This is a genomic window from Prochlorococcus sp. RS04 (genome assembly GCF_001989455.1).
Lineage (GTDB): Bacteria > Cyanobacteriota > Cyanobacteriia > PCC-6307 > Cyanobiaceae > Prochlorococcus_A.
Window position 1 is genome coordinate 508,462 of the sequence record NZ_CP018346.1, and the last position, 57,671, is coordinate 566,132.

The 57,671-nt window shown below is 34.0% G+C and carries 58 protein-coding genes, 5 tRNA genes and 3 rRNA genes (2 of these 66 only partly in view); 38 read left to right on the top strand and 28 right to left on the bottom strand.

Annotated elements, in window-relative coordinates; translation table 11 throughout:
* Positions 1-280: the 3' portion of a DNA-formamidopyrimidine glycosylase gene (locus tag BS621_RS02985; RefSeq protein ID WP_077141774.1), read on the top strand. Its footprint begins 599 nt before the window's first position; the window shows 280 of its 879 coding nt (coding positions 600-879); the start codon falls outside the window, past its left edge; the stop codon is at positions 278-280.
* 43 nt (positions 281-323) lie between these two features.
* On the opposite strand, the gene rrf is transcribed toward BS621_RS02985, so the two are convergent.
* The 5 genes from rrf to BS621_RS03010 all read right to left on the bottom strand — a co-directional run bounded on the left by rrf (position 324) and on the right by BS621_RS03010 (position 5,406).
* Positions 324-440 (bottom strand): 5S ribosomal RNA (rrf, locus tag BS621_RS02990).
* A gap of 64 nt (positions 441-504) precedes the next feature.
* A 23S ribosomal RNA gene (locus tag BS621_RS02995) occupies positions 505-3,380 on the bottom strand.
* Between the two features lie 257 nt (positions 3,381-3,637).
* Positions 3,638-3,710: transfer RNA gene (locus BS621_RS03000), tRNA-Ala, on the bottom strand.
* Between the two features lie 12 nt (positions 3,711-3,722).
* Positions 3,723-3,796: transfer RNA gene (locus BS621_RS03005), tRNA-Ile, on the bottom strand.
* Positions 3,797-3,921: 125 nt separating this feature from the next.
* Positions 3,922-5,406 (bottom strand): 16S ribosomal RNA (locus BS621_RS03010).
* Together the 16S, 23S and 5S rRNA genes with 2 tRNA genes alongside form the textbook arrangement of a ribosomal RNA operon.
* Positions 5,407-6,008: 602 nt before the next feature.
* Between BS621_RS03010 and BS621_RS03015 the strand changes: the two genes are divergently transcribed.
* Positions 6,009-7,448, top strand: coding sequence for a glycoside hydrolase 100 family protein (locus BS621_RS03015; RefSeq protein ID WP_077141775.1), 1,440 nt, complete (start codon positions 6,009-6,011; stop codon positions 7,446-7,448).
* 2 nt (positions 7,449-7,450) lie between these two features.
* Here BS621_RS03015 and petD read toward each other — a convergent pair whose 3' ends face one another.
* Entirely contained in the window at positions 7,451-7,933 is a 483-nt protein-coding gene (gene petD, locus BS621_RS03020) for a cytochrome b6-f complex subunit IV (RefSeq protein ID WP_025937389.1), read from the bottom strand.
* Between the two features lie 33 nt (positions 7,934-7,966).
* Entirely contained in the window at positions 7,967-8,623 is a 657-nt protein-coding gene (gene petB, locus BS621_RS03025) for a cytochrome b6 (RefSeq protein ID WP_011817812.1), read from the bottom strand.
* A gap of 71 nt (positions 8,624-8,694) precedes the next feature.
* Between petB and ctpZ the strand changes: the two genes are divergently transcribed.
* The 6 genes from ctpZ to BS621_RS03055 all read left to right on the top strand — a co-directional run bounded on the left by ctpZ (position 8,695) and on the right by BS621_RS03055 (position 13,339).
* Entirely contained in the window at positions 8,695-9,990 is a 1,296-nt protein-coding gene (gene ctpZ, locus BS621_RS03030) for a carboxyl-terminal processing protease CtpZ (protein WP_077142649.1), read from the top strand.
* A gap of 27 nt (positions 9,991-10,017) precedes the next feature.
* Positions 10,018-11,274: an HD domain-containing protein gene (locus BS621_RS03035; RefSeq protein ID WP_077141776.1), complete on the top strand. Its 1,257-nt coding sequence runs from the start codon at positions 10,018-10,020 to the stop codon at positions 11,272-11,274.
* Between the two features lie 10 nt (positions 11,275-11,284).
* Complete coding sequence (locus tag BS621_RS03040; protein WP_077141777.1) at positions 11,285-11,947, top strand: septum site-determining protein MinC; 663 nt, start codon at positions 11,285-11,287, stop codon at positions 11,945-11,947.
* A 111-nt stretch (positions 11,948-12,058) separates the two neighbouring features.
* Positions 12,059-12,874, top strand: coding sequence for a septum site-determining protein MinD (gene minD, locus BS621_RS03045; RefSeq protein WP_025937385.1), 816 nt, complete (start codon positions 12,059-12,061; stop codon positions 12,872-12,874).
* 1 nt (position 12,875) lies between these two features.
* A complete protein-coding gene (gene minE / locus BS621_RS03050; protein ID WP_025937384.1) occupies positions 12,876-13,202 on the top strand; it encodes a cell division topological specificity factor MinE in 327 nt (108 codons plus the stop codon).
* Between the two features lie 65 nt (positions 13,203-13,267).
* Positions 13,268-13,339: transfer RNA gene (locus BS621_RS03055), tRNA-Thr, on the top strand.
* Between the two features lie 178 nt (positions 13,340-13,517).
* On the opposite strand, the gene BS621_RS03060 is transcribed toward BS621_RS03055, so the two are convergent.
* The 4 genes from BS621_RS03060 to BS621_RS03075 all read right to left on the bottom strand — a co-directional run bounded on the left by BS621_RS03060 (position 13,518) and on the right by BS621_RS03075 (position 15,624).
* On the bottom strand, positions 13,518-14,099 hold the full coding sequence (locus tag BS621_RS03060; RefSeq protein ID WP_077141778.1) for an L-threonylcarbamoyladenylate synthase: 582 nt from the start codon (positions 14,097-14,099) through the stop codon (positions 13,518-13,520).
* 23 nt (positions 14,100-14,122) lie between these two features.
* On the bottom strand, positions 14,123-14,992 hold the full coding sequence (gene prmC / locus BS621_RS03065; protein WP_077141779.1) for a peptide chain release factor N(5)-glutamine methyltransferase: 870 nt from the start codon (positions 14,990-14,992) through the stop codon (positions 14,123-14,125).
* An 11-nt stretch (positions 14,993-15,003) separates the two neighbouring features.
* Positions 15,004-15,156, bottom strand: coding sequence for a photosystem II reaction center protein PsbM (gene psbM, locus BS621_RS03070; protein ID WP_011817804.1), 153 nt, complete (start codon positions 15,154-15,156; stop codon positions 15,004-15,006).
* A gap of 105 nt (positions 15,157-15,261) precedes the next feature.
* Positions 15,262-15,624 (bottom strand): 2Fe-2S iron-sulfur cluster-binding protein, encoded by a 363-nt coding sequence (locus tag BS621_RS03075; protein WP_025893996.1) that lies wholly within the window; start codon positions 15,622-15,624, stop codon positions 15,262-15,264.
* Positions 15,625-15,846: 222 nt separating this feature from the next.
* Here BS621_RS03075 and psbB point away from each other — a divergent pair, with 222 nt between their 5' ends.
* From psbB to BS621_RS03115, 8 genes are all read left to right on the top strand, one after another.
* Positions 15,847-17,370, top strand: coding sequence for a photosystem II chlorophyll-binding protein CP47 (gene psbB, locus BS621_RS03080; protein WP_025933107.1), 1,524 nt, complete (start codon positions 15,847-15,849; stop codon positions 17,368-17,370).
* 23 nt (positions 17,371-17,393) lie between these two features.
* The gene (locus tag BS621_RS03085) at positions 17,394-17,492 is read left to right on the top strand and encodes a photosystem II reaction center protein T (protein ID WP_011131951.1); all 99 of its coding nucleotides are present in this window, start codon (positions 17,394-17,396) and stop codon (positions 17,490-17,492) included.
* Positions 17,493-17,588: 96 nt separating this feature from the next.
* The gene (gene nrdR, locus BS621_RS03090) at positions 17,589-18,068 is read left to right on the top strand and encodes a transcriptional regulator NrdR (protein ID WP_025922898.1); all 480 of its coding nucleotides are present in this window, start codon (positions 17,589-17,591) and stop codon (positions 18,066-18,068) included.
* Positions 18,069-18,177: 109 nt separating this feature from the next.
* Entirely contained in the window at positions 18,178-19,269 is a 1,092-nt protein-coding gene (locus tag BS621_RS03095) for a 30S ribosomal protein S1 (RefSeq protein ID WP_025933106.1), read from the top strand.
* A gap of 136 nt (positions 19,270-19,405) precedes the next feature.
* Positions 19,406-20,647, top strand: a complete 1,242-nt coding sequence (gene metK / locus BS621_RS03100) for a methionine adenosyltransferase (protein WP_077141780.1) — start codon at positions 19,406-19,408, stop codon at positions 20,645-20,647.
* A gap of 13 nt (positions 20,648-20,660) precedes the next feature.
* On the top strand, positions 20,661-21,890 hold the full coding sequence (locus BS621_RS03105; protein WP_025893991.1) for an FGGY-family carbohydrate kinase: 1,230 nt from the start codon (positions 20,661-20,663) through the stop codon (positions 21,888-21,890).
* A 91-nt stretch (positions 21,891-21,981) separates the two neighbouring features.
* Positions 21,982-22,054, top strand: a tRNA-Phe gene (locus BS621_RS03110).
* A gap of 124 nt (positions 22,055-22,178) precedes the next feature.
* Positions 22,179-23,993, top strand: coding sequence for a tetratricopeptide repeat protein (locus tag BS621_RS03115; RefSeq protein WP_077141781.1), 1,815 nt, complete (start codon positions 22,179-22,181; stop codon positions 23,991-23,993).
* Between the two features lie 517 nt (positions 23,994-24,510).
* Here BS621_RS03115 and BS621_RS03120 read toward each other — a convergent pair.
* Positions 24,511-24,930, bottom strand: a complete 420-nt coding sequence (locus BS621_RS03120; RefSeq protein WP_025893990.1) for a hypothetical protein — start codon at positions 24,928-24,930, stop codon at positions 24,511-24,513.
* Positions 24,931-25,078: 148 nt separating this feature from the next.
* Between BS621_RS03120 and BS621_RS03125 the strand changes: the two genes are divergently transcribed.
* The 3 genes from BS621_RS03125 to BS621_RS03135 all read left to right on the top strand — a co-directional run bounded on the left by BS621_RS03125 (position 25,079) and on the right by BS621_RS03135 (position 26,537).
* Positions 25,079-25,714 (top strand): TVP38/TMEM64 family protein, encoded by a 636-nt coding sequence (locus tag BS621_RS03125; protein ID WP_025893989.1) that lies wholly within the window; start codon positions 25,079-25,081, stop codon positions 25,712-25,714.
* Positions 25,715-25,831: 117 nt separating this feature from the next.
* Positions 25,832-26,011 (top strand): hypothetical protein, encoded by a 180-nt coding sequence (locus tag BS621_RS03130; RefSeq protein WP_011375871.1) that lies wholly within the window; start codon positions 25,832-25,834, stop codon positions 26,009-26,011.
* On the top strand, positions 25,986-26,537 hold the full coding sequence (locus BS621_RS03135; protein WP_077141782.1) for a phycobiliprotein lyase: 552 nt from the start codon (positions 25,986-25,988) through the stop codon (positions 26,535-26,537). Before BS621_RS03130 ends, BS621_RS03135 begins: the two co-directional genes overlap by 26 nt.
* On the opposite strand, the gene BS621_RS03140 is transcribed toward BS621_RS03135, so the two are convergent.
* A complete protein-coding gene (locus BS621_RS03140; protein ID WP_025893987.1) occupies positions 26,521-27,033 on the bottom strand; it encodes an R-phycoerythrin subunit beta in 513 nt (170 codons plus the stop codon). The genes BS621_RS03135 and BS621_RS03140 overlap by 17 nt on opposite strands.
* 177 nt (positions 27,034-27,210) lie before the next feature.
* Here BS621_RS03140 and BS621_RS03145 point away from each other — a divergent pair, with 177 nt between their 5' ends.
* From BS621_RS03145 to BS621_RS03155, 3 genes are read left to right on the top strand one after another with little or no spacing between them, the layout of a single operon-like run.
* Positions 27,211-27,417: a hypothetical protein gene (locus tag BS621_RS03145; RefSeq protein WP_025893986.1), complete on the top strand. Its 207-nt coding sequence runs from the start codon at positions 27,211-27,213 to the stop codon at positions 27,415-27,417.
* Positions 27,418-27,439: 22 nt separating this feature from the next.
* Positions 27,440-29,848, top strand: a complete 2,409-nt coding sequence (locus BS621_RS03150; RefSeq protein ID WP_025935662.1) for a UvrD-helicase domain-containing protein — start codon at positions 27,440-27,442, stop codon at positions 29,846-29,848.
* A gap of 5 nt (positions 29,849-29,853) precedes the next feature.
* On the top strand, positions 29,854-31,101 hold the full coding sequence (locus BS621_RS03155; protein WP_025935661.1) for a CCA tRNA nucleotidyltransferase: 1,248 nt from the start codon (positions 29,854-29,856) through the stop codon (positions 31,099-31,101).
* Here BS621_RS03155 and selD read toward each other — a convergent pair whose 3' ends face one another.
* Positions 31,102-33,273: a selenide, water dikinase SelD gene (selD, locus tag BS621_RS03160; RefSeq protein WP_077141783.1), complete on the bottom strand. Its 2,172-nt coding sequence runs from the start codon at positions 33,271-33,273 to the stop codon at positions 31,102-31,104.
* Between the two features lie 10 nt (positions 33,274-33,283).
* Between selD and mtnP the strand changes: the two genes are divergently transcribed.
* Positions 33,284-34,177 (top strand): S-methyl-5'-thioadenosine phosphorylase, encoded by an 894-nt coding sequence (gene mtnP / locus BS621_RS03165; RefSeq protein ID WP_077141784.1) that lies wholly within the window; start codon positions 33,284-33,286, stop codon positions 34,175-34,177.
* 43 nt (positions 34,178-34,220) lie between these two features.
* Here mtnP and BS621_RS03170 read toward each other — a convergent pair whose 3' ends face one another.
* The 6 genes from BS621_RS03170 to BS621_RS03195 all read right to left on the bottom strand — a co-directional run bounded on the left by BS621_RS03170 (position 34,221) and on the right by BS621_RS03195 (position 36,546).
* Positions 34,221-34,418, bottom strand: a complete 198-nt coding sequence (locus BS621_RS03170; RefSeq protein WP_011375864.1) for a photosystem II reaction center protein J — start codon at positions 34,416-34,418, stop codon at positions 34,221-34,223.
* 9 nt (positions 34,419-34,427) lie between these two features.
* Positions 34,428-34,547, bottom strand: coding sequence for a photosystem II reaction center protein L (locus tag BS621_RS03175; protein WP_002806119.1), 120 nt, complete (start codon positions 34,545-34,547; stop codon positions 34,428-34,430).
* A gap of 11 nt (positions 34,548-34,558) precedes the next feature.
* Complete coding sequence (gene psbF / locus BS621_RS03180; protein WP_011375863.1) at positions 34,559-34,705, bottom strand: cytochrome b559 subunit beta; 147 nt, start codon at positions 34,703-34,705, stop codon at positions 34,559-34,561.
* 2 nt (positions 34,706-34,707) lie between these two features.
* Positions 34,708-34,956, bottom strand: a complete 249-nt coding sequence (psbE, locus tag BS621_RS03185) for a cytochrome b559 subunit alpha (RefSeq protein ID WP_002806020.1) — start codon at positions 34,954-34,956, stop codon at positions 34,708-34,710.
* Positions 34,957-35,091: 135 nt separating this feature from the next.
* Positions 35,092-36,108: a photosynthesis system II assembly factor Ycf48 gene (locus tag BS621_RS03190; RefSeq protein ID WP_077141785.1), complete on the bottom strand. Its 1,017-nt coding sequence runs from the start codon at positions 36,106-36,108 to the stop codon at positions 35,092-35,094.
* A gap of 9 nt (positions 36,109-36,117) precedes the next feature.
* Complete coding sequence (locus tag BS621_RS03195) at positions 36,118-36,546, bottom strand: rubredoxin (protein WP_077141786.1); 429 nt, start codon at positions 36,544-36,546, stop codon at positions 36,118-36,120.
* Positions 36,547-36,622: 76 nt separating this feature from the next.
* Between BS621_RS03195 and BS621_RS03200 the strand changes: the two genes are divergently transcribed.
* Genes BS621_RS03200 through BS621_RS03210 form a run of 3 tightly spaced genes read left to right on the top strand, consistent with a single transcriptional unit; the run spans position 36,623 to position 38,254 of the window.
* Positions 36,623-36,985 carry an NAD(P)H-quinone oxidoreductase subunit 3 gene (locus BS621_RS03200; protein ID WP_025893978.1) on the top strand — a complete coding sequence of 121 codons (363 nt, stop codon included), beginning with the start codon at positions 36,623-36,625 and terminating at the stop codon, positions 36,983-36,985.
* Between the two features lie 4 nt (positions 36,986-36,989).
* Entirely contained in the window at positions 36,990-37,724 is a 735-nt protein-coding gene (locus BS621_RS03205; protein ID WP_077141787.1) for an NADH dehydrogenase subunit K, read from the top strand.
* Positions 37,724-38,254 (top strand): NAD(P)H-quinone oxidoreductase subunit J, encoded by a 531-nt coding sequence (locus tag BS621_RS03210; protein ID WP_025937370.1) that lies wholly within the window; start codon positions 37,724-37,726, stop codon positions 38,252-38,254. The genes BS621_RS03205 and BS621_RS03210 overlap by 1 nt, the downstream gene beginning before the upstream one ends.
* Here BS621_RS03210 and BS621_RS03215 read toward each other — a convergent pair.
* Complete coding sequence (locus tag BS621_RS03215) at positions 38,251-39,636, bottom strand: gluconeogenesis factor YvcK family protein (RefSeq protein ID WP_077141788.1); 1,386 nt, start codon at positions 39,634-39,636, stop codon at positions 38,251-38,253. The two genes, BS621_RS03210 and BS621_RS03215, sit on opposite strands and share 4 nt — an antisense overlap.
* 127 nt (positions 39,637-39,763) lie before the next feature.
* Between BS621_RS03215 and BS621_RS03220 the strand changes: the two genes are divergently transcribed.
* Both BS621_RS03220 and BS621_RS03225 read left to right on the top strand, forming a co-directional pair.
* Complete coding sequence (locus BS621_RS03220; protein WP_077141789.1) at positions 39,764-40,549, top strand: ABC transporter ATP-binding protein; 786 nt, start codon at positions 39,764-39,766, stop codon at positions 40,547-40,549.
* Between the two features lie 5 nt (positions 40,550-40,554).
* Complete coding sequence (locus BS621_RS03225) at positions 40,555-41,400, top strand: MlaD family protein (RefSeq protein WP_077141790.1); 846 nt, start codon at positions 40,555-40,557, stop codon at positions 41,398-41,400.
* Between the two features lie 7 nt (positions 41,401-41,407).
* Here the strand turns inward: BS621_RS03225 and bchD are convergent, their stop codons facing one another.
* Positions 41,408-43,585, bottom strand: coding sequence for a magnesium chelatase ATPase subunit D (bchD, locus tag BS621_RS03230; RefSeq protein WP_077141791.1), 2,178 nt, complete (start codon positions 43,583-43,585; stop codon positions 41,408-41,410).
* 48 nt (positions 43,586-43,633) lie between these two features.
* Between bchD and folK the strand changes: the two genes are divergently transcribed.
* The 3 genes from folK to BS621_RS03245 are packed head-to-tail and all read left to right on the top strand — an operon-like array spanning position 43,634 to position 46,242.
* A complete protein-coding gene (folK, locus tag BS621_RS03235) occupies positions 43,634-44,197 on the top strand; it encodes a 2-amino-4-hydroxy-6-hydroxymethyldihydropteridine diphosphokinase (protein WP_077142650.1) in 564 nt (187 codons plus the stop codon).
* Between the two features lie 51 nt (positions 44,198-44,248).
* On the top strand, positions 44,249-44,812 hold the full coding sequence (locus BS621_RS03240; RefSeq protein ID WP_077141792.1) for an NUDIX hydrolase: 564 nt from the start codon (positions 44,249-44,251) through the stop codon (positions 44,810-44,812).
* The gene (locus BS621_RS03245) at positions 44,809-46,242 is read left to right on the top strand and encodes a cryptochrome/photolyase family protein (protein ID WP_077141793.1); all 1,434 of its coding nucleotides are present in this window, start codon (positions 44,809-44,811) and stop codon (positions 46,240-46,242) included. Before BS621_RS03240 ends, BS621_RS03245 begins: the two co-directional genes overlap by 4 nt.
* Here the strand turns inward: BS621_RS03245 and BS621_RS03250 are convergent.
* Positions 46,227-47,432 carry a DegT/DnrJ/EryC1/StrS family aminotransferase gene (locus tag BS621_RS03250; RefSeq protein WP_077141794.1) on the bottom strand — a complete coding sequence of 402 codons (1,206 nt, stop codon included), beginning with the start codon at positions 47,430-47,432 and terminating at the stop codon, positions 46,227-46,229. The genes BS621_RS03245 and BS621_RS03250 overlap by 16 nt on opposite strands.
* Before the next feature lie 53 nt (positions 47,433-47,485).
* Positions 47,486-48,079, bottom strand: coding sequence for a thioredoxin family protein (locus BS621_RS03255; RefSeq protein ID WP_077141795.1), 594 nt, complete (start codon positions 48,077-48,079; stop codon positions 47,486-47,488).
* A gap of 105 nt (positions 48,080-48,184) precedes the next feature.
* On the opposite strand from BS621_RS03255, the gene fabI reads away from it, so the two are divergent.
* The 3 genes from fabI (at position 48,185) to BS621_RS03270 (ending at position 51,151) form a co-directional block, all read left to right on the top strand.
* Entirely contained in the window at positions 48,185-48,967 is a 783-nt protein-coding gene (gene fabI, locus BS621_RS03260; protein WP_077141796.1) for an enoyl-ACP reductase FabI, read from the top strand.
* 20 nt (positions 48,968-48,987) lie between these two features.
* Positions 48,988-49,593: an imidazoleglycerol-phosphate dehydratase HisB gene (hisB, locus tag BS621_RS03265; RefSeq protein ID WP_077141797.1), complete on the top strand. Its 606-nt coding sequence runs from the start codon at positions 48,988-48,990 to the stop codon at positions 49,591-49,593.
* A 73-nt stretch (positions 49,594-49,666) separates the two neighbouring features.
* Positions 49,667-51,151, top strand: a complete 1,485-nt coding sequence (locus tag BS621_RS03270) for a carotenoid oxygenase family protein (RefSeq protein WP_077142651.1) — start codon at positions 49,667-49,669, stop codon at positions 51,149-51,151.
* A 2-nt stretch (positions 51,152-51,153) separates the two neighbouring features.
* On the opposite strand, the gene rdgB is transcribed toward BS621_RS03270, so the two are convergent.
* The gene (rdgB, locus tag BS621_RS03275; RefSeq protein ID WP_077141798.1) at positions 51,154-51,729 is read right to left on the bottom strand and encodes an RdgB/HAM1 family non-canonical purine NTP pyrophosphatase; all 576 of its coding nucleotides are present in this window, start codon (positions 51,727-51,729) and stop codon (positions 51,154-51,156) included.
* Between the two features lie 2 nt (positions 51,730-51,731).
* Complete coding sequence (locus BS621_RS03280; protein ID WP_077141799.1) at positions 51,732-53,186, bottom strand: phosphoglucomutase/phosphomannomutase family protein; 1,455 nt, start codon at positions 53,184-53,186, stop codon at positions 51,732-51,734.
* A gap of 80 nt (positions 53,187-53,266) precedes the next feature.
* On the opposite strand from BS621_RS03280, the gene BS621_RS03285 reads away from it, so the two are divergent.
* On the top strand, positions 53,267-54,685 hold the full coding sequence (locus tag BS621_RS03285; RefSeq protein ID WP_077141800.1) for a TM0106 family RecB-like putative nuclease: 1,419 nt from the start codon (positions 53,267-53,269) through the stop codon (positions 54,683-54,685).
* On the opposite strand, the gene ygfZ is transcribed toward BS621_RS03285, so the two are convergent.
* Entirely contained in the window at positions 54,671-55,507 is an 837-nt protein-coding gene (gene ygfZ, locus BS621_RS03290; protein WP_077141801.1) for a CAF17-like 4Fe-4S cluster assembly/insertion protein YgfZ, read from the bottom strand. The two genes, BS621_RS03285 and ygfZ, sit on opposite strands and share 15 nt — an antisense overlap.
* Positions 55,508-55,517: 10 nt before the next feature.
* Positions 55,518-56,078, bottom strand: a complete 561-nt coding sequence (pyrE, locus tag BS621_RS03295; RefSeq protein WP_077141802.1) for an orotate phosphoribosyltransferase — start codon at positions 56,076-56,078, stop codon at positions 55,518-55,520.
* Between the two features lie 141 nt (positions 56,079-56,219).
* Between pyrE and BS621_RS03300 the strand changes: the two genes are divergently transcribed.
* The 3 genes from BS621_RS03300 to BS621_RS03310 all read left to right on the top strand — a co-directional run.
* Positions 56,220-56,292 (top strand) — tRNA-Ile (locus BS621_RS03300).
* A gap of 18 nt (positions 56,293-56,310) precedes the next feature.
* Positions 56,311-57,579 (top strand): hemolysin family protein, encoded by a 1,269-nt coding sequence (locus BS621_RS03305; protein WP_077141803.1) that lies wholly within the window; start codon positions 56,311-56,313, stop codon positions 57,577-57,579.
* A gap of 50 nt (positions 57,580-57,629) precedes the next feature.
* Positions 57,630-57,671 carry the start of a Gfo/Idh/MocA family protein gene (locus tag BS621_RS03310; RefSeq protein WP_077141804.1) on the top strand. Its footprint extends 963 nt past the window's final position, so 42 of the gene's 1,005 nt are visible here — the first part of the coding sequence; it begins with the start codon at positions 57,630-57,632; its stop codon lies beyond the right edge, outside the window.

Below are 57,671 nucleotides of genomic sequence, written 5' to 3' on the forward strand. Positions count from 1 at the left end.
CTCTGCTGGCATCTCCCCTTTTAGGGAAGCTCGAACAATAAAAAAGAATGAGTTAATAAAGCTCAAGGAATCAATTGTAACTGTATTAAAAAAAAGTATAGGTTCTGGGGGTACTACATTTAGTGATTTTAGGGACTTGGAAGGAGAAAATGGGAATTTTGGTTTACAGACAAATGTCTATAGAAGAACTGGGAAAGAATGTCGTAAATGCGGAAATTTAATTGAGAGACAAAAAATTACTGGAAGAAGTACCCATTGGTGTCCAAAATGCCAAAAATAAAAAAGGGCTTACTCATCAAGAGTAAACCCTTTTAAATATTTTTACCTGGCATTGAGCTATTTTCTCAAGGGGCTACCCCCTAAATATTTTCGCCGCTGATGCGTTTCACAACCGAGTTCGAGATGGATCGGAGTGGTTCCACATCGCCATGAACACCAGGATAGGTGGAACCTTGAGAACTGCATAGAAAATTATATAAATTAAAAACAATAAATTAAGTTTATTTGGTCAAGCCCTCGGTCTATTAGTACTCCTCCGCTGCACTTGTTACCAAGCTTCCACGTAGAGCCTATCAACGGGTGTTCTTCCCGTGACCTTACTGGCTTAAGCCATGGCAATACTCATCTTGAGGTGGGCTTCCCACTTAGATGCTTTCAGCGGTTATCCACTCCGCACATGGCTACCCAGCGTTTACCGTTGGCACGATAACTGGCACACCAGAGGTGCGTTCCTCCCGGTCCTCTCGTACTAGGGAGAAATCCTCTCAATATTCCTGCGCATACACCGGATATGGACCGAACTGTCTCACGACGTTCTGAACCCAGCTCGCGTACCGCTTTAATGGGCGAACAGCCCAACCCTTGGGACCGACTTCAGCCCCAGGTTGCGATGAGCCGACATCGAGGTGCCAAACCTCCCCGTCGATGTGAACTCTTGGGGGAGATCAGCCTGTTATCCCTAGAGTAACTTTTATCCGTTGAGCGACGGCCCTTCCACGCAGAACCGTCGGATCACTAAAACCGACTTTCGTCCCTGTTCGACTTGTAGGTCTCACAGTCAAGCTCCCTTCTGCTTTTGCACTCAACGACTGATTTCCAACCAGCCTGAGGGAACCTTTGTGCGCCTCCGTTACCTTTTAGGAGGCGACCGCCCCAGTCAAACTGCCCATCAGATACTGTCCGCTTCCCGGATAACGGGTAAGCGTTAGAACCCTAGCTCTAAAAGAGTGGTATCTCACCGATGACTCAATAGTACCCACAAGCACTATTTCAACGTCTCCCACCTATTCTGCGCATTCAGAGCCCGAGCACAATATCAAACTACAGTAAAGCTTCATAGGGTCTTTCTGTCCGGGTGTATGTAGTCCGCATCTTCACAGACAATTCTATTTCGCCGAGCCTCTCTCCGAGACAGCGCGCAAATCGTTACACCTTTCGTGCGGGTCGGAACTTACCCGACAAGGAATTTCGCTACCTTAGGACCGTTATAGTTACGGCCGCCGTTCACCGGGGCTTCAGTCGCCAGCTTCACTAAAAGCTAACCAGCTTCCTTAACCTTCCGGCACTGGGCAGGTGTCAGCCCCCATACATCGTCTTGCGACTTGGCGGAGACCTGTGTTTTTGGTAAACAGTCGCTTGCGCCTCTTCACTGCGACCAGCTCTCGCTGGCACCCCTTCTCCCGAAGTTACGGGGCCATTTTGCCGAGTTCCTTAGAGAGAGTTATCTCGCGCCCCTCGGTATTCTCTACCACCCCACCTGTGTCGGTTTCGGGTACTGGCATTTGTGTCTTAACGAGTATAGGGCTTTTCTTGGAAGCATGACATCACCAACTTCGCTGCCGTAGCAGCTCGTACTCACGCCTTAGCTCAAGATGTTTTCTCCATCTCTCAAAGCCTCGAACGCTTGAACCAGTAACCAACATCTGGCCTGGTTAGCCTTCTCCGTCCCCCTTCTCAAAACACATCTGGTACAGGAATATTGACCTGTTATCCATCGACTACGCCTTTCGGCCTCGCCTTAGGTCCAGACTAACCCTCCGCGGACGAGCCTGCCGGAGGAACCCTTAGGGTTTCGGGGCATGGGATTCTCACCCATGTTTTCGCTACTCAAGCCGACATTCTCACTTCTATGCTGTCCACGTCCGCTTACGCTAACGCTTCACCCTACATAGAACGCTCCCCTACCATAAATAAATTTATCCGCAGCTTCGGTATAACGCTTAGCCCCGTTCATTTTCGGCGCAGGATCGCTCGACCAGTGAGCTATTACGCACTCCTTTGAGGATGGCTGCTTCTAGGCAAACCTCCTGGTTGTCTGGGCAATCCCACCTCCTTTATCACTTAGCGTTAATTTTGGGACCTTAGCTGGCGGTCTGGGCTGTTTCCCTCTTGACTATGGAGCTTATCCCCCACAGTCTGACTGCCTAGTTACACACAGGGTATTCAGAGTTCATATCGATTTGGTACCGCTTTCGCAGCCCGCACCGAAATGGTTGCTTTACCCCCCTGCTGGAGCACTAGACGCTACGCCTCAACGTATTTCGGGGAGAACCAGCTAGCTCCTGGTTCGATTGGCATTTCACCCCTAACCACAGCTCATCCGCTGAATTTTCAACTTCAGTCGGTTCGGACCTCCACTTGGTATCACCCAAGCTTCATCCTGGCCATGGTTAGATCACCAGGGTTCGGGTCTATAAACACTGACAAACGCCCTATTAAGACTCGCTTTCGCTGTGGCTCCACCATTTCCGGTTTAACCCGCCAGTGCCTATAAGTCGCCGGCTCATTCTTCAACAGGCACACGGTCACCCGATTAGTCGGGCTCCCATTGCTTGTAAGCTCACGGTTTCATGTTCTATTTCACTCCCCTCCCGGGGTTCTTTTCACCTTTCCCTCGCGGTACTGTTTCACTATCGGTCACACAGTAGTACTTAGCCTTACGAGGTGGTCCTCGCAGATTCACACGGAATTCCACGTGCTCCGTGCTACTCGGGATACAGCTAGGTCAACTTATCTTTCGATTACGGGGCTTTCACCCTCTGTGGCACGCCATTCAAACGTTTCTTCTAGACTTGTTGATCCATATTGCTGTCCCACAACCCCGATAGTCAAGACTATCGGTTTGGGCTGTTCCCCGTTCGCTCGCCGCTACTGAGGGAGTCGTTATTTACTTTCTCTTCCTCCAGCTACTAAGATGTTTCAGTTCGCTGGGTTAGCTCGCACCAACCTATATATTCAGTTGGCCGTACATGGGGTTGCCCCATTCGGAAATTCCCGGATCAAAGTGTGCTTCCAACTCCCCGAGACTTATCGCAGGTAACCACGTCCTTCATCGCCTCTGTGTGCCTAGGTATCCTCCGTGAGCCCTTTGTAGCTTGACCAATAACTTCAAATATTGAAGCATCAGCTTAATAGAATTGTTATTAATGCATTTGCACAAATAATAAATCTGCATCATTAAAGATGCTTATTGTCTTTAAAAATAATCTATGCAGTTGTCAAGGTTCTCTGAAAACAATGAAATTAATTCAATGAGTCCAGCATCTTAATGATTTCATTAGGAAGCTAGATTCTTTCAGAATTTGATCACAACTCAAAAAATTTCCTTTCTACCAATTATGGAAGAGGTGGTGATCAGTGGAGGTAAGCGGACTCGAACCGCTGACATCCTGCTTGCAAAGCAGGCGCTCTACCAACTGAGCTATACCCCCAACATAGAGATATGGGCCATCCTGGACTTGAACCAGGGACCTCACCCTTATCAGGGGTGCGCTCTAACCACCTGAGCTAATGGCCCAGGAAAAATAATGGGTGTGACCTAGAAAAACTTAGGAAATGAAATTCTTAATAAATTAAAAACGTGAGATACCGATCGACCTAAGGTGACAAAATAATAATATTAAACATTTTGTTGTCTCCCTGTTAGGAGGTGATCCAGCCGCACCTTCCGGTACGGCTACCTTGTTACGACTTCACCCCAGTCATTAGCCCCACCTTCGGCGTCCTCCTCCACAAGGGTTGGAGTAACGACTTCGGGCATGGCCAACTTCCATGGTGTGACGGGCGGTGTGTACAAGGCCCGGGAACGTATTCACCGCAGTATGCTGACCTGCGATTACTAGCGATTCCTACTTCACGTAGGCGAGTTGCAGCCTACGATCTGAACTGAGCCACGGTTTATGGGATTTGCTAGCTCTCGCGAGTTTGCTGCCCTTTGTCCGTAGCATTGTAGTACGTGTGTAGCCCAGGGTGTAAGGGGCATGATGACTTGACGTCATCCACACCTTCCTCCGGTTTATCACCGGCGGTCTTTCTAGAGTGCCCAACTAAATGCTGGCAACTAAAAACGTGGGTTGCGCTCGTTGCGGGACTTAACCCAACATCTCACGACACGAGCTGACGACAGCCATGCACCACCTGTCACTGCATTCCCGAAGGCACCCTCAAATTTCTAAGAGGTTCGCAGGATGTCAAACCCTGGTAAGGTTCTTCGCGTTGCATCGAATTAAACCACATACTCCACCGCTTGTGCGGGCCCCCGTCAATTCCTTTGAGTTTCACACTTGCGTGCGTACTCCCCAGGCGGAACACTTAACGCGTTAGCTACGACACCGAAGGGGTCGATTCCCCCGACACCTAGTGTTCATCGTTTACGGCCAGGACTACAGGGGTATCTAATCCCTTTCGCTCCCCTGGCTTTCGTCCATGAGCGTCAGTAATGGCCCAGCAGAGCGCCTTCGCCACTGGTGTTCTTCCCGATATCTACGCATTTCACCGCTACACCGGGAATTCCCTCTGCCCCTACCATACTCAAGCCTTTCAGTTTCCACTGCCATGATGGAGTTAAGCTCCACGCTTTAACAGCAGACTTGAAAAGCCGCCTGCGGACGCTTTACGCCCAATAATTCCGGATAACGCTTGCCACTCCCGTATTACCGCGGCTGCTGGCACGGAATTAGCCGTGGCTTATTCCTCAAGTACCGTCATATCTTCTTCCTTGAGAAAAGAGGTTTACAGCCCAGAGGCCTTCGTCCCTCACGCGGCGTTGCTCCGTCAGGCTTTCGCCCATTGCGGAAAATTCCCCACTGCTGCCTCCCGTAGGAGTCTGGGCCGTGTCTCAGTCCCAGTGTGGCTGATCATCCTCTCAGACCAGCTACTGATCGAAGCCTTGGTGAGCCATTACCTCACCAACTAGCTAATCAGACGCGAGCTCATCCTCAGGCGAAATTCATTTCACCAGTAGGCATATGGGGTATTAGCGGTCGTTTCCAACCGTTATCCCCCTCCTGAGGGCAGATTCTCACGCGTTACTCACCCGTCCGCCACTAACCCGAAGGTTCGTTCGACTTGCATGTGTTAAGCACGCCGCCAGCGTTCATCCTGAGCCAGGATCAAACTCTCCGTTGTGTTCAAATCCTTTTGTAGATAAATCTACTCAAATTGAATTGCTTTATCCAAATAAAAACTTCAGTTTTTGAATTTAGTTTCAGCCTCCTTAAATTTTAAGGATTACATTGAGTGCACATTAAAAATATTTCTAAAGTGACTTTCCAAGATCTCAGATCCGTTTGCATCAAAGCTAAAAGTTAGCAATTGATGACATTTTTATATATTCTTGACGGGACCTCACACCTTTATTGCAAATACATCTTGAAATAACTAAAAAAAATTTGGTTATTTCTGACGCAATAAAAGCATCAGTTCCTAAGTTTTTAAATTTTCTAGGTGCAGAGTTAAACAACAAGTGTATAACTCATTTAGAAGGGTAAACCCTTCTTCTGGCTGAAAATAATGATTAAAATCAAATCTTCAAAGAATTCACTCATTTACCAAAAATCAGATTTAAAGTAATTGCTTGAATAATGCAAAAAGAATATTTCTGCCCAGAAGAAAATACTAAACCATCCGACTGTAATTGTGCAACCTTTTATACAAAATTTTTTTATTAATTTTTTATTTGATCAAAGTCTCATTAAACAACTAGGCTTAAATAAAGGGATATAAATGAAATGGCAGAAAGATTTAATCAAAAAAATTTAAGAGTAAGACCAAGTTCTGATGAAGAGAAAATTGTAACAAATGCAAAAAAACACTTCGAAAAGACTTTGGTTGAAATATCAGGCGAGTTGGTAGGAAGCGTTGCCGCACTAGAACACCCAACAAAAAATAAAAAATTAAATTATGGAGAAATATTTTTAAGAGACAATGTTCCTGTAATGATTTACCTCATTACCCAAAAGAGGTACGAAATTGTCAAAAAGTTCCTAAGTGTATGCCTTGAGTTACAAAGCTCTAATTACCAAACGCGTGGTGTATTTCCTACTAGTTTCGTAGAAGAAAATGGACAGCTCATTGGAGACTATGGTCAGAGATCAATAGGAAGGATTACTTCAGCTGATGCAAGTTTATGGTGGCCGATTTTATGTTGGTATTATGTCAATAAAAGCGGTGATAATGCCTTCGGAAAAAGTCAAAGCGTTCAAAGAGGTATTCAACTTCTACTAGATCTAGTTCTACATCCAACATTTGAGGGTACTCCAGTACTTTTTGTTCCAGATTGCGCATTTATGATTGATAGACCTATGGATGTATGGGGAGCACCCCTAGAAGTTGAAGTTTTACTTCATGGATGTTTAAAAAGTTGTATTAACTTAATGGAATTAAGTAGAGCAGATCATGTTAGTAGACTTCTAGACCAAAGACTTATTCTTACAAATCAATGGGTTAAGGATTTAGGAAGTTTTCTTTTAAAGCATTATTGGGTTACCAGTCAAACAATGCAAATTCTAAGAAGAAGGCCAACTGAGCAATATGGTGATGATCAACACTTCAATGAATTTAACGTTCAACCTCAAGTCGTTCCCTCATGGCTACAAGATTGGTTAGAGAATAGAGGTGGTTACTTAATAGGAAATATTAGAACAGGAAGGCCTGACTTTAGATTTTACAGTTTAGGCAATTCTTTAGCATGTATGTTCGGAGTACTGCCTCCTGAAGAACAAAGAGCTTTATTTAGATTAGTTTTACATAACAGACAGCATTTGATGGCTCAGATGCCCATGAGAATTTGTCATCCTCATATGGATGTCGAAGAATGGCAAAATAAAACTGGATCTGACCCAAAGAATTGGCCTTGGAGTTACCATAACGGGGGTCATTGGCCAAGTTTACTTTGGTTTTTTGGTACAGCTGTCTTATTGCATCAAAAACATTATGGTTCTGAAGATGTGATTCTCATGGAAGAAATGAAATCTTTAATAGAGGAATCATATTGGTGTCAACTTAATCAATTGCCTAAGCAAGAATGGGCAGAATATTTTGATGGTCCTACAGGTACTTGGGTTGGGCAACAATCAAGAACGTATCAAACTTGGACAATTGTTGGATTTTTGTTAATGAATCATTTTTTAAGAAATGAATATAACGATCTAGATATGTTTAAAATTTAAATTTAAAAAAGTCCTAAAGTTAATGATTTATCAATTGGCAAGCATGCACCAATACCAAGGTATATTGTTAAAAAAGTTCCAAATAAGAAAACAGCCATTGCTATTGGTCTTCTAAACGGGTTAGAAAATTTATTAACGTTTTCAATAAATGGTAATATCATTAATCCAAGTGGAATTAATGTTTGAAGTGCAATACCCAAAAGTTTATTGGGAACAACCCTAAGTATTTGAAAAACTGGATAGAGGTACCATTCAGGAAGTATTTCCAGGGGTGTTGCGAATGGATTAGCTTTGTCTCCCAACATTGCAGGATCAAGAACTGCTAATCCAACAACACAAGCAATAGTTCCTAGAATAACTACTGGGAAGATATATAGTAAATCATTTGGCCATGCCGGTTCTCCATAATAGTTATGGCCCATACCTTTAGCTAACTTTGCTCTCAATTTTGGATCAGATAAATCCGGTTTTTTTAACGTAGACATATGAAATACTAATAATGGTTTAAGTATAAGAGTTTATAAAGGACCTGAAATGCCCTGTTTACGAATCATTAAAAAGTGCATCAACATAAATACCGCTAATGACCATGGCAATACAAAAGTATGAAGACTGTAAAATCTGGTTAAAGTCGATTGTCCAACACTTTCTCCACCTCTAAGAAGTTCAACCATAAAGTCACCAATTACTGGAATTGCAGCAGGAACACCTGAAACAATCTTAACCGCCCAATAACCTACTTGATCCCAAGGTAGAGAGTATCCTGTCACTCCAAAAGCTACAGTTATGACTGCCATTACAACACCTGTAACCCAAGTTAATTCTCTTGGCCTTTTAAAACCTCCGGTAAGATAAACCCTAAAAACATGAAGGATTAACATCAGAACCATCATTGATGCACTCCATCTATGCACAGATCTTATTAACCATCCAAAACTTACATCAGTCATTAAATAGCTGACTGAACTATAAGCTTGAGTCACTGTTGGCTTATAGTAAAAAGTCATTGCAAAACCTGTTGCAAATTGAATTAGGAAGCATACTAAAGTTATGCCTCCTAAACAATAAAAAATATTTACGTGAGGGGGTACGTACTTGGAAGTTACGTCGTCAGTTATGTCTTGAATTTCAAGTCTTTCTTGAAACCAGTCATAAACAGATGAAGAATTCGCCATCCAAAAAAAAATTAGCTTTGATATAAAGAGCTTACTTAAAATTCTTATACTTGGTGTTAACACTTAACCCAATGAATTCATCTTTTAACAAACTTTTAACATTCAAAACTGTGATCACTGCATCAATGATCATCGTTTTTTCTATCAATCTTTTGTTGATTGAGAGAGTGGATGCCCTCAGTGATAGCAGGCAATTAGTACTTGACGCTTGGACCTTGGTAAACGAGGGGTTTTATGATCCAGAAAAGTTTGATGAAATCCAATGGAAAAGAATTAGACAAAAAACATTACAGAAACAAATTGAAACAAGTGAAGAGGCTTATTCCGCAATTGAAGACATGTTAAGACCTCTAGAAGATCCATACACTCGAGTTTTACGCCCAAAAGATTATGAACTACTGAAATCAAGTAATTTTGGGAGTGAAATTAATGGTGTTGGGCTTCAATTAGGTGAAGATGATGACAATAAAGTTAAAGTTATCTCTACTCTTGGGGGTTCGCCAGCTGAAGAAGCCGGAATAGTAAGCGGGGACTTGATAGAGACAGTGGACGGAATCTCATCAGAAAAATTAGGGCTTGCAAGTACTGCCTCTAAGTTAAGAGGTGAATCAGGGACAAAAGTTTTAGTTCAGGTATCTTCAGAATCAGGAGAAATTAGGGAAGTCGATCTAGAGAGGAGATCAGTAGATCTCAGACCAGTTAGAACAAAAAGATTAAGAGACGATTCTCACACAATAGGATATTTAAGGATAACTCAATTCAGCGAAAGCGTACCCAAAAAAGTTGAAGAGGCTCTTCAAGAGTTAAAAGAGAAGGAAGTTGAGGGATTGATCTTGGATCTTAGAAATAATTCAGGGGGACTAGTAAGCTCAGGTATAGCAGTTGCAGACTCGTTATTGAGTGAGAAGCCTGTAGTCGAGACAAAAGATAGAAATGGAATCAAAGATGCAATTATCTCTCAAAAAGAGACATCTTTTGATGGACCAATGGTGACTTTAGTGAATAAAGGTACTGCAAGTGCCAGTGAAATACTAGCTGGTTCTTTACAAGATAATGAGAGGTCAATTCTTATGGGAGAACAAACTTATGGGAAAGGTTTAATTCAATCCCTAAAAAGTTTGGGAGAAGATAGTGGTATCGCTATAACAGTGGCTAGTTACTTAACCCCCAATGGGAATAATATTCAAGGCCAAGGTATGACCCCTGACAAATTACTTGATCTTCCGGATGCAAGTGATTATGGAAGTACTGACGATAAATGGGTGAGGAATGCAGAATTATTTCTGGGGTCGGTTCTAGAAAAAGAAGAAGTTTCAGTTCAAACAATTGGATTAAACAATGAAGAAATTAAATCTTTAAATGGCTAAAGATTGAAAACAAAAAATCTAAAATAAATGAGCATTAAAAGAATTTTTCATGACCCAATTCATAAAGAAATAGTATTTGATGCAGGAAAGCCAGAAGAATTAATGATTATGGAATTAATTGATACAGTTGCTTTTCAAAGACTAAGAAGAATAAAACAACTTGGTGCGGCATCATTACTTTTTCATGGTGCAGAATCGAGTAGATTTACTCACTCAATTGGAGTCTTTTGTATAGCTAGAAAAATTTATAAGAGATTAATTGAAAGTAAATCTTCATTTTGTGAAAATAAATTTGTTCTTTATGGAGCAGCCCTACTTCATGATTTAGGTCATGGACCTTTAAGCCATACCAGTGAAAAAATATTCAAGCATGATCACGAAAAATGGTCTGAAAACTTAGTAACAAATTATTCTCCAATCAATACAATCCTCAAAAAGTATGACAACGAATTACCAAGAAAAATTGGTGAATTATTTCAACCAAAACAACTATTTTCAAAACCCTTAAAAACATTGATCAGTAGTGAGATAGATTGCGATCGTCTCGATTACCTTTTACGCGATAGTTACAACACAGGTACTAATTATGGCTTAGTAGATTTAGAAAGAATAATTTCAGCTCTTACCTTTTCACCTGATGGGAATATCGGAATCAAACCAAAGGGGATAATCGCTATTGAGCATTTCCTTGTACTTAGAAACTTGATGTATAGAACAATTTACAATCACAGGATAAACGAAATATCAACATGGATTCTGGAAAAAATATTACACACAATAAAACATAATTATGAAAAAAATATTTGGTTAGATAATTCTTTATATAAATGGATTTTTTCACCATCAAAGGTTGATTTTGATGATTTCATAAGAAATGATGATGTAACGTTTTATTATCACTTGATTAGATGGAAAGATGAATCTTTTGAGCCACTTTCTACACTATGCAAAATGTTTATTGACAGAGATTTATTAAAGGCGTCAGACATTAGTTTTTTAAGTAAAATAGATAGATTAAAAATCCTTGCATTTGCCACAAAATTATGTGAAAAGAATGGTTATGATTCAGAAATATATTGCGGGATTAAGGAAAGGTCTTTTAAAGGTTTTGAATCTAATAATGCACTAAAAATATGGGACGGCACTTTTCAAAGCGCATTAGAAAATAGTTCTGCATTAATAAAAACTTTAATGAGATCCGAAGAAAGCTCTTTTATTATTTATCCAGATATGATCAAAAATGAAATTAAGAATGAAATTTCACTAATAAAAAACAATATCTAGATTTAATTCAATGGAAATCGTTTTAATAAACACTAAAAGTAAATATTTAGAAGTTTTTTCTTTGTTAAATTTAGATAATATCAATGAAACTTTCAAAAGATTTTCTTCCATCAAGGAACCTTTAGAAGCAAAAATTTTCGCAGTCAATGAGTCAATAAGTTCTCATCAATTTTTAAAATTAAAAAATCATTTTGACAAAATTAATATTTGTTCCTTACGCATCTACTCAAATAATAGAGATTCAATAATAAGTGGAAGGTCCTTAAAAATAGATTCAGCTTACATAAAAGAGCAAGAGATCAAAAACCAGTTACTATTATTCAATTCAAAAAAGAAAGACGATATTCTTCACAAAGGAACAGTACGATCGGGCGAAAGAATATCTTCAAACGGAAACCTATGTATTATTGGAGACGTTAATCCAGGAGCAATAGTTTCCGCTAAGAAAAATATTTACGTTTGGGGCAAATTACTAGGGATCGCATTCGCAGGGAAAAGTGGAAATAAAAATGCCTCTATTGCATCACTTTATCTAAACCCTTTACAGTTAAGGATTGCAGATGTGATAGCAATTGGACCAAAAGAAAAGCCCAAAAATTACTATCCAGAAATTGCAGTTATAGATAAACAAACAATAATTATCAAACCTCACTTAATCGAAAATAAAAATTAATCAATAATTTGCAATAAATAAATTCAAAATAGATAAATTTAAGAATTACTTAATCTTTAAAATATTTAACTTTCTGCAAGTGGCTTTATTATTTGTAAAATCTTAAAAATCGTGGGGAAGAATACTCGCACAATACTAATCTGTTCAGGTAAGGGAGGAGTTGGCAAAACAACTTTAACTGCAAACCTAGGAATTGCACTTGCTAATAGTGGAGCAACAACTGCTGTATTAGATGCTGATTTTGGCTTAAGAAATTTAGATCTTCTTCTAGGATTAGAAAATCGCATCATTTATACGGCTCAAGATGTTCTAGACAAGAACTGTCGTCTCGATCAAGCATTGGTTAGACATAAAAAGGAGCCTAATCTTGCTCTTCTACCTGCTGGAGATCCAAGGATGTTGGATTGGATGAAGCCCGAAGATATGAAAAAAATTAGTGAGCTACTTAGTGAGAACTTTGATTTTGTCTTAGTAGATTGTCCTGCTGGTGTAGAAGATGGCTTTAAAAATGCCCTTGCAGCCTGTAAAGAAGCTATTGTTGTTACTAACCCAGAATTATCCGCAGTGAGGGATGCAGATAGAGTAATAGGGATTCTTAATACTTCAGATATTGAGCCTATTCAACTTGTAATCAATAGAGTTCGCCCTAATATGATGGCTAGTCAAGAAATGTTATCCATCGAAGATGTTCAAGGGATCCTTTCTTTGCCTTTATTAGGTATTGTTTTAGAAGATGAACAGGTAATAATAAGTACAAATAGAGGAGAGCCACTGACACTTTCAGATAGTAGATCTCCTGCAAAAAGATGTTACTTGAATGTTTCTCAAAGACTTACAAATAAAGATGTACCAATTATCGATCCCAAAAAAGAAGGCAAAAGTCTAAAAGATAAATTCATGAGATTAATGCAAACAAAGGTTTTTTAAAATGATGACTCTCAGAGATCTTATAAATAAATTACTAGGCAGAGAACCGTCTAGTGCCAATACAGCAAGAGAAAGATTACAACTTGTACTGGCTCATGACAGAGTTGATATGAGTTCTTTAACAACTGATCTTTTAGATAAAATGAGGAAAGAAATTCTTGATGTTGTTGCTAAATATGTTGAAATTGATTTTGATGAGGTAGCAGTAAGTTTAGAGACTGAGGATAGAATGACTGCATTAGTTGCCAATTTACCAATCAAAAGAACTATTTCAGGAGAAATAAAATTCAAAAAAACTGATAAAGCTAATAAAGATATCAAAAAGTAATAAATTTAAAAAAAGCTAAAAAAATACTGATAATTGACCCTTCCTGATTGTAAGATAAAATGATTGCCGGCTTAGCTCAGCGGTAGAGCAGCGCTTTTGTAAAGCGAAGGTCATCAGTTCAAATCTGTTAGCCGGCATTTTGATTTGTTTAATTCTGTTCAATATTCTTCGTTGAAAATAAAAAGACTAAACCTATCAGAGCAATAATAGGAATCAATCTTATTTCGAGAACATACTCTAAAAAAGATGCAAGGGGCTCAAATATCCAATAAGTAAAAAATTGAATCAATAAAACAAAAAATAATAATAAAAACATTAATACAATTCCCTTACTAATACTTCTCCTTGTCTAATCAGTCTCCAATCTCCACATTTCTTCCACAATATAATAGTACTTGCTTTTCCACTTCTTTTTCCCCAGGGGATAGGACCCAAAATTTTCAGAGTAGGGAAGTCTAGAGCAATACCTTCAACTGTAATAGATCCTTTAAAACCTGAAATATTTGCACTTGAAGTTAACAATGGACCTGTTTCTCTCATGAGAGATTGAGCCATATATGAATTTGGAATCCTCAACCCAAGGGTAAGATCATTGCTTGTGAGGATTGTAGTCTGCTTTTCTGAAGCAGGAATAACCATTGTCAGAGCTCCAGGCCAATATTTTGAAGCTATATTTTCGTAATCTTCTTTAGCTGATTCGTGAACATAATCAATTAATTGTTTATGTTCTGCCCCCATAAGAATTAAGGGTTTATCTCTATCCCTTTTTTTAAACTCATAAATAATATTTGAAAATTTTGGCAAGCACCCAATCGCAGGTAATGTGTCAGTTGGGAAAATTATAGGTAAACCACTTTTAAGAGTCTTCAAAGCGGATTTGCAGTCTACTAAATTCATTTAGATTATGAACTTGTAATAATTTATTTATATCTTCCAATGGTAAACCTACCAATACCTGAAAGATCTTTCACAATTTCTATTGATGTAAATTTATTTTTTAAAAAAAGTTGTTTTACTTTTTCGCCTTGATCAAAATGATTCTCTAAAATTAGCCAGCCCTTCTCTTTTAAAAATATTGGTGCATTTTGTATTATTTCCCTAATGTGTTTTAAACCATCTTCGCCACCTAATAAAGCAACTTTAGGTTCGAAATTTTTAACTTCTTTGGGCAATTTTTCATAAGTATCTTTTGGAATATATGGCGGGTTTGAAATAGCAAGGTCTAATTTACCTTTAAAATTTTCAAGAGGTGACCACCAATTGCCACAATAAAATTTCAAATTTGATTGTTTGGAAGAATTTATATAATTTTTATTAGCTATTTCTAATGCGTCTTTATCTATATCAGTTGCCACCCCTTCGCTAAATGGATAAGCCAATGCCAACGCAATACTTATAGCGCCTGATCCAGTTCCTAATTCAGCAAAAAATAATTTCTGTGACTTCCTTCTAAATACACTGAAGACAATATCTACTATGAGCTCTGTCTCTGGTCTGGGAATAAGTACTTTATTTGTAACTTTTAATTTTAAGTCTCTCCAATAAGTTATTCCGCAAAGATATTGAATTGGGCAAGATTTTATTAAATGATCTTCCCAAACAGATTCTAAATATTTTAAGCTTTTTTTTAAATGTAAGTTTCCATTAGGATTTAAAATTTTCAAGTTTAAATCTCTAGTCGAAATATCGCCTATACAATCAAGTAAAACTTCAAAAGATTGTTGATCACCACCTTTTGAAAGTTGCTTTTTTTTCCACAATAAAAATTCCTTTACAGAAATGCAAAGCATTTACTAAAGCATCAGCGTTTTGGTCCAAGTCTACCTTTACTAGAGTCAGAGTAGAAGCTTGATTTTTCTCCATCTTGAGTAGAAATAAATAAACCAATGAGGAATATTGTTGGCACCCCTACAAATAAAAGACTAGCTACGAATCCAAAGTTAGTTGTTTCCATTTAATTAGATAGTTCTATATCAAGTAATAAGACTATAGACATATAACTTGGAATAAAGTGGAAAAATAAACAAATTTTATAAACTGATTAACAGTCTTAAACAATTTAACGTGGTAATTTTTTATTTTCACTAATTTTTTTTAGTTCTTCCAAATTTGAGGGAGGGGATTGTGGTTTTGTTAAAATTACTGCAGATGACTTTATCAATGTTTGGCATGCTAATCGCCAATTTTCTGGTCTATTTTTAAGTTTTTCTTCTTCAACGGATGTAAGAGGGCTTAAGGAATTTTTGTTTCCACCTTCAACTGAAATAAAGCAAGTACTGCATTGTCCAGCGCCTCCACAATTTCCCAAAATACCTTTTAGTCCATAAAGCTGTAAATTCTCTTTCATTACGAGTTCTCTTAAATTTTCACCAGGATTACATTGAACCTCTAAGTCCTCACGGATAAATCTGATAGTTGCCATTTTTTTAGTTATTTTTCTTATTTTGGCGTTTTACTTTGAGAATTGTGACCAAAATATTAACAGTTTTTAGCTAAAAATTTCTTGTAAACTTTGTTCTGCTAATGGATTTGCCCAATTTTTGCAAGAAAATAAATTTATTTACAAAAATCCCTCAAAGACTAAAAAACCCTTACTATCATGATGTTTAGCTGTTCATACAGCATAGTTACTAGAAATTAACCGATGGGATTGCCTTGGTATCGAGTTCACACAGTAGTTATTAATGACCCAGGTCGACTACTTGCTGTGCATCTTATGCATACTGCATTATTAGCCGGCTGGGCCGGTTCAATGGCTCTATATGAATTAGCCATTTTTGATCCTTCTGATGCTGTTCTCAATCCAATGTGGAGACAGGGGATGTACGTTATGCCTTTCATGGCAAGACTAGGTATCACAAGTAGTTGGAATGGATGGGATATTACGGGTGCTACTGGAGTTGATCCTGGATTCTGGAGTTTCGAAGGAGTTGCGGCAGCACACATAGTATTTAGTGGCCTATTGATGTTGGCATCTATTTGGCACTGGACATATTGGGACCTAGATTTATGGGAAGATTCAAGAACTGGTGAGCCTGCTCTTGATTTACCAAGAATTTTTGGAATCCACCTTCTTTTAGCAGGACTTACATGTTTTGGTTTTGGAGCTTTTCATTGCGCAAACGTAGGGATTTGGGTTTCTGATCCCTATGGTTTAAGTGGTCATGTAGAACCTGTAGCACCTTCCTGGGGAGTTGAAGGATTTAATCCTTTTAATCCAGGAGGTATTGTAGCTAATCATATTGCAGCAGGACTTATGGGTATTATTGGAGGTATTTTTCATATTACCAATAGACCTGGAGAAAGACTTTACAGAGCATTAAAACTTGGAAGTCTCGAAGGAGTTCTTGCGAGTGCTTTAGCTGCTGTACTATTTGTTTCTTTCGTTGTTTCCGGAACAATGTGGTACGGTTCAGCAACCACCCCAATAGAGCTTTTTGGTCCTACGAGATATCAATGGGATTCAGGCTATTTCAAAACTGAAATTAACAGAAGAGTACAAGCTTCTATTGATGATGGAGCAACTAAATCAGAGGCATATGCATCGATTCCAGAAAAATTAGCCTTCTACGATTATGTAGGAAATAGTCCAGCTAAAGGGGGACTATTCAGAGTTGGAGCTCTTGTTAATGGTGATGGTTTACCAACTGGTTGGCAAGGTCACATTGCTTTCCAAGATAAGGAAGGAAACGAATTAGAAGTTAGAAGAATTCCTAATTTCTTTGAAAACTTCCCTGTCATTCTTGAAGACAAAGAAGGCAATGTAAGGGCCGATATCCCATTTAGAAGAGCTGAAGCAAAGTACTCATTTGAGCAAACTGGCATTACAGCAACTATTTATGGAGGAGACCTAGATGGACAAACATTTACAGATCCTGCTGTAGTGAAAAGATTAGCAAGAAAAGCTCAACTTGGAGAAGCATTCAAGTTTGACAGAGAGACATATAAATCTGACGGTGTATTCCGAAGTTCTCCAAGAGCATGGTTTACATATGCACATTTATGTTTCGGATTGCTATTCTTATTTGGGCACTGGTGGCACGCTTCAAGAACTCTTTACAGAAATTCCTTTGCTGGTATTGATGCTGAGATTGGCGACCAAGTTGAATTTGGTTTATTCAAAAAGCTTGGAGACGAAACCACAAGAAGAATCCCTGGAAGGGTTTAACCTAAACTTTATTACTTAATCTTATGGAAGCTTTCGCTTACGTTCTTATTCTAACTCTCGCAGTTGTAACCTTATTCTTTGCTGTCGCCTTTAGAGACCCACCTAAATTCGATAGAAAATGAACCATGAAAAAGGCCTCTTTAACAAGAGGTTTTTTTTTACTTTTCATAATTAGAATATTACCCTACTATTAGGGTTGAAGTGCGTTATTTCACCACATGCAGTGTCCAACCTGTCAAAACACAGATAGCAGAGTTTTGGAATCAAGATCTGCTGATAGTGGTAAAAGTGTTCGAAGAAGAAGAGAGTGCTTAAATTGCAGCTTTAGATTTACAACTTATGAAAGAGTCGAAACGATGCCAGTTTCAGTTATTAAGAAAGACGGTGGCAGAGAATTATTTGATAAACAAAAATTATTTACTGGCATATCAAGGGCATGCGAAAAGACTAACTTCAGTAGTGAAGCAATTATTAATTTCGTAGATGGAATTGAATCACAAATCGTTCAAGACTCTAATAAAGATATTAAATCTTCACAAATCGGAGAATTAATACTTAAAAATCTTAGAAAAGAAAACGAAGTCGCCTATATAAGATACGCCTCAGTTTACAGAAAATTTAATGGGGTAAAAGATTTTATTTCAACTCTTGAATCTCTAAAGGGAAGTTCAAAAAACCAATTAGCATCAATTTCATAAAATTCTGCATCTTAAAGTGTAGAATACATATCACAAATGTTTATTGCTATTGGTTTGCAGGCTAGTAGCATCCCTTTCTAACTACCTTAGGTAGTCTGCGATACAACAAATGAACGAAAATTCTTCCCAAACCATTAAAGAACTTTCTGAGGATCAAGAAATTAAAAATTCGTCTGAGTTAGATAATGATTCAACCTCTCAAAATGAGGAAGATTTATCATTCGAGAAGAGCGATATACCTTCAGCAGACTCTTCCTCTAGCAGAACAAATACTGATTTTGACAACGCAGGATTCACACAAGAAGAATTTGCATCACTTTTGGGTAAGTATGACTATAACTTTAAGCCTGGCGATTTAGTCAAAGGTACCGTTTTTGCTCTAGAGCCAAAAGGGGCCATGATAGATATAGGGGCTAAAACAGCTGCTTTTATGCCTGTTCAGGAGGTTTCAATAAATAGAGTTGAAGGACTTAATGATGTTTTACAACCTTCAGAAAGTAGAGAATTTTTCATAATGAGTGAAGAAAATGAAGATGGCCAATTAGCCCTCTCCATTCGAAGAATTGAGTATCAAAGAGCTTGGGAAAGGGTTAGACAACTTCAAAAAGAAGATGCGACTATATATTCTGAAGTTTTTGCAACAAACAGAGGAGGGGCTCTCGTCAGGGTAGAAGGCTTGAGAGGTTTTATCCCAGGCTCTCATATAAGTGCTCGAAAAATCAAAGATGACTTAGAAGGTGAATATTTACCTTTAAAATTTCTTGAAGTTGATGAAGAGAGAAATAGATTAGTACTAAGTCATAGAAGAGCTTTGGTTGAGAAGAAAATGAACCGACTTGAGGTAGGAGAAGTTGTTGTTGGTTCTGTAAAAGGTATTAAACCTTATGGAGCGTTTATTGATATTGGTGGAGTTAGTGGTTTATTGCACATTTCTGAGATTAGTCATGAACATATTGAGACTCCACATAATGTTTTAAATGTGAGTGACCAAATGAAAGTGATGATAATTGACCTTGATTCAGAAAGAGGACGAATTTCATTATCTACTAAAGCACTTGAACCTGAACCAGGAGATATGCTAACTGACCCTCAAAAAGTTTTTAGTAAAGCTGAAGAAATGGCTGCTAAATATAAACAAATGTTATTTGAACAAACTGATGAGAACGAAGAGATTCCAACAGCTTCAGCTGAAACAGTATAACTTCACTTATTCATTTTGTGCACGAATATCAGAACTTAAGCCTCATTATTCTTATACAAGTATTTTTAATTAACAATAATTGATTTGTAACGATAATCTAATTTAGGATATTAACTAATCCCAAAATTATTTGTAAATGAGTGATTTCATTTTCACTTCAGAATCCGTAACTGAAGGTCATCCTGACAAAATATGTGATCAAATTAGTGACGCTGTTTTAGACGCTTTATTGACAGAAGATCCAGAAAGCAGAGTTGCATGCGAAACTGTAGTTAACACTGGTCTTTGTCTACTTACTGGAGAAATAACTTCAAAAGCAAAAGTCGATTATATAAAACTTGTTAGAAATGTAATTAAAGAAATTGGATATGAGGGCTATAGAGCAGGTGGTTTTGACGCAAATAGTTGTGCAGTTTTAGTAGCACTTGACGAACAATCACCAGATATTTCTCAAGGAGTAAACGAAGCAGATGATGTTAACGATGATTTGGAAGATAATACCGGTGCTGGCGACCAAGGCATAATGTTTGGCTATGCATGCGATGAGACGCCTGAATTAATGCCCTTACCGATTAGCTTGGCTCATAGATTAGCTATTCAACTTTCCAAGGTAAGGCATGAAAACGTGCTTAATTATCTACTCCCAGATGGTAAAACTCAAGTAAGTATCGATTATAAAAATGGAGTACCAATATCGATTAATACCATTTTAATTTCAACTCAACATAATCCTGAGATAGATGGTATCACAAATGAAGCAGAAATTCGTCAAAGAATAAAAGAAGATTTATGGACGCATGTTGTAATTCCTGCTACTGAAGATTTAGAAATCAAACCAAACATTCATACAACAAGATTTCTAGTAAATCCCACGGGCAAATTTGTCGTAGGGGGGCCTCAAGGTGATGCCGGACTTACTGGAAGAAAAATTATAGTAGATACTTATGGGGGTTACGCAAGACACGGAGGAGGGGCATTTTCTGGTAAAGATCCCACAAAAGTGGATAGATCAGCTGCTTACGCAGCACGTTATGTAGCTAAAAGTATAGTTAAGGCAAAATTAGCAAAAAAGGCAGAAGTACAATTAAGTTATGCAATTGGAGTTGCAAAACCGATTTCCATTCTTGTTGAAACTTTTGAAACTGGCGTTATTTCACAAGCTAATTTGACTGAGCTCATTAATAAGTACTTTGATTTAAGACCAGCAGCAATTATAAAAGAATTTGATCTAAGAAATCTACCCCAAAAAATGGGTGGTACATTTTTCAGAAAGACTGCATCCTATGGACATTTTGGCAGAAGAGATCTAAATCTCCCTTGGGAAAAGGTAGAAGAAAAATCAGCCCAATTAGCGGAGGCTTCCAAAGTATTTTTATAAAAATATTTATTCTATGCCTGATAATTTTTATGGGGGATTAGATTTTGGAACTAGTGGCGCAAGAATATCTATAATAAATTTTCATGAGAAATTAGTATATTCAAATTCAATTCCTTATTTACATAGCTTTAAAAATCCAAATTCTTGGATCAATGCTTGTGAAAGACTCTTAGGGTGTTTACCTATTGAGGTAAAAAGTAACCTTCAAAAATTGGCTATATCTGGCACATCAGGAACTTTAACAGCATCAAATTTACGAGGAGAGCCAATAGGAGAAGCAATATCTTATGACCAGGCATGTAATGAACATAAGATCCTTCTTGAATCATTAACTTCTGGAGAAAATCATCTGCGAACTCCATACAGTAGTCTTGCTAAAGCATTAAAACTAATTGATAAATATGGGACAAATATACTTTTACGACATCAATCTGATTGGATCACTGGTTGGTTTTTAAAAGATTGGACTTATGGAGAAGAAGGTAACAATCTAAAACTTGGTTGGGATCTAAAAAAAGAATCATGGCCAAAAAGCTATCTCAATACTTCATGGAGAAAATGCCTGCCTCACATAATAAAAAGTGGGAAAATTATTGGACAAGTGAATTTTAATTTAGCAGAGAGATTTAACTTGAATAAAAAATTAATATTAATCTCAGGCACTACTGACTCTAATGCAAGTGTAATAGCTGCAGGTTTAGGAAAAGAAGATGGTCTCACAGTTTTAGGAACAACTATTGTAGTTAAGAAAATTATTGATAATCCTATAAAAAAACAAGGAATTACTAACCATAGAGTAAACGGCAATTGGATATGTGGAGGAGCATCAAATGCAGGTTGCGGTATATTGTCTCAGTTTTTCTCTGATTTAGAAATAAAAGAGCTCAGTCGACAAATAAATCCATCAAAAAACACTTCTTTAAATCTTTTACCTCTCAATAGTAAAGGAGAAAGATTTCCTGTTAATGATTCTAATTTAAAGCCGATACTTGGTCCAAGGCCAGTAAGCGACTCACTTTATTTACATGCATTATTCGAGGGTCTAGCTAAGATCGAATTGAAAGGATGGGAAAAGCTAGGCGAACTAACAGGTTCACTTCCAAAAAAAATTATTACTATTGGTGGAGGCTCAAAAAACCCTCAGTGGAGAAAAATAAGAGAAAATATTATCAATATACCAATAGTTTCATGTAAAAAAACTACTTCATTTGGTACAGCCTTGTTAGCGATGAACTCAAAATAAAAGTCTTTTAGGATATTTGATAAAGATATAAAATTTTTAATTAAAAGGGTTTCACAAACTACACATCTTAATTTAGAGTATATAGGTTAGAGCCGGGATAGCTCAGTTGGTAGAGCAGGCGACTGAAAATCGCCGTGTCCCCAGTTCAAATCTGGGTCCTGGCACCTTTAAACCCTGTCTATGACAGGGTTTTAACGTTTTTAGAGATGGAGTACACATGGAGTACACTTATTTTTGTTAAATTGCTTATTCAAGAAAAATAAGTATAATGCTTAAAAAAAATTATAAGTGGAAAATTTTGATGAGTTATCTGAAGAAGTTTTAATTAGAAAAGCGAAGGAGGAAATAGGTTTAGAAAATTATGCTAATGCATTAATAATATTTTCAAAGATCTTAGAGTTAAATCCTAAAAACGTAAGTGTATTAATATGGAAAGCAAAATTACACAATAATATAGGTGATTATCAAGGTGCTATTGATAGTTATTCTGAGTTAATTAAATTAGTTCCACATAATGAAAGCATTTGGAATTTGAGAGGTGATGCCAAAGAGAAAATTGCGGATTATAAAGGAGCAATAAATGACTGGTCAGAAGGAATTAAATTAGATCCTGATAATTTTCAAAGGGCAATAAATGTATTTTCAAAAGAAATTAAATTAAATCCGGATAATCCTGTTTTATTTCTACTTAGGGGTAATGTTAAATATTATTCAGAAGATTTTAATGGAGCAATAAATGACTATTATCAAGCAGTCAAATTAAATCAAAAGGCAATTGATAATATAAATTTTGAAAATTTATATTCTTTAATCTATGACTGGTCAGAAGTCGGAGCAGTGGATCCGAAAATAATAGATGTTACTGATAGATCAACTAGAAAAAAGTTTGCAGAATTATTTGCACTTTCTGGTGATAAAAAAAATGAAATTGGAGATTTCAACGGTTATTATCAAGATTATGAAGTTGCGACGAGGTTCAGCGATTATAAAATTTTTAGAAGTTCTAAAAAATATCTTACAAAAGAACACGAGAAAAAAGTCCGTGAAAATATTTCAAGATTTTCTTTGAGTATTTTAAAAAATCCCCAAAATAAAGAAGCACTTATTAGTAGAGCAGAAGCAAAGTTGAGTTTATATGATTATGAAGGTGCAAAAAATGACTATTCACAAGTAATTAAATTAGATCCCAAAAATAAAATAGCATTTTTGAATAGAGCAGAATTAAAGTGGAGTTTATGTGATTTTCAAAGTGCTTTAAATGACTATTCACAAGTAATTAAAATAGATCCTGAAGATAAAATTAGTTGGATTTTGAGAGGTGATCGCAGATCTGTATATGATGATTTTCAAGGTGCTATTAGTGACTATTCACAAGCAATTAAATTAGATCCTGAAGATAGTGTTTCATTTTTAAATCGATGTGAGACAAAGATCGAAATAGATGATTTTGAAAGCGCAATTGATGATTATTATCAATCAGTAAAATTAGATCCAAAAAGTGAGAAAGCAAACCATTTAGATATAATAAAAAATTTATTTTATAAACTTAATGATCAAAATATAGATCAAAGATTAAAAGTGAAAATTGAAAGAATTTTTTTCAATTTGGGATTAATTAAATACAAAATTGGTAAGTATGAAGACGCAATTTATCATTATTCAAAGTCAATCGAAATGAATACGTCGAATTTTAATTCATTAATAAATAGGGGATTAGCAAAAGAAAAACTTGAATATTGGGAGCGTGCAAATAATGACTACTTAAAGGCAAAAAAAATAAATCCTAAAAATCAAATGGTGATAAAAAAATTATCAAAACTTAAAAATAAATTTGATAATCATTCAGCATCAAAAACTAATAATAAAAAATTAAAAAAATTAGGATTTAATAATAAAAGGAGTTTAGGTTCAAGAAATTTCAAAAGATTAAATGTAGATGAATACAAGCAAATAATGGATAGTTATGATTTGAACTTGAGTCTTGAAAAAAAAAATTATTACTCTAACAAACTTATTAGAGATGACTTAAATATAGTATTGAGGATTTTATCGCCATTTATTATTTTGTTATTAATATCCGCCTTTCTTATCATAGTTTTTTGAATAATTTTTGTATTTATAGCACTTTTAGCATAAGAAAAAATTTTTTCAAAAGAAATCTGCTTTCATATATAACTTTGTGTAAACCCTTATTCATTTTTGATATAAAATTCTTATCGATACTCTTCATCCATTCATCCAACGGGTTTAGGTGATGAGGTCATTAAGGATACTTTGAAGGGATAATTTAAAGAGACTTATATTTTAACAATGTCTTAAGTCTAGATTATAAATTCAATTAAAATTATTTTTGGATATTTTTTCTCTAAACAATGTACTCCATTTAGAATCTAAGAGAAAGAAGAAAAATTGATGTGGAACAGATGCAAATGGAGTACACCGAATGGAGTACGCAATATTCAAATCTTCAACAACCTGCTCTATAACAAAATTTTAATACCTTAAAAACCTAATTCAAATCTGGGTCCTGGCACCTTTAAAACCCTGTCCTAGACAGGGTTTTATACTTTTAAATCATTGAGAACTCGTTATTTTTCGTATTTTTTATAACTTTAAATTTTTAGTTTTCGACTCTGCAGACTTGACCAATAACACCCAAGATCAGTTTATCTCCATTAGGATCTTGCCAATTAGCTAAATCATTGAAATTTCTATTTGCTTCATCTATTGAGACATCAACATCTCTAAATGATTTTTCAAAACAATTTATATCCATTGTATAGAGAATATCCTTAGTAATTTCACTTTTTGTTTTGGGAATAAATTTACTCAATACTCTTACAGAACCATCCTCATTCCTTTTTATACTTTGCCTATCCCATAACTGCTCTCCATATTCACTTTTAGGGACTCCAACCCACTCATGAGGTAAAGCTTCTGATTTTTTTATTGAAATACAAAAGAAAACGATAATCGAAAGGACTAAATTAATGAAATTTCTAAAAAATATTGAATTAACTTTATTCTTAGAATTAATCATGACTATTTAGGGAATACAAAAATTTTTTATTAGTAGGAAATAAAAAATTAAAAATATGTAAAAATTTTTATTGATTAGTATTTCTATTATAGATAGAATCAAATATTAAAATTAAGAATTTACTTCCAATAAATTTATTAGAAAAATAATGAATAAAATACAGAAATTTTTCTCAGTAGTTTTTTTTATAGCAATATTTGTTGTATTAATTTATTTAATCCAAAATTATGGCATTGAACCTCTAAGGAACAAAATAGAAAGTATGGGGATTTGGGCTCCTTTTGGAATATTCATACTCAGAGGAGTAAGTATTATTTTACCTGCCCTTCCAAGTTCAGCTTATTCTCTGCTAGCTGGTTCATTACTAGGATTTCAAAAAGGTTACATGACAATAATCTTTTCTGATATCGTTTTTTGCCAAGCTGCTTTCTTTATCGCAAGAAATTATGGTCGGGTTCCTGTACGTAATTTAGTAGGCCCGAAAGCAATGCAAAAGATTGAAAGTTTCAATCAAAACCAGCTAGAAGAAAATTTCTTTCTTATGACAGGTTTACTAATGACTGGCCTTTTTGATTTTCTAAGCTACGCAATTGGTATTGGAGGAACTCGCTGGAAAATCTTTACTCCTGCATTATTAATAAGTCTTCTAATCAGTGACTCGATACTAGTAGCAGTAGGAGCTGGAGTTAGCCAGGGGGCAGGATTATTTCTAGGGATTGCTCTTTTGGGAATGTTTGCTTTAGCGACTATTTCAGGATTGGCAAAAAATAAAATGCCTAAATAACAAAACAGTTGATGATTCTTTAATCAAAGAAGAAAGATATGACATTTTCGCAAACAATAACTATATAAATAATGATTCATGCAAGAATAGAAATCGATTAATTTTTAAAGTTATTAGATGACTCCATTTAGACCAACTTCATATGATCGCCCTGGAGAACAAATATCAACTACTCCTTCTGGATTAAAAGTAACTTCTGCAAAGAGATTAATGGTGGATTCAATGGTAAGAATGATACAAAAAGCAGAAAATCATTCCGTAGAAGATAAACTTGACGAAGAATCTAACAATAATTAATCAATTCATTGATAAAAGTATAGGGGAGTGGAAATCTATTAGAAGTACTCACACTTTAGCTTTTCAGGAATTTGAAAACTCAACTAGTAAAATATATATAAAACATATCAACAACAAAAATAAAAAAGTCGTTGAAATTTTTAAAAATTATAAATTTAGTTTAAACCTAGAGAGCATCGCCATTTCTATAAACTGGCAAGCTATTAGTGATTGGGACAATAATGATATCCGTGAAGGAGATGAAACTATTCTGATTTTTTTACCCAAAGATGAAAATTCAGGAATTGTTTTAAGAAATAAAGGTTATACAGAATCCTTTATTTCATCATCCAATTATTTTGTTGATGAACAAAATAATTTACACATTAAAACTATTTATAAATCAACAGTTTCCGAAGAAAGAATTTCCTTTTTATCCACTCATGTAAGATCTAGATTTTCTACTATTAGAAATCTTGAAAATAACTCAGTTATACAGACGTCCCATACTTCAGAGATAAGGAATTTAGCTAGTTTAAAAGATTAATTATCCTTTCAAATTGAAACTCTGTTTCAGATATTAATTTAGGAAGAAAGCCTTTGTTTCCACGCATATTATTAACTGTTGAATTCAAATCAGAGATAGTTGCATCTCTCATTAATTCAAAAACCCTTCTTGCATTTCTTAAAGGTACCCCAAGAGCAAGATAAGTATTTTTAAGATCCTTCAAACAACTTTTTTCTAAAACTGATTCGTCATTAGAAATTAAAAGATAAGCAACAATCCTTAGGATTATTTCTCCATCTCTTAAACAAACGGACATCTTGTTAGTTGTATTTAAAGATATTTTTGAATTAAGTGAATCTTGATTTTCGCAAATCATTGCTGTTACAGAGTCTGCTGCTATTGCATGTGAATTATTTGTTATAGAGTTTATTGCATCTAATCTTGAGTTTGCAGTATTAATAAATTCTTTAATATTGCTTAAATCATTTAATTTCTTTTCGGCTGACAAGAGTTGATTATCCTTTGAAACTGACATTCCTGTAGTAAAAAATTAAAGACCGATATTAAGAATAATACAAAGCTAGTAAAAACAATACAATTTCAAACTTAACGCAACGCTTCTTAATTAATAACTTGATTCCAAAGTGATAGTTGAAATAATTCAAATAAAAATTTTTTTTCCGCTAATATAAAAATACACTCTAATAAAGTTTTGGATCAACAAGATTTAAAATTATCAAAGAAACTTATTTCCTTATATAAAAAGAGATTGGAAAAAGAAATTCTTGACAGAAGTATAAAATTAAAGATGCCTCAAAATAAATTTGAAGAAATAATTAATAACAATAATGAACTTATCAATTTAAAAAAAACGTTAGAAGATCTAGAAAAGGAATCTGAATCTCATAGTAAAGTCTGATTTTTGAAAAACCCTTCCAAAAGTGCCTCAAACCAACAATTTCCTTTTTAAGTCCTTAAACAATCAACAACTTCAAGCAGTAAAACATGTTTATGGACCACTATTAGTTATAGCTGGTGCAGGTAGCGGAAAAACTAAGGCTCTCACTCACAGAATTGCAAACCTTATTGAGGGTAACTCTATAGATCCCTATAACATTCTTGCAGTCACTTTCACTAACAAAGCTGCCAAAGAAATGAAAGCAAGATTAGAGGTTCTTCTAGCCCAAGAATTAGCTTTTAATCAATTTGGTCAGCCTTGGACAACTCTCAAAGAAATTGACCAAAATGAATTAAGAACAAACGTTCACCAAGAGAGGCTTAAGGACCTTTGGATCGGTACTTTCCATTCTTTATTTTCGAGACTTCTTAGATACGATATTGAAAAATATACTGATCCAGAAGGCCTAAAATGGACAAGGCAATTTTCAATTTACGATGAAACAGATTCTCAAACATTAGTAAAAGAAATTATTAGTCAAGATATGAATCTTGACCCAAAAAGATATGATCCCAAAAAGATTAAAAGATTAATAAGTAATGCTAAAAATCAATGCTTAACTTCAAATGATCTTTTAGAAAAAGCAGATAATAATTTTGATAAAACAGTTGCAGAAGCCTACAAGAGATATAGAATTTCGCTATCAAAAAACAATTCTTTAGACTTTGATGATCTTCTACTTTTGCCTGTTTTCTTATTGAGGCAAAATGATATAGTCAGAGATTACTGGCACAAAAGATTTAAACATATTTTAGTTGACGAATATCAAGATACAAATAGAACACAATATGAACTTATAAAATTAATTACGGCTGGAAATACTGAACCAAAAAAATTCTTCAATTGGGAAGATCGATCAATTTTTGTAGTTGGGGATGCTGATCAAAGTATTTATAGTTTTAGAGCAGCTGACTTCAGAATTTTAATTGGTTTTCAAGAAGATTTTAAAACTTCCATCAACGACGATACAAAATCATCCTTAATTAAATTAGAAGAAAATTATAGGTCATCTTCCAATATCCTTGATGCTGCAAACTCACTAATTGAAAACAACTCCGAAAGAATTGATAAAGTTTTAAAGGCTACTAAAGAAAAAGGGGAACTTTTAACGTTACTCAGCTGTGATGATGAAATTTCCGAGGCAGAAGCAATTACCAATAAAATAAAATCACTCAATAACTATAATCAAAACCCAATTTGGAAAAATTTTGCAATTTTATATCGAACTAGAGCTCAGTCGAGAGTACTAGAAGAATCTCTTGTAAGGTGGCGCATTCCTTATACAATTTTTGGAGGATTGCGTTTTTATGATAGAAGAGAGATTAAAGATGCTATAGCATATTTGAAAGTTCTGGTTAATTCTTCAGATAACGTTAGTCTTTTACGAATCATAAATGTTCCTAGAAGAGGAATTGGTAAGACTACTATTCAAAAACTTAATGAACTATCTAATAGGTTAAATATTCCATTATGGGAGGTTCTTAATGATAAGCAAAGTCTTGAAGAAACAATAGGTCGATCATCAAAAGGAATTAATAAATTTACTGAAGTTATGAATGATCTAATGTGTTACCTAGAAAATTCAGGTCCCGCTCAACTACTACAACTTATATTAGAAAAAAGTGGTTATTTAAGTGACTTGCTCTCTAGTGGGACTGAAGAATCTGAAGATAGAAGAAATAACTTACAAGAACTAATTAATGCAGCTACTCAATATGAAGAAGAGACAGAAAGTGGAGATGTAGAGGGATTTCTTTCTACAGCAGCCTTAACAACTGATAACGATACGAAGAAAAATAATCCTAACTCTGTAACTCTCATGACTCTGCATAATAGTAAAGGTTTAGAATTTCAAAATGTTTTTATCACTGGGCTAGAACAAGGTCTCTTCCCTAGCCATAGATCAATAGATACTCCCTCACTTCTTGAAGAGGAAAGAAGATTATGCTACGTAGGTATTACTAGAGCTAAAGAAAGAGTTTTCTTAAGTCATGCTAGAGAAAGAAGATTATGGGGTGGAATGCGTGAAGCAACAATTCCTTCAATATTTCTTTCAGAAATACCTGAGGATCTAATGGATGGCGAATTACCACAAACTGGTGGTGCTTCAATTAGAAGAGATTTGCATCTTGATCGTTTAACAAGAGTTGATCGCAACAATCCAAATGAATTTGTTAATAAACCAATAAATGCAGTAAGAAAATTATATTCAGGGCCAAGTAAAGGAAAAAGCTGGATAGTTGGAGATAAGCTAATTCACTCAAAATTTGGGAAAGGTGAAATTATACATATTTTTGGGAGTGGGGAAAAAATATCATTAGCAGTAAAATTTGGCGATAAAGGAAGTAAAATTCTAGATCCTAGATTAGCTCCAATTCGTTATGTAAGTTAAAACTCATGAACGATATCTCTGATTATATCCAAGGGGAATTAATCAAAACTCCATTTAATCTATATAACCTTATTACTAAATACATAGAATCTAATGACAATACTAAAGTGGCTTTTGTTGGCGGTTATTTAAGAGATCTGTTAATTAGTAAATTCCACAAAAAATCGTTTTCTAAACCTATAGATATTGATCTTGTTATTGAAGGATCCTCTATTTCTCTTGCAAAATTTATAAAAAAAAATATTGTAAATGTAGATTTATGTTTAATCAAGGAATTTAATTTATATAACACTGTCGAAATAAATATTAATGACTATAAAATTGATATTGCTTCTGCAAGAAAAGAAATTTATTCTGCTCCAGGCTTAAATCCCACAGTAAATAAAAGTACTATTGAGGATGATCTTAAGAGGAGAGATTTCACTATAAATTCAATAGCCTTCGAGGTCTCGACAAGGAAAATCTATGATCTTTATGGAGGAATCTCTGATATAAAAAGTAAAAGATTGAACTTACTTCACAGTAATAGTATTTCAGATGATCCAAGTAGATTAATTAGATGTGCAAAATATGCTTCAAGGTTAGATTTCAATATTTCAAATAATTCCCTCAAACAATCTCAAGAAACAGTTAGACAATGGCCATGGGAAAGTTCTGAAAAGCATCAGAAAATGATTTACCCTCCTGCACTAGGCATACGAATAAGGATGGAACTAGCTGAAATATGCAAACACGATAATTTGACTAATGTGATTTCGATAATTCATAAATGGAAAATTATCTCAATCTTAAATGAAAATATTAAAGTCGATAAAAGATTTTTAAGAGGACTAAATTGGATTAAGAAGTTAAATGGAAATCATATGCTTTACTTATTAAAAGATTCAGAAGATTTAGAAAAAGCATGTAAAAGATTTTTGATAAATAATAGTGAGATAAAAATATTAGATGATTATATAAATATCAAAAAGATATTAAATACAAACCAAAAAAATTTCAATCATTTTTCTCCATCAAGTTGGACAGAATTTATTGAGGACAGAAACCTTAATGATGAGACAGTCAAATTATTAATTTGTGATGGAGGACCGTACTGGCGTAACTTATTTAAGTGGTTATTTATTTACAAATTCATAAAATCAAAAAAAGATGGAGAAACATTAAAAAAAGAAGGATGGGACCAGGGGAAGGAGATGGGAAAGGAAATCAAAAGACTAAGATATTTGGAAATTGACAAATTAAATAGAAATTAATTACATTTTTACAACCTCTCCAACCTTGTACCATTTATCCTTTAGAACATTTTCATATTTACGATTGCAACTAATCAACAAGGGGCCACATGTTTGAGGATCTAATAGTAATGATATTTTCTCGTTAAAAGTCTCTTGATCTAATGAATTTTCGTTTAAAAAATTAATTATTCTTTTCTGCTTATTTACTTTATAAATTTTGTCAAAAATTTCTTTATTAGATTCATACAAAGTACTTTTAACGTCTTTTCTTATTAAATCAAATACTCCAGGATAAGCTTTAAATGCAAATAAATCTAATAAAACTTTTAGTGGCTCAAGATTATTGCTTTGCCTATATAAATTAGATGATTCAACCATTTCTTTAAGATGTCCAATAAATCCATATCCAGTAATGTCAGTCGCAGCATTGACTAATGATTCTTTAAATTGATTTTGAAAAAGATAAATTTCATCAATCAAATATTGCTGACTCTTTACTAAATTATCAATTACTTCTGAAGAACTACCTAGCATAGTAATATTTTGCATTTGACCGGCAAAGTAAATCCCAACGCCCAGAGGTCTAGACATCATGAGAATATCTCCAATATTCATTCCAGATTTAAGCCATGGTTTTGCTCCATTTTTTAAAATACCTTGAACTGTTAAAGAAATATCCATTCCCAATGAATAAGGTTTATTTACTAAACTTCTTGCCTCAAAAGTATGGCCTCCAAGTAATTCACCTCCATGATCCTCAACTGTTGATTTAATACCTTGAAGTGATTGAGAAAAGAGGTAACTCTGAAATTCCCTTTCAACTTTTGGTAATGAAATTAAAGCCTGCGCTGATGAAAGTTTGGCTCCGCATGCCCACAAATCTGAGCAAGCATGCAAAGTAGTAATTTTTGCATTAAGCCAAGGATCACTTACCAAAGCAGGAAATCCATCTACACTTTGCAAGATAACATCTTGACCATTTTGATATATCTCAACTGAATCTTCAGGTGATGAGGCAAAAGAATTTAAATTAGAATTTATTAATGATTTATTCAAAACTAACTGAGGAATTTTAGCTGCACATCCTCTGCAATCATTCAATGAAATATTTTTTTCACTACTCTTCATCATTAGCCTTTTTGATCTGAACTTTTTAATAAAGTTGAGATCAATTTTATGCTTTAATATCCAAAAAATAAAAGAAGGGCCGAAAACAAAATTGCGATAAATAGCAAAAGCCTTTGGATGATGGCTTGGAAATATATTTACTATTTGCAATCCGATCTTTTGAGGAAACCACTTTTTTAATGATCTCCCTTCTATATCTTTTTTTAGATTTTGCACTAATGTATTTACAACTTTTACTGCAAAAACTCCCGATGCTGGCCTTTTTGCTGAACCTACAACTGAGCAATCCCCGACAGCAAAGATTCCAGAGAAACTTTTTGTCTGCAAATTCTGATTTGTGATTATCCTGCCATGAGAATCCGAATCTAATAATTTTTTTTGTACCCATAAAGGAGATGTATTTCCAGTACATAAAAGAATCTTGCCATAATCAAAATTAAGTTTTTCAACTAAATCAATATTGGAATTCCTTAAACTTTTTAGAATTTTATTATTAATTTTTCTTGAATCACATAATAGTTTTAAAGGTCTATCTCCCCATCTTTTTCTCAAAGCATATGATACTTCAATTGCAGCAAGGCCACTCCCAACAATTACAAATGGAAGTTCATTAACTGAGTCAAAAATATCCTCTTTGAGTATTGATTGATAAGCCCTTAAAAAAGGTTTAATTGAAAAAGCATTTCGATTTTTAACTAGTGATTCAAATTCTTTTGGAATTATTGTTTGACTTCCATAATTAAGCACCAACTTCGAATAATAAACTGAAGGTCTATTACTTAAAACAATTTTCTTTAAATTGAAATCAATATCCTTTACTTCTTCTTCTATAAAAGATACTTTTGCATTTTTTGCTAAAGATTTTATATCAATTAAACTCTCTTCTAAAGTGATTGATTTTGAAATCACCGATGGGAATATCGCCGAATAAACCAAATGAGAATCTCTAGATATAATTGAAACAGGAATTGCTGGCATTAATTTCGGAAACATTAACCATTTCTTCAATAAAGAAACATTTGAGTGTCCCCCTCCAATTAGTACCAGATGATTAAAAGTCATTTACATCTCAATGAATAAAGAACATTTATTACCAATTGAAAAATCAAGATTAGGTGTGATTGGTGGAAGCGGATTTTATTCAATGGATCAAATAGAGTACTTAAGAGAACTAGAAATCAATACTCCCTATGGTAAACCTTCTGATTCAATAAAAGTATATAATCTTGGAAACCTAGAGATAGCATTCATTCCTAGACATGGAAGAACACATAGTTTAAACCCTTCTGAAATCCCTTATAAAGCTAATATTTGGGCTCTAAGATCAATAGGAGTAAGATGGATTATTGCTCCGTCAGCAGTTGGGTCATTACAAGAACAGATAAGGCCACTTGACATAGTGGTTCCAGATCAATTTATAGATCGGACAAAAAATAGACCCGCAACCTTCTTTAACGAAGGAGCTGTTGCTCACGTAACTATGGGAGATCCTTTCTGCACAAATTTATCACGTATATTAAGTGAAATCGGAGAAAAAAATATTCCTGGCGGTAGACAATTGCATAGAGGGGGTACCTATCTAGCAATGGAAGGTCCCGCTTTCTCAACTAGAGCAGAATCTAATTTATATAGGAGTTGGGGATGTTCAATAATTGGAATGACGAACCACACGGAAGCAAGATTAGCTAAAGAAGCTGAAATAGCTTACTCCTCCTTATCTATGGTTACTGATTATGATTGCTGGCATCAAACTCATCAAGAAGTTTCTGTAGAGATGGTTTTGGATAATCTTAGATCGAATACTGAAGTGGCTAATAAAATAATATTTGAAGTAGCTAAATTAATTGAAAAAGAAAGACCAAAAAGCAAGTCTCATTTTTCATTAAAAGATGGATTAATAACCCAAAAAGAAAATATCCCAAGATCCACAGTAGAGAAACTTAGGATATTTACTGATTCTTATTAGGCTTATTTGATATAAGTGATTATCAGGTCAAAGTAAGGATTTGTTAGCCTCCAGCTCCAACTCCTTGGTATGAACCATAGAAGAATATTCCTAAAACAAAGATAACTGCAATTCCACCTGCTGTAGCAACAAGCCATAGAGGAAGAGTTCCTTCAGTCCATCTTCTTTCCCATGCAACTGCTGGTCTACCGTCAGGAAGTCTATCTGGAATTCTTCCATCAGGTCCTTTTAATTTACTCATGATTTTAATTTAATTGAAAAAGTAACTGGAAAATAAAATTCCCAATACAAAAACTGATAATAAGCCTAAATATAGGCTTGTACGATTAAGTTCAACTGGAACTTTGTTAGGATTTTCGTTTACTTGCATGATAGTTAAATTTATCGGGCTACGAATTGCATAGCAGCAATAGAACCTAAAAAGAATACTGATGGAATAGCTAGAGCGTGCACTGCTAGCCAACGGACAGTAAATATAGGATAAACGCGGACTTCCGCAGCCTGCATTGGAGCTTGAGAATTAGTCATTGTTATTTTGTTCTTAAATCTAGTTGAGATTTAGCTTCATATCTTTGTGTTACGACAGGTGCTTTAGATTCAGATGATTGGAAATAACTATCTGGACGAGGAGTTCCGAAAGCATCGTAGGCTAAGCCTGTATATACAAATAAGAAGCCTGCTATAAAGATAGCTGGTAATGTTACTGCATGAATAATCCAGTATCTAATACTGGTGATTATTTCAAAGAATGGGCGTTCACCCGTTGAACCTGCGGCCATAATCACAAATGTTTACCCTATGATCTTACAGTGTAAAATCATAAGTTCGCGAAGAAATTAACAGGTTGGTTACAGACAGTTGCTAAATCTTTAAAAAATTAATTTTTTTTTCACTATTAACTGAATTTATTCAAGTTAACTATTCCATTTAAGGATGTAACCACGCTCGCCAAGTACAAATCCTTTTTGATTGTCTAAAGCCTCCTTATCAAGAAAAACTATTTTAATGTAGTTTGTTGGCAATTCCGAAGCAATAGGATCTTTATTCCAACTTTTACCTTGATCTTTACTTACTATTAAAGTTCCATTACCCCCGCCAGCCCATATATCACCATTTGGGTCCCACCCCATATCCAAATAATTGTATCCATTAAGAATTGGGATGATGGGTTTTGACCAATTTTCTAGGTCATTAGTATCTTCATTAAATCTAATTTCTGCTCCTCTAGAAAGCATCCATAAACTTCCCTCTGGATTAAAACCAATACTTTGAACTCTTTTGCTACTGGCTCTTTGATGAGCTACCCATGCATCACTATCCTTTTCCAAAGTAGAGAAGAAATTACCTAGACTACTTACACTGACATAATCTCCTTTACTAGTTCTTCTTAAATCTCTTACACCTCCAGAACCAGATGCATCTACAACTTTTGCATTCCATGATTCACCACTATCTGATGTTTCATAAATAGCACCTGCAGTAGTAGCCAATTCTGCAATGCCAGCGTCGACAGTTGTTATTAGAAATGGTTGGCCTGGTAATTTGTTTCCTAAAGATAAACGTGTCCAATTCTTTCCTGCATCAAGTGTATGCATAACTAATGAAGGCTGACCTATTAACCATCCCTCTTCACCTTTAAAATCAATATCTAGGAGACGAAAGTTCTCATCACTTGGTAAATCTAAATTTCTTTTTTCCCAAGTTTCTCCTCCATCATTAGATTCCATAATAAGTCTATTGGAACCTACTAAAAATCCATTTTTATCATCTATAAAATCAACATCTAAAGCATTAGCCTGATCCTCAAACTGAATTGTTTTCCAAGGGCTGCTATCGCTCATCTTTACTCCCGTAGATGAACAACTGCTCAATACAAAACAAAGAAGAACTGGTAAAAGAAGATTGGGAATGCTAGTAATAATTTTTTTCATTTATATATATTAGTGCAAAGAGTACAAAGAAAGGAACATAGCAGCAGCAAACGCCAGACCTCCAAAAATCAATATGTTTTTTTGTCCAGGAGGTAAACTATTAAAACCAAAGCCATAAACTAAATTTTCTTCAAAACCACTAGGTTTAGATTTAGGACCTATGTCCTTATAAAAATTTTTACCAGCTCGACAAACAGGGCAAGCGAAGGTATTCCCGTCCAACTCTGAAAAAGGTGTATTTTTAGGTATGTTTAATTTTTTATTTCCTTCAGACGGATCATAAATGTATCCACAACTTCTACATTCGAATCTATTTTGTTCTAAATTAGGGACAGCTGGTTCAACTTTTACTTCTGAGAAATTTTCAGAAGGTTTTTCTTTCTCAAGGTTTTCAACTATTTTGTTTTCCTCAGAGGCTGGTTGAATGTTTTCACTCACGGTTTATTATTGTTCTTTAAGAACTCTAAAAGATTTTGCTTAATTAAGCGACTTTTATTCAAAATTAATTTTTAAGATGTTTTTATTAAATGGCTATGAATATTTTTTAGGTTTCCTTCTAATTGCCTCAGCTGTACCAATCTTAGCTTTAGTTACTAATCTCATCGTTGCCCCAAAAGGCAGAACAGGGGAAAGAAAACTTACATATGAATCTGGAATGGAGCCTATTGGAGGAGCATGGATTCAATTTAATATTCGTTATTACATGTTTGCCTTGGTTTTCGTTATATTTGATGTTGAGACAGTATTCCTTTATCCTTGGGCTGTTGCCTTCAATAGATTAGGCTTATTAGCTTTTATTGAGGCTTTAATCTTCATTGCAATACTTGTTATTGCCCTGGCATACGCATGGAGAAAAGGTGCTTTAGAATGGAGTTAAAAAATTGAATCCACAATTATCACCAAAAGCAATAAGAGAAATTCGAGAAGGGACTTGCAACCCTCTTGGTGCACCGCAAGTTACTACAGATTTAAGCGAAAACATTATATTGACAAGTTTAGACGATCTTCATAATTGGGCTAGACTAAGCAGTCTATGGCCTCTCTTGTACGGAACAGCTTGTTGTTTTATAGAATTTGCAGCCCTAATCGGATCTAGATTTGATTTTGATAGATTTGGATTAGTACCTAGAAGCTCGCCAAGGCAAGCAGATTTGCTAATAGTCGCAGGAACAGTAACTATGAAGATGGCTCCAGCCCTAGTGAGACTTTATGAACAAATGCCTGAACCAAAATATGTTATTGCAATGGGTGCATGCACAATCACGGGGGGAATGTTTAGCGCAGACTCTACAACTGCTGTAAGAGGTGTTGATAAATTGATTCCAGTTGATTTATACCTTCCAGGATGCCCACCAAGACCAGAAGCAATTTTTGATGCTGTCATCAAATTAAGAAAAAAAGTTGGAAACGAATCAATATTAGAGCGCACAAAAACTGAACAAACCCACAGATACATAACATCTGATCATGAAATGAATCTTGTTTTCTCAGAAAATACAGGTGAATATCTAAACAAAACTTCAGATAACGTCATAACCTCCTCCAAAAAAGAAAAAATAACTGAATTACCTGAAGACACCGAAAAAGCTGAAATTATTGATACTTTAGAAGATTAATGGAAAAAGACGGTTTAGCTAAATCCCCAGATACTTCAATAGAAAAAGAAGGCTTCATAAGCCAATCTTTGTCTAAAGATGGAATTTTAAATCAATCTTTACCTGATGATCACATAGGAATTGAAAACATTTCTGTGGAACCCAACAAATTATATGAAGCAGTTTCTGCCTTAAAAAATTACGGTTTCAACTATCTCCAATGTCAAGGAGGATATGATGAGGGACCAGGCAAGAATCTTGTTAGTTTCTACCATTTTATAACTGTTGATGATTTGCAAAGAATCGAAAAAATTAAAGAAGTCAGATTAAAAGTTTTCTTAAAAAGAGATTCTGATTTATCAATCCCTAGCTTATATAAAATTTTTAAAGGAAGTGATTGGCAAGAAAGAGAAACTTTTGATATGTATGGAATAAATTTTATTGATCATCCCAATCCCAAAAGATTATTAATGCCTGAAGATTGGAGAGGATGGCCATTGCGAAAAGATTATATTCAGCCAGATTTCTATGAACTTCAAGATGCTTATTAATTTAATTTCTTTAATTTGCGATAAATAAACATAACTGCTCTTGCTAGCCTTCTTGGATCATGTCTAAGAGTTGGAGTTATTCTCTTTGAGTATAATGGTGCTTGCAAAACATAGTAACCTTCAGATAATAATTTTGCCTTATCACATAGTACAGGCTCTGCTCCTCTACTTTCGTAATATTCTACAAGTGGAGACTTTTCAAATTGAATCTGAGATAAGACTGAGTTAAAAATTCGAGTATTAACTCCAAAATTCGATAATTGTTTTTCTATTGCTTTGACATGTTGATAAACATCTAGGCCATCTGTTTCTCCTGGCTGAGTCATCAAATTACTTATATAAATTTTGGGAGCACTACTTTTCAATAAGGCATCTACTATCTCCGGCACTAAGAGATTAGGTAATAACGAAGTGAATAGACTGCCTGGACCAAGAACGATTACATCAGCTTCTTTTATAGATTCAAGAGCGCTAGGAAGAGCTGAAGGATTTTCTGGAAAATAACCAATCCTCGAAATTAATTTCTTAGATTTGCTGATCTTGCTTTCACCATAAATTTTTTCACCATCTTCTAATTCAGCCCATAATATAACATCAATATTTGTTGCAGGTAAAACTTGACCTTGTACCGCCAAGACCTTACTAGAGGCTTGAACTGCTTTTTCTAAACTACCCGTAATTGTTGTTAAAGCTGACAAGAAGAGATTTCCAAAACTATGGCCTTCCAGACCACTTCCCCCTGAAAATCTGTACTGAAATAATCTAGTTAAAGTAGGTTCCTCGTTTGATAAAGCTGCCAAACAATTTCTAATATCTCCTGGAGGTTGCACACCTAATTGTTTTCTGAGAATTCCACTACTTCCACCATCATCAGATACAGTTACGATTGCTGTAATATTGCTACTATAATTTTTTAAGCCTTTCAGTAAGGTAGATAAACCTGTACCACCCCCAATCGCAACAATATTTGGACCTCTGTTTAATTTACTTTTAACTCTTAATGCATCAACTAAATATGTATCTTTTTCTGGAACAAGCGCTTTTTGAATAGAATTAATACTTCTATTTTGTCCAATCCCGATTAATAATAGTCCAATAACAAAAATCAATGGCCCCATTAATGAGACAGGCAAAATACTTGTTAAACCTGTCATTACCCCAAAAAAGATTTCAATTAGCCAATAGAGCGGTCTTAAATTTGTCCAAATTACCAAACCTAATAATGTAGTCAAAAATCCTATCGCGGATGTAAGCATCCATCTTTTTATTACCAATCCTGGCAAAAGCCAACTCAAGATTCTGAAGATTTTGTTTAACAAGACAAAATTTGTCTTTTTAAAGTTTTTATAGTACCTTCTTACCCTTTTTTTACGCTTATTCATTTAAAAACCTCTTAAATATTTTTCTCAAATTTCTAGACTATATAAAATCATTATAAATCAAATTCATACATCCTTTTTTTATTTCTAAAAATTGGCAAAATGAAATATATAGATTTTTTATATAAGTTTGAAAAAATCAAAGCATGCAGTTGAAACAAAAAACCTCTCGATAAGCTGGGGCGAAGTTAATGTGCTTAATCAAATAAATTTTGAACTTAATGATGGAGAGAAATTAGCTATTGTTGGCCCCTCAGGTTCTGGTAAATCAACCATATTAAAAATATTAGCAGGACTCATTTTACCTACCAAAGGAGAATTAAGAATATTTGGTGAGAAGCAAACATATTTGAGATTAGATCAAAATAATCCTCCTGATGTAAGGCTAGTTTTTCAGAACCCGGCTTTATTAGGTTCTTTAACAATTGAAGAAAATGTAGGTTTTCTCCTTAAGAGAAATAAAAACCTATCTAAAAAGTTAATTCATGAAATAGTACGTGAATGCTTAGCTGAGGTAGGATTATTTAATGTTGAGAATAAACTTCCAAATGAATTAAGCGGAGGCATGCAAAAAAGAGTAAGTTTTGCTAGAGCATTAATTAATGATCAAACTCTTAATGCAAAGTCTAAACCTTTATTACTTTTTGATGAACCAACTGCCGGCCTTGATCCAATTGCCTCATCAAGAATTGAAGATTTAATTAATAAGACAAATGATAAAGCTAGCGGATCATCTATTGTAGTTAGCCATGTTCTTAGTACTATAGAAAGGACTTCAGATAAAGTTTTAATGCTTTATGGAGGCAAATTCAGATGGGCAGGCTCGATTGATGAATTTAAAAAGAGTAAAGATCCCTATGTATTTCAATTTAGGAATGGGAAACTTGATGGTCCAATGCAACCAAAAGACATTTAGAAATTATGCGTAGAAGCTTACGAGATTCAATAGTTGGGTTTTCCTTATTAGGAGGAATTTTAATATTCACATTTTTTTCTTTTTGGATAAGAGGAGTGAGATTATCTTCGAAAAATTGGTACCTCTTTGCTGAATTCAATAACGCAAGCGGTTTATCAAAAAAATCCCCAGTTACTTACAGAGGAATCTTAGTTGGATCAATAGAAGATATCTTGTTCACGAATGAATCAATCAAAGCAAAAATAGTTTTAAATAATCCTGAAATTATTCTCCCAAGGCCAGCATTTGCAAGGGTAGTAACAAATTCTTTCCTTGGAGGAGATGTACAAGTTGCGTTAGAAACTAGTGACAAGACAATTCCTAAAAACATTGCAAAGCCTATATCCGAAAAATGCGATACCAAATTAATTATTTGTCAGGGAGACACTATCACAGGTAAACAACTATCAAGTCTCTCAAATATAACTACTAGAATAAGTCAACTTTTAAAAGACACAAATCAAGAAAACTTAATTGAAAACATCGTTAATTCAATTGACCAATTTGATAGAACACAAGAAAATCTTGATGAATTAATTTATTTATCGAAACAAGAGCTACAAAGAGTTGAACCTCTAATAAAAGAAATTACAATTGCTGCTAATCATTTGAATAACATTTTGTCTACCATTGATGATAAAGAAACCCTTAATGACATTAAATTGACAATTAATGCCACTAGGTCCATCTCAACCAAAATAGATGATATGACCGATGATTTTGAAAAATTAACACAAGATAAAGAATTAACTAAATCAATAAGGGATTTAACGATTGGGCTTTCAAAATTCCTTAACGAAATTTATCCATAAAAAATATTTAGAATTCATTGATAGCATTTAAAGCCATAGCCGCGATTGCTTTATCTGTAGCTTTTGGCAATTGAACGTATTTCCCTTGAGCAGCCTCTGCTAACTCTTTACCAAATCCACTTGCTATAAATTTTCTCTCTGTATCAATTACTAAGAGTTTTATCCCGAGCATGGGATATTTTGCAGCGATATCTAGAACCTCCTGTTTTAAATTGACATTTTCATTATCTTTTCCCTCAACCTCATTTTGTCCTAAAGATAATCCTAATGGAACATTTCCTCTTCCATCGGTAATTCCAACAACAATAACTTGACCTATATCTCCAGTTGAAAGAGCATTTTTTGCGACTTTTGCTGATTGCGTTAGTCCATGAGCCAAAGGCGATCCACCTCCGCAAGGCATTGTTTCTAATCTTCTTTTCGCTGCAGTTATTGATCTAGTTGGAGGCAAAAGAACTTCTGCCTGATTACCTCTAAAGGGAATTAGGGCAACTTCATCTCTGTTCTCATATGCCTCGGTCAAAAGTCTAATAACTGCACCTTTAGCACTTTGCATTCTATTAAGAGCCATAGACCCACTAGCATCAACAAGAAAAATGACTAAAGCACCTGCCTTTTTTTGAAGAAGCTTAGCCCTAAAATCATTTTCTTCTATGATTATTGATTTATTAGGATTCCTTAATCTTCTGGATTTTTGATAAGGAGCAGCAGCTCGAAGGGTAGCGTCTACAGCAATTCTTTTTACTTTACCTCTTGGAATAATAGGTTTTACATATCTTCCTCTACTGTCACTAAATATGACTGATCTACTCCCGCTATTCCCTGCTTTAGCTTTAGCTGATGAAAAAAGCAATAAATCAGGATCAACCATACATGCCTCGGGATCTAATATGAATTCTTCAGGTATTTCGGGAGTAGATTCATCTTCTCCATCAGAATTATCTTCTTCTTGTTCTTGATCTTGCTCATTATCATTTTCACTAGTCTCAGGTTCAGAATCTTCATTGTTTGATTGAGGTGGGGGTGGGGGACTCTGATCCTCTGGAGGAGGTGGTTGAATATCATCATCTTCTGGAGGTATTTGCATTGCTCTTGGAAGAATAACTAACCTTACTGCGACTTTTAGATCTTCAGAATTTACATTCTCATCGCCTCGAAGTGCTGCATTAGCCTTTGCTACTTTTACTGCAAATAATTCTGACCTATGTCCTTCTACTCCACCTCTAAGAGCTTCATTCACTAAATAGGTTATTTGCTCTTTTGTTATCTTGACATCCTTTAACCATTGCCTTGCCAAAATTAATTGAGTGGATAAATTATCAGATTCTTCCGACCATTTTTCTGAAAATTTAATATTATTTTCTGCGTGTGATAAAACAGATTTTGTAATCTCAACTCTTTGAGCATTATCAATAGATTGATCTGCGGAAAGAACAATAGCAAAACGATCTAAAACATGATCTCTTAAAGTACCTTCTTCAGGATTATACGTTGCAATTAAAAGTGACTTACAAGGATGAGAAAGGCTTAAACCATCTCTCTCAATATTATTTTTCTCTCTTCCTGTCGCTTCAAGAATTAAATTTACAATGCCATCATCCAGTAAATTAATATCATCTACATAAAGAACACCTCTATGAGCCTCTGCTAAAATTCCAGGTTGAAAAACTTGTTCCCCAGTACTTAATGATGCAGCGACGTCAATTGATCCAACAAGCCTGTCTTCAGTTATGCCAATGGGAACTTGAATAAATGGAGCTTCTCTTACTTTTTTCGGAATTTCTTCAATTTGATTCAAATAATCATTTCCAATTACCTCCTCCAACAATTTATTAGTACTAATATCCCATTCCTCTGGTTTATCTGGATCTAGGTTCCTACCAATAGGTCTTAATAAAGTTTGACTATTACTAATAGTTTGCTTTTCCATTATTGATTCATTATCTAATACCTCTATAGGAGGGAGTAATGTATGCAAGCCCCTAGCTAATACTGACTTACCGGTACCTCTTCCGCCAGCGATAATCACTCCTCCTAAACTGGGATCAACTGCTGCCAAAAGCAAAGATAACTTCAATAAACTATGACCTGTAATTGCCGCCAAAGGGAAAGCTCTAAAAGAATCCTTTGACTTCGTTAAATCTTTTTTTTCTCCTTTTTCTTGTAACTCGGGGTTCAAAATCACTTTAAAAATGTCTGATATAGAATTTATCCAATAACTTTGTTTTTTGTAGTGGAATTATCAAATCTTAATATCAAAAATGGACTATGTATATCCCTCGGAGCAAATATTGATAGTAAATTCGGAAGCCCTCTGGAGTCACTATTAATTTGCAAACCAAAAATAGAGGAAATAATAAATGAGTGGGGAGATAGTTCTAACAAAAAGAAAGAAGAGAAAAGCAAATTTCATGCAAACTTTTTTTGGTCTTCAATTTATGAGACATTACCCCATGGTGTTGAAAATGAGCAGCCAAATTATTTAAATACTTTATTGCTAATAACAAGTAATTCTTTTCCAAAACCATCAAATAAAAAGGCGAAATTACTTTTAAAAGAGCTAAAAAAGTTAGAAAGATTTTTCGGACGAGAAGAGACGCCAAAGGGCAAGAAATGGCTATCAAGATGTCTCGATTTAGATATTCTTTGGTGGGAAGATTTTCATACGGTTGACGAGGAATTAACATTACCTCACCCTAGATTCATGAATCGGAATTTTGTTATTACGCCACTATCTGAAATCTTAAGTAGAAGCCAAAAAATCACAAAGTTTGATGCACCAAAATGGACTATATAAATGATTTACAAAACCAAAAGATAACTGTTAGGCTATTTTTATTTAAAAATTATGGGCAAAAAAAACCTTATAAGAAGATCAATTTTTAAAGAAAAAATATCTGAGTTAAAGTCAAAAAAATTTAGTTTCGAAATAAATAGAATTGAGCTTCCAAATGGACATGAAGGTGAATATGGATACATTAAGCATCCTGGGGCAGCGTTAGCCGTACCTATTACAAAAGACAATAAAGTTATCATTCTTCGGCAATATAGATTTGCTGTTTCAAGATATTTATTAGAATTTCCAGCAGGTACATTAGAAATAGGTGAAACACCTATTAATTCAATTCAAAGAGAAATAAAAGAAGAGACTGGATTCAGTGCAAACAAATGGGATGAAATAGGAACTCTTGTCCCTGCTCCCGGTTATGCAGATGAAGAAATTTATTTATTTTTAGCCCGTGATTTAAACAAACTCAATTTCGAGGTTAAAGGAGATTTAGATGAAGATATAGAAGTATTAATTTTAGATCCAGACGAACTAGATAATCTTATTTCTAGTGGGGATGAAATTCTTGACGCAAAAACTGTGACGGCTTGGTTTAGAGCTAAACAATTTTTAGATAAATCATGAATAAACCTAGAATACTTTTTTGGCATAGAAAAGATTTAAGAATATTTGATAATCAAGCTTTAATCAAAGCATTTTCATTATCAAATGCTATTACTTCAACTTATATATTTGATAAAAATTACTCACACGATTTCAATGCAAGTTCAAGAGCTTGGTTTCTAGGAAATTCACTACAAGAATTAGCAAATAATTGGGGGAAAATGGGTAGTAGACTCGTTATAGCAGATGGAGATCCGGTATTAATAATTCCTCAATTAGCAAAGACAATAGATGCCAAATTTGTTTTTTGGAATAGATCAATTGAACCTTATGAGATTAATCGCGATTTACAAATAAAAAAAAATTTAAAAGAACAAAATATTCAAGTTATTGAAACTTGGGATCACTTATTAGTAGAACCTTTAAAAATATTTACAGGGAATAATAATCCTTATTCAGTTTATGGACCTTTTTATAAAAACCTTAAATCAAAAATGAATTTATTAGGTTCATATGAACAAGATAAAGTTGGTTTCCAGTTTAAAGATATAGATATTAAACTCGAAGATAAGACAATAAATTCATCTGATTCGGTTCTAGAGAAATTTATCAAAAATATCAAATTTCCAGGTTCGAATATTTGTCCGTGTAGACCTGGAGAGAACGCTGCAGAAACACTATTAGAAAACTTCATTAACGAAAAAAAAATATATTCTTATAATTCTGCAAGAGATTTTCCTTCCCTTAATGGGACATCATTTCTAAGTGCATCTCTCAGATTCGGCACGATCAGCATTAGAAAAGTTTGGAACGCCACATTAAATTTAAATTCAGATTTTGTAAATCAAGAAAATTACCTATCAATTGAAACTTGGCAAAAAGAACTTATTTGGCGTGAATTTTATCAACATTGCTTGTTCCATTTCCCAGAGCTAGAGAAAGGTCCATATAGAAAAAAATGGGATCACTTTCCATGGCAAAACAATAATGAATGGTTTCAACATTGGAGCAACGGAGAGACCGGAGTACCTATAGTTGATGCTGCAATGCGTCAACTAAATAGTACTGGCTGGATGCATAACAGATGTAGGATGATAGTAGCTTCATTTCTGGTAAAAGATCTTATATGCAGTTGGCAAATGGGCGAAAAAAAATTTATGGAGATGCTAGTTGATGGAGATTTAGCTGCAAATAATGGGGGATGGCAGTGGAGCGCCAGTAGCGGTATGGATCCAAAACCACTTAGAATTTTTAATCCATATACCCAAGCAAAAAAATTTGATCCTACTTGCGAATATATAAAATATTGGATTCCTGAGTTATCTAAAGTATCTAATTCAGACCTATTAAATGGGGAGATATCTAATTTAGAAACAACTAATTATTCAAGCCCTATTGTCAATCACAACATACAACAAAGATTATTTAAATCGCTTTATGCTGAAATTTGAATTTCCTCTATACAATTCTTTAAAACTTTATTTAAATTTTCTGCTACATAAACTTGCTCTTCACAAGAAATTTCAGGAAACATTGGAAGACTAAGAACTTCTGTACAAATTCTCTCTGTATTAATGAGTTTTGTTCTAGAAAAATTTTTCTTTTTGTAAGCTATTTGTGCGTGTATTGGAATTGGATAATAAATAATTGAATTTATACCTTTTTCAAAAAGTTGTTGTTTTACCAAATTCCTTAAGGAATAGTATTTTTTGCAATCAGTCTCAAATAAATTTGAAAAATCTTCATTTAAAAAATATTTATCGTTTCTTAATTTGATGACAAATTGATTCCAAGAATGGGAAATTGAATCAGAGCTAATTTTTGGAAAACTAATAAATGGATTTTTTTCTAACAAGTCAAGGTAATTATTAGCAATTTTTTGGCGATTATTAATCCACTTAGAAATATATTTAATTTTAATGTTTAATATGGCAGCTTGAATGGTATCAAGTCTGCTGTTATATCCAATTTGGGTATGATGATATCTTATTGGGCTGCCATGAACAGCCAGTTCTCTAATTTTTTTTGCAATCTTTTGATCTGAAGTTGTTACTGCTCCACCATCCCCAGCAGCTCCTAAATTTTTTGTAGGGAAAAAGCTAAAACAGCCTATATCACCGATACTACCAACTTTGGAATTTTTCCACATTGTGCATGTTGCCTGAGCACAATCTTCTATTATTTTTAAGTCATATTTCTTGGCCAAAGATTTTATTAAGGTCATATTCACTGCATTACCAAATAGATGCACTGGCATAATTGCCTTGGTATTAGAATTTATTTCTTGTTCTATTAGTTCAGTATTAATAAGATAAGTTTCTGGATCTATATCTACCAAAACAGGATTAGCACCAACAGCACTAATAGCCTCTGCAGTTGCAAAAAAGCTAAAAGATGAGGTAATAACTTCATCACCCACACCAATATCTAATGCGCGCAAAGCTAAAACTAAAGCATCAGTTCCACTATTACAACCAATAGTATTTTCAACACCAATCAGATTTGAAAAACTCTCCTCAAATTTGGCAATTTCTTGTCCTCCAATATACTTACCCCCTTTTAAAACTTTAAAAACCTCACTCTCAATTTCTGAGCCAATTTCTTGGTACTGCCTATTTAAAGTAAATGGAGGTATCTGCATAGTAAATATATTAACCCTAAACCATATTTCTATGGGTAAAAAAATTTTTTAATTCATTTAAACCAACTTGGTTCTTTATCAGGAGTCCATTTTATATTGCAACCTAAAGAAGGCATCTGATTTGAAGGATAAGAATTATCTTGATTCAAATCATTTACAGCAGAGCGCAAATCTTTCCCAGATAGAGGGATATTATTACCTGGTTTACTATCGTCTAATTGGCCATGATAATACAATAAAAAATCACCATCTCCTTCATTTGAAAAAAGATAAAAATCTGGGGTGCAAGCCGCTTTTAATTCCTTAGCAAAATTTTGATTTTCATCATATAGATAAGGAAAACTCCATCCCTGTGTTTGTGCCTGTAATCTCAAATATTTAGGAGAATCTGAAGGATGAGTGACAATATCATTACTAGAAATTGCAACAGTTTGAACTGTATTTTCAATGTCTTTACTTAAAATGAAAATTTGATTCTCAATATATTTAACAAATGGGCAATGGGCACAAATAAACATTAAAAGTAAATGCCGATTATCTAGATTATGAGAATTAAAATATTCATTTTTTGAAGAATTAGCATTTAACATTTCGAAATTCGGTAATTGAAAACCTAATTCCAAAACCATAGAATTTGTTCTTACCATTTTCAAGTTAAAAATTCTTTGATATTTGAAAATTATTGTATATTTTGCAGTAATCCGTAAAGATAGGTACTTTTATATAGGAGAATAATAGAAATAATAAACAAAATGCTTCTAAATCTAACTGGCAAAAAAATTCTTGTTACGGGGATTGCCAACAATCGTTCAATAGCATGGGGTATCGCTCAACAACTTTCAAAAGCTGGCGCAGAACTTGGAATCACATATTTACCTGATGATAAGGGAAGGTTCGAATCTAAAGTTAGAGAACTAACTGAACCTTTAAACCCATCCTTATTTTTGCCTCTTGATGTTCAAAATCCAGCTCAAATTGAAGAAATCTTTAAAAATATAAAAGACAATTGGGTGCAAATTGACGGATTAGTTCACTGCCTAGCATTTGCAGGACGCGATGAATTGATTGGAGATTATAGTGCTACCACTTCAGAGGGTTTTGATAGGGCTCTTAATATAAGTGCGTATTCGTTAGCACCTTTGTGTAAAGCAGCAAAACCACTTTTTAGTGATGGCGCTGGAGTTGTCTCATTAACTTATTTAGGTTCAGAAAGGGCGATTCCTAACTATAACGTGATGGGAGTTGCTAAAGCAGCTTTAGAAGCTTCAGTAAGATATCTTTCTGCAGAACTTGGTCCAGAAAAACAAGTCAGAGTTAATGCAATAAGTGCTGGGCCTATAAGAACACTTGCGAGTTCTGCTATAGGTGGCATTTTAGATATGATTCACAATGTTGAAGAAAAGGCTCCTTTGCGCAGAACAGTCACTCAAACAGAAGTAGGAAATACAGCTGCTTTTTTATTAAGTGATCTCTCTAGCGGCATTTCAGGCCAAACAATTTATGTTGATGCGGGTTACTGCATTAATGGAATGTAAACTAAGTATTTTGCATAAAAATGTCATCTCTAAGGCAATCTGAAATAAAAAGAAAAACGAATGAAACAGATATTTCTGTATTTATAAACTTAGATGGAAATGGAATTTCTGAGATTGATACCGGGATTCCATTCTTAGATCATATGCTTCATCAAATATCCAGTCATGGTTTGTTCGATTTAAAAATAAAAGCAATTGGAGATACCCATATTGATGATCACCATACAAATGAAGATGTAGGAATCGCATTAGGCAAAGCATTTTCAAAAGCCTTGGGAGAAAGAAAAGGAATAAGTAGATTTGGACATTTCTTTGCCCCATTAGATGAAGCATTAGTTCAAGTAACTTTAGACTGTTCCGGCAGACCACATCTATCTTATGATCTTCAATTAAATGCTCCTAGAATTGGCAATTATGATACTGAACTAGTAAAAGAGTTTTTTATTGCCTTTGCAAATAACAGTGGCATTACTCTGCATATTAATCAAATAAGAGGTAGCAATTCACATCATATTGTTGAGGCTTGCTTTAAAGCTTTTTCACGAGCAATGAGAATGGCTACAGAAATAGATCCAAGAAGATCTGATTCAATTCCAAGCAGTAAAGGAATGCTGGAAAATCAATAAACAAGGAATTTTTTCGAATCAGCCACAATTCAGTTGATTTTTGGCGAAGATAGATAAAAGTAATTATTTTGTTGTGACTAATTTACAAGATAAAAAAATAAATAAAATTAAAAGCTTTAATAAAGAAGATTGGTCAAGTGCGTATCAAAATGTAGAAAAGGAATTAACCAAGGAGCCTCTAAAAATTAGCAAAGGTGATAATATCAAAAATTTAAATGGAACATTATTAAGAAATGGACCAGGCATATTAGAAAGAGGTGGACAATGGGTTCATCACCCATTTGACGGTGATGGAATGATCACATCCATAAAGTTCGAAAATGGTCAGCCGTTTTTAACAAATAGATTTGTTAAAACTAAAGGCTATTTGGAAGAAGAAAAAATAAATAAATTCATTTATAGAGGTGTTTTTGGGACACAAAAAAATGGAGGGATTTTAAATAATGCATTAGATCTAAAATTTAAGAATATAGCTAATACTCATGTCGTTAAATTAGGAGATGAAATTCTCGCATTATGGGAAGCAGCCGGTCCACATGCAATGGATCCTGATAGTCTTGACACTATTGGTTTAACAACATTAAAAGGGGTACTCAAGCCTAACGAAGCATTCAGTGCCCATCCCAAAACAGACCTAAACTCGAATGCATCTTCAGAACTTTTAGTCACTTTTGGAGTACAAACCGGGCCAAAAAGTACCATTAGATTAATGGAATTTGATAATACTGGTACAAATTCTGGAGAGCTCATTTTTGATAGAAAAGATACCTTTAATGGCTTTGCATTCCTTCATGATTTCGCAATTACAACTAATTGGGCAATATTTTTACAGAATGCTATTGATTTCAATCCTCTTCCATTTGTAATGGGTCAAAGAGGAGCAGCACAATGTCTAAAGTCAAACCCAAATAAAAAGGCAAAGTTTTTTATCATCCCCAGAGAAAGTGGATTATTTAGAGGACAGCCTCCTTTAACAATAGATGCTCCAGAAGGATTCGTTTTTCATCATGTAAACGCATTTGAAAAAGATTCCAAAATCGTATTAGATAGTATTTTTTATGATGATTTCCCATCAGTTGGTCCAGACGAGAATTTTAGAGATATTGACTTTGATAAATATCCAGAAGGAAAACTAAAAAGATCAATTATCGATCTAAAGACAAAAACTTGTGAACTTGAAACTTTCAGTGAACAATGTTGTGAATTTGCTGTTGTTAATCCTAAAAACTTAGGATTAAAAGCAACTTTTAGTTGGATGGCAAGCACATCTCAAAAGCTGGGGAACGCTCCACTTCAAGCAATAAAAAAAATAAATTTAACTTCTAAGGAAGAGATTTCTTGGTCAGCAGGTCCAAGTGGATTTGTTAGTGAACCAATTATGGTTCCATCAGAAAACTCTTCACAAGAAGATGAGGGATTTTTATTTATACTTCTATGGAACGGAGAAAGAAGAGGAAGCGATTTAGTGATATTAGACGCAAAAGACTTAAAAGAATTAACTGTTTATGAATTACCCATTTCAATTCCTCATGGCCTTCATGGATCTTGGGTTAATTGAATTTAAGCAAAAATTTCAATTAAATCTGGAATAATTTTTTTTAATGCTTTACCCCTATGACTACAAGAGTCTTTAATATCATTTTTCATTTCTGCGAAAGTTAACCTGGTAGAACTCTCCTCAAAAATTGGGTCATACCCAAAACCACTTTTTCCTCTGGGGTTTAAAATAATATTGCCATGACATTTGGCCTCAGATTCAATAATCACTTCACCATTTGGGGAACAAACACAAATATTAGCAATAAAGAAAGCACTTCTATTTTGAACTCCATCAAGTTCTCTTAAAACTCGTTCAATTCTCTTCTGATCATTTTCTGCATATCTTGATGAGTAAATGCCAGGCTTACCAGCTAGTGCTTCAATACAAATTCCTGAATCATCTGCTATTGAAAAATTATTCGTTTTTCTCGAAACTTCACTCGCTTTTTTAATTGCATTATCTCTAAATGTCAGTCCATCCTCTTCAACATCTAATGATTCTGGCTGCAGTAACAATTTACAATTAACTCCAGCAAGCAATTTCTTATATTCTTCAATTTTACCTTTATTCTTACTAGCTAAATATAAATTTTTCATCCTTATTTTTCTGCCATATTTATAAATTCTTGACCCCACTCTAATACCTCAATTAGATAAGATTCTTTTGGTGCTTCACAATATAACCTTAAAAGAGGTTCCGTTCCTGAAAACCTAAACAAAAGCCAAAAATTTTTATCAATTCTCAACTTTATTCCATCGATTTTTGAGATACTTTTTAATTTGTGATTATTAATATTCTCAGGAATATTATCTATGATAAATTCTTTTACGTTATTTTTTTCTGACTGATTTGGAAATTTAATATCAATTCTTTTATAAAAACTTGGCCCAAAATCTTCTTGGATTTCATCTAAGGTTTTATATAAATATTGAGATTTTTCAGCAATTCCATTTAATAAAACCATCGCTGCATATAGAGCATCTCTTTCAGGCATAAAGTCACCAAAACCAACTCCCCCAGATTCCTCCCCCCCAATAAATATTTTTTCTTTGATCATTTTTTCAGCAATATATTTAAATCCAACTGGAAGTTCAAAAACATCTCTATTTTGACTCTCTGATATATTTTTAATAATATCTGAACCACTAACAGTCTTTAAAACTGGATAAGAATTATTTTTAATTTCGCCCAAATAGCTAATAAAGTATGGGAGTAAATCTTGAGTACTAGAGTATCTTCCTTTTTCATCAATTGCCGCAATTCTATCACCATCACCATCAAATATAATTCCTAAAGTTTTCACTTCATTTGTTGAATTTTTCATTAGTGTTTGTTTTAGATCATCTGCATAATTCAAAAGAGGTTCAGGAGGGTTCCCTCCAAAAAAAGGATCAGCTTCTTTCCTGATTTCTGAAATAACTTCTAAATCATTAGAAGCAAAAATCTCAGCCATACAATTTGCAGCAGAACCATGCATAGAATCTACAAAAATTCTCAATTTCATTTTTTTTAATCTCTTGGAAATATAGTCAATATCAAAAAGGGATCTAATTCTATCTAAATGAAATTTCTTAATATCTACCAATTTATTAACACCATCTATTTTTTCAATTGAATGTCCAAGCATTAATCTTTTTTCAACTTCACTTGTAAAAGATTCGTCAACAGAACATCCATTAAAGCTCTTTATTTTCAGACCTAGCCAATTATATGGATTATGACTCGCTGTAATTACTAACGCTCCAAGACAGCCAACTTCTTTGGCATAAAAACTACAAGAGGGTGTTGTAACAAAGCTATCAGATAAGATCGCTTCGAAACCACATCCTCTTACAAAAGGCACTATTTGCTTGGCGAATTCACAAGCCATGAATCTGCGATCATATCCAATAATAATTTTCTTTGAATTAACTTCTTTATAGTATTGATAATGCAACTCCTGACATGAAGCGACAACAACTCTTGAAAGATTCGACAGGTTAAAGTCAAAACCAATAATTCCTCTCCAACCATCAGTTCCAAATTTTATCTTGTCTAATTTATAAGCTGTCAAATTTAAAATTTCCTTGAATTCTTCTAATTATCTATAATAATTTATATGAGTAAATTTTAAAACCGCCCTTAAAAAATAATTTGAATTCTCTTCATTTAAAAAGTTTTACAAGATGTAAAAGAAAAGCATGGCTCGATTTTAAGGGTAAAAAATCTTATGAAGTTTGGTCTCCCCATAAAGCTATAGATAAAATTAATCAGTTTAAAATTTTCTCTGAATTTTGTAATGGTGAAATATATACAGGATTAAAAGCCTGCGAAAATGGCTATCAAGGGGTAATTGGATTAAAAATCAAAGGGAATCTTTTCCAAAATATAGACGCAGAAATACGTCCACAATTACTTGTAAAGACTAAAGGTAAAAGTAAATGGGGAGAATATAAATATTTACCTGCTGTTTATAAGTTAGGCCACAAAACAACAAAAGAACATTTATTCGACTTAGCTTTTAGTTCTATGCTGTTGGAATCATTTCAAGAATCTAAAATTGATAAAGGATTAGTAATTTCAACTTTTTATAAAAAAGTTAAAGTTGAAGAAATTTATTTAAATAAAAAATTAAGAAAAAAAGTTTTAAATGTTTTATTAAATTTGAATGAATGCTTGGGGGGATCAATACCAGAAATAACTCAAGATAGAAAAAAATGTACTATTTGTTCCTGGCAAAAATTTTGTGATAGAGAAGCAAAAGAAAATGGATATCTAACAGATATAGATGGAATAGGGCCTAAAACGGCCTCATTACTCAAATCAAAAGGAATAATTAATACCCAAACATTAGCTTCGTATAACGAAAAACAACTTGGCGAGAAATTATCTCAATTCAACGATCAAAAGAATGAAAAAGCGTCCAAATTTGTAAAGCAAGCACAAGCATATATCTACGGAGAACCATATTTCATTTCTAATAAAAATAATACTAACGAACTACTAGAAAAAACATGTTCGGGATTTTATATATTTGATATTGAGTCAAACCCAGATGAAAAGCATGATTTTTTATATGGATTTTTAAAAGTAAATAATTTGTCTATAAAAAAAGAAGATCTTATTTATGAACCAATCTTAAATCTTAAAAACAATAAAGGAGAATCTTACAGGCAAATTATTGAAATACTTTTTTCACAAAAGGAATGGCCAGTTTTACATTACGGAGAAACTGAAAAAATATCAATAATTAATATTGCTAAAAACCTAAATTTTAGTGATCAAGAAATTGATTCACTTGCCTCAAGATTTATTGACTTACATACCTTAATAAGAAAGTCTTGGATATTACCACTAAAAAACTATGGCTTAAAAACTGTTTCTAATTGGCTTGGGTTCGAATGGTTGCAGAAAAATGTAAGTGGCTCGAAAGCACTTTATTGGTGGATTCAATATCAAATTACAGAAAACCAAATATTTTTAAAAAAAATTATCCAATATAACAAAGATGATTGTTTAGCTACTCTAAAAATTGCAGAATATTTAATCAAAGATCAATTAAAGAAAAATTGATCCAACAGATTTATTGATAATAATTTTTCCAAAAATTTCTGAAAAAAAATAATTTCCTTCCTCTAAATATTTTCTTTTTATCATTGCTAAACCTTTTATTTGAGAATCTGATATAAAAAAACTAGTGATTTTGCCTACAGAAATATCCTTAGCAGAATTTATATATAAATTTTTATCTTCAACGTCTAAATTCAAATTAGATTCTAATGATTTCCAAGTTCTTATTTCCTGTTTTAAAGAAGAAACATTTTTTATTTTTGACATTGTTTCTTGCCCTAAATAACAACCTTTATTAAAATCTATAAGATCTTTTAATCCAAGCTCAAGAGGATTATTTTTTCCGTTTATTTCCATTCCTAATGAGGGTATTGCCTGATTAATCTTCCAAAGTTTTAAATCATTGGGATTTAGTAAATTTAGTTTGTATTTATATATTTCAAATTCTTTATCTTCTTTTTTGAAGAAAATAGGCTGGCAAGTTCTCCATGAACTTGATTCATCAATTTCCTGAATTCTATTTATTATGAAAGGTTCACTTAGAAATACATCATCCACTGGAAAAATAATTTGATTAAAGTAATTAATTATTTCATTAGTGTTACCCGCCAAAATAATTACTTCTAATTTTCTTTCTAAAAAAATAATTTCAATTAATGACCTTAGAATTCCATTTGGAGTTAACCAACAAGTTTTGATAACTTTATTTTCTGAATCAAGAATATTACCTGTTGTTATTCCATTCAAAAATTTTCTGGCATCTTTTCCAGTAATAGAAAAACAATCAAATTTTTCAAGCCAAAAATTTTTTTTTATATCTTGCATTTTGAAATAATTATAAAAAATCTTTTATTGTAAAAAGACTCTTTAATTTAACATTTTCATCTTCAAGGGCTTCTAATCCCCCTTCTTGCCTATCAACTATAGACAAAACTTCCTCAACAATATAATTATTTTCGCGTAACTTTTTTATTGCTTTTATCACTGAACCAGCAGTTGTTACGACATCCTCTAAAACAGTTACCAAAGTTCCTTCCTCTAATGTAGGACCCTCTATTCCAGCTTTGGTACCGTATTGTTTTATTTCTTTCCGAATTATTAAACCATTAAGTCCTAAGCCTTGCGAAGCTGCTTTGACGATTAATCCGCTTACAAGAGGATCTGCACCTAAAGTCAAGCCTGCAACAGTTTTTGACCTTGAGTCCTTTAACTCTAAAAACAAATCACTTATTAAATTTAAGCCTTGGCCATTTAATGATACCGGTTTACAATTCAAGTAATGACTGCTTTTTTTCCCTGAAGATAAAGTGAAGTTTCCTTTCTTGTAAGATTTTTCAATTAACTGTGTTAATAATTTTGTCTTATTTAGATCATACTTTTCAGAAAAATTTCCCATTAGTAAAAGTTAAATTTATATTTAAAGATTAGAAGAAAAAAAAGAAATCTCACAAAAACTTCCTAATAAGGTGTTTTTTGAAATATTATTTTTATATTGTATATTGAAATTCAATGTAATTAAAATTACATAAATTCCCTTGGGGGTGTAGCAATCTGGTGAATGCACCAAACTCATAATTTGGCTAAGGCGAGTTCGATCCTCGCCACCCCCATTATTTATTTGTCATTGAATGAAAATAACTCTTCTTTTATTTCTTTTATTTCTACCAGCTTTTTTCGCAGCGAGTGAACTCTCTTTTTTATTAATAAGGCCAAGTAAAGTTTTAAGGTTAATAGAAGAAAAAAAGAAAGGAGCATTTTCAATTTTAAAAATTCAAAAACGTTTTAGATCTTCACTAATTGCTTCTCAATTTGGAGTAACAATTTCATTAATTGCAATTGGATGGCTTAGCAATAACATTGCTAAGGATTATTGGAAAAGCAATATTTTATCAAATAGATTTTATGATCTTCTATTGTTTTTATTTGTTGTTTTAGTTGTTACTCTCGTTTCCGGACTAATTCCTAAAGCTTTAGTAATTAACAATCCACAATCTGCTGCATTAAGGCTTACAACAATATTTGATGCCGTGAGAAAAGCCATGAATCCTATAGTGAAAACAATAGAATTCTTTGCTAGCGCCTGTTTAGGCTTGTTCAATTTAAATAACAAATGGGATTCTTTAAACTCGGGTTTATCAGCTGGAGAATTAGAAACTCTTATAGAAACAGATAACGTAACAGGTTTAAAACCAGATGAGAAGAATATTCTTGAAGGAGTTTTTGCTTTAAAAGATACACAGGTTAAAGAAGTAATGATTCCAAGATCTGAAATGGTAACTTTGCCAAAAAATATAACCTTTTCAGAACTAATGAAACAAGTAGATAAAACTCGACATGCTCGCTTCTTTGTGATTGGTGAGTCTTTAGATGATGTATTAGGTGTATTAGATTTACGTTATCTAGCTAAGCCAATATCAAAAGGTGAAATGGAAGCCGATACATTATTAGAGCCATTCCTTTTACCAGTAACAAAAATAATAGAAACATGTTCACTAGCAGAAATATTTCCAATAGTAAGAGACTACAACCCCTTCTTACTAGTAGTTGATGAACACGGGGGAACAGAAGGACTAATAACTGCAGCTGATCTAAATGGCGAAATAGTTGGAGAGGAAATGCTCAATAATAAAATCTTTTCAGATATAAGAATGTTAGATAATTTCTCTAAAAAATGGTCAATAGCTGGAAAATCAGAAATTGTTGAAATCAATAAAAAGATAGGATGTTCAATTCCAGAAGGGACTGATTATCATACTCTTGCTGGATTTATGTTAGAAAAATTTCAAATGGTTCCAAAAATTGGCGACGTTTTAGATTTTAGTAATATTAAATTTGAAGTTATTTCAATGTCAGGCCCAAAAATTGATCGTGTTAAAATAATTCTTCCCAAAAGCTAAATGTGACTCCCCATAGAGGATAATGATAATTAATATATGGATTTGAAATTATGCAACCAACCTCATCACCAGTAAAGGTTGGAGTCATAGGT

Excerpts from the sequence above, each read along its gene's own strand:
- nrdR (WP_025922898.1), top strand. The coding sequence starts at position 17,589 with ATGCAGTGTCCAACCTGTCAAAACACAGATAGCAGAGTTTTGGAATCA.
- BS621_RS03175 (WP_002806119.1), bottom strand. The coding sequence starts at position 34,547 with ATGCAAGTAAACGAAAATCCTAACAAAGTTCCAGTTGAACTTAATCGT.
- petB (WP_011817812.1), bottom strand. The coding sequence starts at position 8,623 with ATGGCGAATTCTTCATCTGTTTATGACTGGTTTCAAGAAAGACTTGAA.
- petD (WP_025937389.1), bottom strand. The coding sequence starts at position 7,933 with ATGTCTACGTTAAAAAAACCGGATTTATCTGATCCAAAATTGAGAGCA.
- BS621_RS03120 (WP_025893990.1), bottom strand. The coding sequence starts at position 24,930 with ATGATTAATTCTAAGAATAAAGTTAATTCAATATTTTTTAGAAATTTC.
- ygfZ (WP_077141801.1), bottom strand. The coding sequence starts at position 55,507 with ATGCAAGATATAAAAAAAAATTTTTGGCTTGAAAAATTTGATTGTTTT.
- BS621_RS03060 (WP_077141778.1), bottom strand. The coding sequence starts at position 14,099 with ATGAATTTAGTAGACTGCAAATCCGCTTTGAAGACTCTTAAAAGTGGT.
- psbB (WP_025933107.1), top strand. The coding sequence starts at position 15,847 with ATGGGATTGCCTTGGTATCGAGTTCACACAGTAGTTATTAATGACCCA.
- BS621_RS03255 (WP_077141795.1), bottom strand. The coding sequence starts at position 48,079 with ATGGTAAGAACAAATTCTATGGTTTTGGAATTAGGTTTTCAATTACCG.
- selD (WP_077141783.1), bottom strand. The coding sequence starts at position 33,273 with ATGACTTTTAATCATCTGGTACTAATTGGAGGGGGACACTCAAATGTT.
- ctpZ (WP_077142649.1), top strand. The coding sequence starts at position 8,695 with ATGAATTCATCTTTTAACAAACTTTTAACATTCAAAACTGTGATCACT.
- prmC (WP_077141779.1), bottom strand. The coding sequence starts at position 14,992 with ATGCTTTGCATTTCTGTAAAGGAATTTTTATTGTGGAAAAAAAAGCAA.
- BS621_RS03305 (WP_077141803.1), top strand. The coding sequence starts at position 56,311 with ATGAAAATAACTCTTCTTTTATTTCTTTTATTTCTACCAGCTTTTTTC.
- fabI (WP_077141796.1), top strand. The coding sequence starts at position 48,185 with ATGCTTCTAAATCTAACTGGCAAAAAAATTCTTGTTACGGGGATTGCC.
- BS621_RS03240 (WP_077141792.1), top strand. The coding sequence starts at position 44,249 with ATGGGCAAAAAAAACCTTATAAGAAGATCAATTTTTAAAGAAAAAATA.
- psbF (WP_011375863.1), bottom strand. The coding sequence starts at position 34,705 with ATGACTAATTCTCAAGCTCCAATGCAGGCTGCGGAAGTCCGCGTTTAT.
- BS621_RS03210 (WP_025937370.1), top strand. The coding sequence starts at position 37,724 with ATGGAAAAAGACGGTTTAGCTAAATCCCCAGATACTTCAATAGAAAAA.
- BS621_RS03125 (WP_025893989.1), top strand. The coding sequence starts at position 25,079 with ATGAATAAAATACAGAAATTTTTCTCAGTAGTTTTTTTTATAGCAATA.
- metK (WP_077141780.1), top strand. The coding sequence starts at position 19,406 with ATGAGTGATTTCATTTTCACTTCAGAATCCGTAACTGAAGGTCATCCT.
- BS621_RS03155 (WP_025935661.1), top strand. The coding sequence starts at position 29,854 with ATGAACGATATCTCTGATTATATCCAAGGGGAATTAATCAAAACTCCA.
- BS621_RS03140 (WP_025893987.1), bottom strand. The coding sequence starts at position 27,033 with ATGTCAGTTTCAAAGGATAATCAACTCTTGTCAGCCGAAAAGAAATTA.
- BS621_RS03040 (WP_077141777.1), top strand. The coding sequence starts at position 11,285 with ATGGAAATCGTTTTAATAAACACTAAAAGTAAATATTTAGAAGTTTTT.
- BS621_RS03095 (WP_025933106.1), top strand. The coding sequence starts at position 18,178 with ATGAACGAAAATTCTTCCCAAACCATTAAAGAACTTTCTGAGGATCAA.
- BS621_RS03130 (WP_011375871.1), top strand. The coding sequence starts at position 25,832 with ATGACTCCATTTAGACCAACTTCATATGATCGCCCTGGAGAACAAATA.
- BS621_RS03015 (WP_077141775.1), top strand. The coding sequence starts at position 6,009 with ATGGCAGAAAGATTTAATCAAAAAAATTTAAGAGTAAGACCAAGTTCT.
- BS621_RS03225 (WP_077141790.1), top strand. The coding sequence starts at position 40,555 with ATGCGTAGAAGCTTACGAGATTCAATAGTTGGGTTTTCCTTATTAGGA.
- BS621_RS03105 (WP_025893991.1), top strand. The coding sequence starts at position 20,661 with ATGCCTGATAATTTTTATGGGGGATTAGATTTTGGAACTAGTGGCGCA.
- BS621_RS03190 (WP_077141785.1), bottom strand. The coding sequence starts at position 36,108 with ATGAAAAAAATTATTACTAGCATTCCCAATCTTCTTTTACCAGTTCTT.
- psbE (WP_002806020.1), bottom strand. The coding sequence starts at position 34,956 with ATGGCCGCAGGTTCAACGGGTGAACGCCCATTCTTTGAAATAATCACC.
- BS621_RS03245 (WP_077141793.1), top strand. The coding sequence starts at position 44,809 with ATGAATAAACCTAGAATACTTTTTTGGCATAGAAAAGATTTAAGAATA.
- BS621_RS03170 (WP_011375864.1), bottom strand. The coding sequence starts at position 34,418 with ATGAGTAAATTAAAAGGACCTGATGGAAGAATTCCAGATAGACTTCCT.
- psbM (WP_011817804.1), bottom strand. The coding sequence starts at position 15,156 with ATGGAAACAACTAACTTTGGATTCGTAGCTAGTCTTTTATTTGTAGGG.
- BS621_RS03215 (WP_077141788.1), bottom strand. The coding sequence starts at position 39,636 with ATGAATAAGCGTAAAAAAAGGGTAAGAAGGTACTATAAAAACTTTAAA.
- minE (WP_025937384.1), top strand. The coding sequence starts at position 12,876 with ATGATGACTCTCAGAGATCTTATAAATAAATTACTAGGCAGAGAACCG.
- rdgB (WP_077141798.1), bottom strand. The coding sequence starts at position 51,729 with ATGAAAAATTTATATTTAGCTAGTAAGAATAAAGGTAAAATTGAAGAA.
- hisB (WP_077141797.1), top strand. The coding sequence starts at position 48,988 with ATGTCATCTCTAAGGCAATCTGAAATAAAAAGAAAAACGAATGAAACA.
- BS621_RS03250 (WP_077141794.1), bottom strand. The coding sequence starts at position 47,432 with ATGCAGATACCTCCATTTACTTTAAATAGGCAGTACCAAGAAATTGGC.
- mtnP (WP_077141784.1), top strand. The coding sequence starts at position 33,284 with ATGAATAAAGAACATTTATTACCAATTGAAAAATCAAGATTAGGTGTG.
- BS621_RS03085 (WP_011131951.1), top strand. The coding sequence starts at position 17,394 with ATGGAAGCTTTCGCTTACGTTCTTATTCTAACTCTCGCAGTTGTAACC.
- BS621_RS03200 (WP_025893978.1), top strand. The coding sequence starts at position 36,623 with ATGTTTTTATTAAATGGCTATGAATATTTTTTAGGTTTCCTTCTAATT.
- pyrE (WP_077141802.1), bottom strand. The coding sequence starts at position 56,078 with ATGGGAAATTTTTCTGAAAAGTATGATCTAAATAAGACAAAATTATTA.
- BS621_RS03035 (WP_077141776.1), top strand. The coding sequence starts at position 10,018 with ATGAGCATTAAAAGAATTTTTCATGACCCAATTCATAAAGAAATAGTA.
- BS621_RS03075 (WP_025893996.1), bottom strand. The coding sequence starts at position 15,624 with ATGGCAACTATCAGATTTATCCGTGAGGACTTAGAGGTTCAATGTAAT.